The organism is Pseudomonas sp. SIMBA_067 (genome assembly GCF_046534675.1).
Taxonomy (GTDB): Bacteria; Pseudomonadota; Gammaproteobacteria; order Pseudomonadales; family Pseudomonadaceae; genus Aquipseudomonas; species Aquipseudomonas putida.
Window position 1 is genome coordinate 396917 of sequence record NZ_JAWRYH010000003.1, and the last position, 56812, is coordinate 453728.

The 56812-nt window shown below is 63.4% G+C and carries 52 protein-coding genes and 1 pseudogene (2 of these 53 cut by a window edge); 26 read left to right on the forward strand and 27 right to left on the reverse strand.

Translation table 11 applies throughout. From position 1 onward, the window contains the following. Window positions 1-325 carry the 3' portion of a HopJ type III effector protein gene (locus tag SB765_RS10285; protein ID WP_016497941.1) on the forward strand. 17 nt of this gene lie to the left of the window's left edge, so the window shows 325 of its 342 coding nt (coding positions 18-342); its start codon lies beyond the left edge, outside the window; it ends in the stop codon at window positions 323-325. Window positions 326-369: 44 nt separating this feature from the next. Here SB765_RS10285 and SB765_RS10290 read toward each other — a convergent pair whose 3' ends face one another. The 4 genes from SB765_RS10290 to SB765_RS10305 all read right to left on the reverse strand — a co-directional run bounded on the left by SB765_RS10290 (window position 370) and on the right by SB765_RS10305 (window position 3696). Next, window positions 370-1272 (reverse strand): alpha/beta fold hydrolase, encoded by a 903-nt coding sequence (locus tag SB765_RS10290; protein ID WP_410931272.1) that lies wholly within the window; start codon window positions 1270-1272, stop codon window positions 370-372. A gap of 166 nt (window positions 1273-1438) precedes the next feature. Continuing rightward, window positions 1439-2650, reverse strand: coding sequence for an enoyl-ACP reductase FabV (gene fabV / locus SB765_RS10295; RefSeq protein ID WP_016497939.1), 1212 nt, complete (start codon window positions 2648-2650; stop codon window positions 1439-1441). 249 nt (window positions 2651-2899) lie between these two features. Beyond that, a complete protein-coding gene (locus SB765_RS10300; protein ID WP_016497938.1) occupies window positions 2900-3433 on the reverse strand; it encodes a cytochrome b/b6 domain-containing protein in 534 nt (177 codons plus the stop codon). Beyond that, window positions 3430-3696, reverse strand: coding sequence for a PepSY domain-containing protein (locus tag SB765_RS10305; RefSeq protein WP_410931273.1), 267 nt, complete (start codon window positions 3694-3696; stop codon window positions 3430-3432). The genes SB765_RS10300 and SB765_RS10305 overlap by 4 nt, the downstream gene beginning before the upstream one ends. Before the next feature lie 174 nt (window positions 3697-3870). Here SB765_RS10305 and SB765_RS10310 point away from each other — a divergent pair, with 174 nt between their 5' ends. After that, window positions 3871-5049: an acetyl-CoA C-acetyltransferase gene (locus SB765_RS10310; RefSeq protein ID WP_410931274.1), complete on the forward strand. Its 1179-nt coding sequence runs from the start codon at window positions 3871-3873 to the stop codon at window positions 5047-5049. 61 nt (window positions 5050-5110) lie between these two features. Here SB765_RS10310 and SB765_RS10315 read toward each other — a convergent pair whose 3' ends face one another. After that, complete coding sequence (locus tag SB765_RS10315; protein ID WP_341796774.1) at window positions 5111-5911, reverse strand: 5-methyltetrahydropteroyltriglutamate--homocysteine methyltransferase; 801 nt, start codon at window positions 5909-5911, stop codon at window positions 5111-5113. A gap of 208 nt (window positions 5912-6119) precedes the next feature. On the opposite strand from SB765_RS10315, the gene SB765_RS10320 reads away from it, so the two are divergent. Beyond that, the gene (locus SB765_RS10320) at window positions 6120-7607 is read left to right on the forward strand and encodes a methylenetetrahydrofolate reductase C-terminal domain-containing protein (protein WP_410931275.1); all 1488 of its coding nucleotides are present in this window, start codon (window positions 6120-6122) and stop codon (window positions 7605-7607) included. Here SB765_RS10320 and yjiA read toward each other — a convergent pair. The 3 genes from yjiA to SB765_RS10335 form a co-directional block, all read right to left on the reverse strand. Next, window positions 7567-8544 carry a GTPase gene (yjiA, locus tag SB765_RS10325; RefSeq protein ID WP_410910876.1) on the reverse strand — a complete coding sequence of 326 codons (978 nt, stop codon included), beginning with the start codon at window positions 8542-8544 and terminating at the stop codon, window positions 7567-7569. The genes SB765_RS10320 and yjiA overlap by 41 nt on opposite strands. 145 nt (window positions 8545-8689) lie before the next feature. Further along, on the reverse strand, window positions 8690-8887 hold the full coding sequence (locus SB765_RS10330) for a YbdD/YjiX family protein (RefSeq protein ID WP_003251633.1): 198 nt from the start codon (window positions 8885-8887) through the stop codon (window positions 8690-8692). A gap of 17 nt (window positions 8888-8904) precedes the next feature. Further along, window positions 8905-10971: a carbon starvation CstA family protein gene (locus SB765_RS10335; protein WP_410910875.1), complete on the reverse strand. Its 2067-nt coding sequence runs from the start codon at window positions 10969-10971 to the stop codon at window positions 8905-8907. A 177-nt stretch (window positions 10972-11148) separates the two neighbouring features. Here SB765_RS10335 and SB765_RS10340 point away from each other — a divergent pair, with 177 nt between their 5' ends. Both SB765_RS10340 and SB765_RS10345 read left to right on the forward strand, forming a co-directional pair. Then, the gene (locus SB765_RS10340; protein WP_341796777.1) at window positions 11149-11514 is read left to right on the forward strand and encodes a PilZ domain-containing protein; all 366 of its coding nucleotides are present in this window, start codon (window positions 11149-11151) and stop codon (window positions 11512-11514) included. Between the two features lie 263 nt (window positions 11515-11777). Next, window positions 11778-13295, forward strand: a complete 1518-nt coding sequence (locus tag SB765_RS10345; protein ID WP_016497930.1) for a nucleobase:cation symporter-2 family protein — start codon at window positions 11778-11780, stop codon at window positions 13293-13295. A gap of 233 nt (window positions 13296-13528) precedes the next feature. On the opposite strand, the gene radA is transcribed toward SB765_RS10345, so the two are convergent. Beyond that, entirely contained in the window at window positions 13529-14899 is a 1371-nt protein-coding gene (gene radA, locus SB765_RS10350; protein ID WP_016497929.1) for a DNA repair protein RadA, read from the reverse strand. 177 nt (window positions 14900-15076) lie between these two features. On the opposite strand from radA, the gene mscL reads away from it, so the two are divergent. Further along, a complete protein-coding gene (gene mscL / locus SB765_RS10355) occupies window positions 15077-15496 on the forward strand; it encodes a large-conductance mechanosensitive channel protein MscL (protein ID WP_043197833.1) in 420 nt (139 codons plus the stop codon). Between the two features lie 34 nt (window positions 15497-15530). Here the strand turns inward: mscL and SB765_RS10360 are convergent, their stop codons facing one another. After that, window positions 15531-16307: a ferredoxin--NADP reductase gene (locus SB765_RS10360; RefSeq protein ID WP_341796779.1), complete on the reverse strand. Its 777-nt coding sequence runs from the start codon at window positions 16305-16307 to the stop codon at window positions 15531-15533. Between the two features lie 211 nt (window positions 16308-16518). On the opposite strand from SB765_RS10360, the gene SB765_RS10365 reads away from it, so the two are divergent. Continuing rightward, window positions 16519-17226 carry an autoinducer binding domain-containing protein gene (locus SB765_RS10365; RefSeq protein WP_410910874.1) on the forward strand — a complete coding sequence of 236 codons (708 nt, stop codon included), beginning with the start codon at window positions 16519-16521 and terminating at the stop codon, window positions 17224-17226. Between the two features lie 95 nt (window positions 17227-17321). Next, complete coding sequence (locus tag SB765_RS10370; RefSeq protein WP_410931276.1) at window positions 17322-18446, forward strand: methyltransferase; 1125 nt, start codon at window positions 17322-17324, stop codon at window positions 18444-18446. Window positions 18447-18534: 88 nt separating this feature from the next. On the opposite strand, the gene SB765_RS10375 is transcribed toward SB765_RS10370, so the two are convergent. From SB765_RS10375 to SB765_RS10385, 3 genes are read right to left on the reverse strand one after another with little or no spacing between them, the layout of a single operon-like run. After that, window positions 18535-18690: a DUF2474 domain-containing protein gene (locus SB765_RS10375; protein ID WP_016489104.1), complete on the reverse strand. Its 156-nt coding sequence runs from the start codon at window positions 18688-18690 to the stop codon at window positions 18535-18537. 9 nt (window positions 18691-18699) lie between these two features. Then, complete coding sequence (cydB, locus tag SB765_RS10380; protein ID WP_132842577.1) at window positions 18700-19707, reverse strand: cytochrome d ubiquinol oxidase subunit II; 1008 nt, start codon at window positions 19705-19707, stop codon at window positions 18700-18702. A 3-nt stretch (window positions 19708-19710) separates the two neighbouring features. Then, window positions 19711-21147 carry a cytochrome ubiquinol oxidase subunit I gene (locus SB765_RS10385; RefSeq protein WP_049275004.1) on the reverse strand — a complete coding sequence of 479 codons (1437 nt, stop codon included), beginning with the start codon at window positions 21145-21147 and terminating at the stop codon, window positions 19711-19713. Window positions 21148-21492: 345 nt separating this feature from the next. Between SB765_RS10385 and SB765_RS10390 the strand changes: the two genes are divergently transcribed. The 5 genes from SB765_RS10390 to SB765_RS10410 all read left to right on the forward strand — a co-directional run bounded on the left by SB765_RS10390 (window position 21493) and on the right by SB765_RS10410 (window position 26814). After that, window positions 21493-22713, forward strand: a complete 1221-nt coding sequence (locus SB765_RS10390) for an MFS transporter (protein WP_410910873.1) — start codon at window positions 21493-21495, stop codon at window positions 22711-22713. 222 nt (window positions 22714-22935) lie between these two features. Then, a complete protein-coding gene (locus tag SB765_RS10395; protein WP_016497921.1) occupies window positions 22936-24231 on the forward strand; it encodes an NCS2 family permease in 1296 nt (431 codons plus the stop codon). Then, entirely contained in the window at window positions 24228-25313 is a 1086-nt protein-coding gene (gene trmA, locus SB765_RS10400; protein ID WP_341796783.1) for a tRNA (uridine(54)-C5)-methyltransferase TrmA, read from the forward strand. The genes SB765_RS10395 and trmA overlap by 4 nt, the downstream gene beginning before the upstream one ends. A 57-nt stretch (window positions 25314-25370) precedes the next feature. After that, complete coding sequence (locus SB765_RS10405) at window positions 25371-26276, forward strand: LysR family transcriptional regulator (protein ID WP_410931277.1); 906 nt, start codon at window positions 25371-25373, stop codon at window positions 26274-26276. Between the two features lie 103 nt (window positions 26277-26379). Continuing rightward, entirely contained in the window at window positions 26380-26814 is a 435-nt protein-coding gene (locus tag SB765_RS10410; protein ID WP_410910871.1) for a cupin domain-containing protein, read from the forward strand. Window positions 26815-26849: 35 nt separating this feature from the next. Here the strand turns inward: SB765_RS10410 and pcaG are convergent, their stop codons facing one another. Both pcaG and pcaH read right to left on the reverse strand, forming a co-directional pair. After that, on the reverse strand, window positions 26850-27455 hold the full coding sequence (pcaG, locus tag SB765_RS10415) for a protocatechuate 3,4-dioxygenase subunit alpha (protein ID WP_003251601.1): 606 nt from the start codon (window positions 27453-27455) through the stop codon (window positions 26850-26852). A 10-nt stretch (window positions 27456-27465) separates the two neighbouring features. Continuing rightward, window positions 27466-28185, reverse strand: a complete 720-nt coding sequence (gene pcaH, locus SB765_RS10420; protein ID WP_016489110.1) for a protocatechuate 3,4-dioxygenase subunit beta — start codon at window positions 28183-28185, stop codon at window positions 27466-27468. A 200-nt stretch (window positions 28186-28385) separates the two neighbouring features. Here pcaH and SB765_RS10425 point away from each other — a divergent pair, with 200 nt between their 5' ends. The 3 genes and pseudogenes from SB765_RS10425 (at window position 28386) to SB765_RS10435 (ending at window position 31486) form a co-directional block, all read left to right on the forward strand. Beyond that, window positions 28386-29279, forward strand: coding sequence for a neutral zinc metallopeptidase (locus tag SB765_RS10425; RefSeq protein ID WP_410931278.1), 894 nt, complete (start codon window positions 28386-28388; stop codon window positions 29277-29279). Window positions 29280-29701: 422 nt separating this feature from the next. Beyond that, window positions 29702-30631: pseudogene (locus SB765_RS10430) on the forward strand (methyl-accepting chemotaxis protein); the annotation flags it as partial. Further along, window positions 30623-31486, forward strand: coding sequence for a methyl-accepting chemotaxis protein (locus SB765_RS10435; protein WP_410931291.1), 864 nt, complete (start codon window positions 30623-30625; stop codon window positions 31484-31486). The pseudogene SB765_RS10430 and the gene SB765_RS10435, both read left to right, overlap by 9 nt. Before the next feature lie 132 nt (window positions 31487-31618). On the opposite strand, the gene ggt is transcribed toward SB765_RS10435, so the two are convergent. The 3 genes from ggt to SB765_RS10450 form a co-directional block, all read right to left on the reverse strand. Then, window positions 31619-33286 carry a gamma-glutamyltransferase gene (gene ggt / locus SB765_RS10440; protein ID WP_016489113.1) on the reverse strand — a complete coding sequence of 556 codons (1668 nt, stop codon included), beginning with the start codon at window positions 33284-33286 and terminating at the stop codon, window positions 31619-31621. A 117-nt stretch (window positions 33287-33403) separates the two neighbouring features. After that, window positions 33404-34300 carry a LysR family transcriptional regulator gene (locus SB765_RS10445; RefSeq protein WP_410931279.1) on the reverse strand — a complete coding sequence of 299 codons (897 nt, stop codon included), beginning with the start codon at window positions 34298-34300 and terminating at the stop codon, window positions 33404-33406. 30 nt (window positions 34301-34330) lie between these two features. Beyond that, on the reverse strand, window positions 34331-34921 hold the full coding sequence (locus SB765_RS10450; protein ID WP_049274996.1) for an NAD(P)H-dependent oxidoreductase: 591 nt from the start codon (window positions 34919-34921) through the stop codon (window positions 34331-34333). Window positions 34922-35084: 163 nt separating this feature from the next. On the opposite strand from SB765_RS10450, the gene SB765_RS10455 reads away from it, so the two are divergent. Continuing rightward, window positions 35085-35399, forward strand: coding sequence for a putative quinol monooxygenase (locus tag SB765_RS10455; RefSeq protein WP_341796788.1), 315 nt, complete (start codon window positions 35085-35087; stop codon window positions 35397-35399). Here the strand turns inward: SB765_RS10455 and SB765_RS10460 are convergent. Further along, window positions 35389-36153, reverse strand: coding sequence for a sulfite exporter TauE/SafE family protein (locus tag SB765_RS10460; RefSeq protein WP_410931280.1), 765 nt, complete (start codon window positions 36151-36153; stop codon window positions 35389-35391). The genes SB765_RS10455 and SB765_RS10460 overlap by 11 nt on opposite strands. A gap of 77 nt (window positions 36154-36230) precedes the next feature. Between SB765_RS10460 and SB765_RS10465 the strand changes: the two genes are divergently transcribed. The 8 genes from SB765_RS10465 (at window position 36231) to SB765_RS10500 (ending at window position 43499) form a co-directional block, all read left to right on the forward strand. Continuing rightward, window positions 36231-37112, forward strand: coding sequence for a LysR substrate-binding domain-containing protein (locus tag SB765_RS10465; RefSeq protein ID WP_410931281.1), 882 nt, complete (start codon window positions 36231-36233; stop codon window positions 37110-37112). An 83-nt stretch (window positions 37113-37195) separates the two neighbouring features. Next, complete coding sequence (locus SB765_RS10470; RefSeq protein WP_410931282.1) at window positions 37196-37801, forward strand: CDP-alcohol phosphatidyltransferase family protein; 606 nt, start codon at window positions 37196-37198, stop codon at window positions 37799-37801. A 31-nt stretch (window positions 37802-37832) separates the two neighbouring features. Next, window positions 37833-39587, forward strand: coding sequence for a bifunctional alpha/beta hydrolase/class I SAM-dependent methyltransferase (locus SB765_RS10475; RefSeq protein ID WP_410931283.1), 1755 nt, complete (start codon window positions 37833-37835; stop codon window positions 39585-39587). Continuing rightward, the gene (locus tag SB765_RS10480) at window positions 39588-41039 is read left to right on the forward strand and encodes a phosphatase PAP2/dual specificity phosphatase family protein (protein ID WP_410931284.1); all 1452 of its coding nucleotides are present in this window, start codon (window positions 39588-39590) and stop codon (window positions 41037-41039) included. Continuing rightward, complete coding sequence (locus SB765_RS10485; protein WP_410910862.1) at window positions 41036-41467, forward strand: hypothetical protein; 432 nt, start codon at window positions 41036-41038, stop codon at window positions 41465-41467. Before SB765_RS10480 ends, SB765_RS10485 begins: the two co-directional genes overlap by 4 nt. A 10-nt stretch (window positions 41468-41477) precedes the next feature. Beyond that, complete coding sequence (locus SB765_RS10490; RefSeq protein WP_016497906.1) at window positions 41478-42101, forward strand: lysophospholipid acyltransferase family protein; 624 nt, start codon at window positions 41478-41480, stop codon at window positions 42099-42101. 1 nt (window position 42102) lies between these two features. Then, entirely contained in the window at window positions 42103-43035 is a 933-nt protein-coding gene (locus tag SB765_RS10495; RefSeq protein WP_016489124.1) for a phosphatidate cytidylyltransferase, read from the forward strand. Between the two features lie 119 nt (window positions 43036-43154). Then, window positions 43155-43499 carry a cupin domain-containing protein gene (locus tag SB765_RS10500; RefSeq protein ID WP_003258412.1) on the forward strand — a complete coding sequence of 115 codons (345 nt, stop codon included), beginning with the start codon at window positions 43155-43157 and terminating at the stop codon, window positions 43497-43499. A gap of 230 nt (window positions 43500-43729) precedes the next feature. Here SB765_RS10500 and mmsB read toward each other — a convergent pair whose 3' ends face one another. Next, window positions 43730-44617, reverse strand: coding sequence for a 3-hydroxyisobutyrate dehydrogenase (gene mmsB, locus SB765_RS10505; protein WP_341796796.1), 888 nt, complete (start codon window positions 44615-44617; stop codon window positions 43730-43732). Between the two features lie 9 nt (window positions 44618-44626). Beyond that, a complete protein-coding gene (locus SB765_RS10510) occupies window positions 44627-46153 on the reverse strand; it encodes a CoA-acylating methylmalonate-semialdehyde dehydrogenase (protein ID WP_016497902.1) in 1527 nt (508 codons plus the stop codon). A gap of 132 nt (window positions 46154-46285) precedes the next feature. Here SB765_RS10510 and SB765_RS10515 point away from each other — a divergent pair, with 132 nt between their 5' ends. Next, window positions 46286-47236: a LysR family transcriptional regulator gene (locus SB765_RS10515; protein WP_341796797.1), complete on the forward strand. Its 951-nt coding sequence runs from the start codon at window positions 46286-46288 to the stop codon at window positions 47234-47236. A 142-nt stretch (window positions 47237-47378) separates the two neighbouring features. Here SB765_RS10515 and SB765_RS10520 read toward each other — a convergent pair whose 3' ends face one another. From SB765_RS10520 to recC, 6 genes are all read right to left on the reverse strand, one after another. Then, window positions 47379-47870 carry an OmpA family protein gene (locus SB765_RS10520; RefSeq protein WP_410910859.1) on the reverse strand — a complete coding sequence of 164 codons (492 nt, stop codon included), beginning with the start codon at window positions 47868-47870 and terminating at the stop codon, window positions 47379-47381. A 4-nt stretch (window positions 47871-47874) separates the two neighbouring features. Beyond that, complete coding sequence (locus SB765_RS10525) at window positions 47875-49146, reverse strand: diguanylate cyclase domain-containing protein (RefSeq protein ID WP_016497898.1); 1272 nt, start codon at window positions 49144-49146, stop codon at window positions 47875-47877. Next, complete coding sequence (locus SB765_RS10530) at window positions 49143-49709, reverse strand: YfiR family protein (protein WP_410931285.1); 567 nt, start codon at window positions 49707-49709, stop codon at window positions 49143-49145. Before SB765_RS10530 ends, SB765_RS10525 begins: the two co-directional genes overlap by 4 nt. A 198-nt stretch (window positions 49710-49907) precedes the next feature. Further along, window positions 49908-51983, reverse strand: coding sequence for an exodeoxyribonuclease V subunit alpha (gene recD / locus SB765_RS10535; RefSeq protein WP_410910858.1), 2076 nt, complete (start codon window positions 51981-51983; stop codon window positions 49908-49910). Beyond that, window positions 51980-55654 carry an exodeoxyribonuclease V subunit beta gene (gene recB / locus SB765_RS10540; RefSeq protein ID WP_410931286.1) on the reverse strand — a complete coding sequence of 1225 codons (3675 nt, stop codon included), beginning with the start codon at window positions 55652-55654 and terminating at the stop codon, window positions 51980-51982. Before recB ends, recD begins: the two co-directional genes overlap by 4 nt. Beyond that, window positions 55651-56812, reverse strand: partial view of an exodeoxyribonuclease V subunit gamma gene (gene recC, locus SB765_RS10545; RefSeq protein ID WP_410931287.1) — the end only. 2318 nt of this gene lie beyond the right edge of the window; the window shows 1162 of its 3480 coding nt (coding positions 2319-3480); the start codon falls outside the window, past its right edge; the stop codon is at window positions 55651-55653. Before recC ends, recB begins: the two co-directional genes overlap by 4 nt.

The window sequence follows — 56812 nt, forward strand, 5'->3', positions numbered from 1 at the left end:
CCTGCGCGCCAGCTTGGCCAGCGGCCAACATGTATTTGCCGATACCCTGGCGTTCATTGCCGACAACTACAGCTACCAGCCGCAGGCCTTCAACAACGGCGGCGTGGAGAACGCGGCCGGGCAGAACGAAGGTTCGTGCAAGACCTTGGGCCTGGCTTTGCTGGAAGGGCTGAGCGACCAGGAAGCGCTGCTGGCCTTTGGCGAGCACTACCGTGATGTGGTGGCCACGCCTGAGGGCAGCGACCATGGCAATATCCGTGCGCTGATCGAGCATGGTTTGGCCGGTGTGAAATTTGCCGGGCAGCCGCTTTCGCGCAAGGCTTGAGATAGCTGGGGCCGCTTTGCGGCCCCAAAATCCTGAACCCACCCTCAATCCATGAGGGTGCCGGGTACCCCGTGGTCCAGCGCTCCCCGTTGCAACCACTGCAAGGCCACCGGCCACAGGCTCTCGCGAAACCGGTCATGGAAAAACGCGAAATGGCCAATCTCCTCGACCGAGATATCCACAGGCGCGATACGCAGGTGCCGGGCACCCTGTAGATAACTCAGCAACCGCTCGGTCGCCGCCACAGTGCCAAACGGGTCATCGGACAAGCTGATGGCCAGCGTCGCTGCCTGGACGTGTGCAAACGGTACCCTCTCCAGCCGGCGCCCACTTGGCCGGTGCTCATAGCGTGGCGTACGGGTGGTCCAGTCATCCACCACCCCTGCCGGGGTGTCTTCCATCCAGCCCAGACGCTTGCCGGGGAAGTAGCCCAAAGCGCGGGTAAGCAAAGGCATCACCACATGCCATTTGCCGAACAGCCGCCAGCGTTGATCAGCCGCATAATCGCGCCAGTAGGCAAACTGTGCGCCTACCATCACTACCCTGCGTATCTGGCCAGCCGACGGTGCCAGGCCTACTGCACAACCGCCAAAACTGTGCCCCACCACGTCTATTGGCTGACCGGGGAAACGCTCGGCTGCATGCGCCAACATCGCTTCGAAATCCAGACGGCCCCAGTCGCTCCACGATGCCTGGAAGCCGCGCAACGAAACCGGGCGGGATTCGCCGATGCCACGGTAGTCGTAGGTCAGCACATCGCAGCCCTGGGCAAACAGGTAGTCGGCAAAGCGGGAGTAGTAGCGGCAGCGTACCGAAGTGGCCGCGTTGATGATCACCAGCGGGCGCTGGGGGTCAGGCTGGGCGTGACGCCAGCAGAAGCCGCCGAGGCTGTAGCCATCGGCTGTGGCCTGGCGAAAGGGGGTGGCGGGTTGGGTGAGGCTGCTCATGGCGCATTCCCTGTTGTTGTGCGCCAAAACTAGCAAAGATTTTGTAGCCTGTACCGCCCTCTTCGCGGGTAAACCCGCTCCCACAGGTATTATGCCAAGCTCGAAAGCGGTGCATTTCCTGTGGGAGCGGGTTTACCCGCGAATGGGCCAGTACAGGTAAATACTCTTACAGCTCGATGCAGTCGAACTTCACATCGGTGGCCACGTCGTCGTCGTAGTTGACGTCAGCGCGCTCGAAGCCGAACAGGTTGAGGAACTGCTTCTTGTAACCGGCATAGTCGGTCAGGGCGAACAGGTTCTCGGTGGTGACCTGTGGCCACAGGGCCTTGCACTCGTTCTGCACGTCGTCGCGCAGTTCCCAGTCGTCCAGGCGCAGACGGCCCTTCTCGTCGACTTCGGCCGGCGCACCATCGGCGCGATACAGGCGGTCGCGGTACATGCGGTCCAGTTGGTCCTGGGTGCCTTCGTGAACGCCTTTCTCCTGCATGATCTTGAAGACCATCGACAGGTACAGCGGCATTACCGGAATGGCCGAGCTGGCCTGGGTAACCACCGACTTCAGCACGGCCACGTTGGCGCCGCCTTTCACTTCGCCGGCCAGCTTCTGGTCCAGGCGCAGGGCAGTTTCGTCCAGGTCCTGCTTGGCCTGGCCCAGCGCACCGTGCCAGTAGATTGGCCAGGTAATGTCGCTGCCGATGTAGCTGAAGGCCACGGTGCGAGCGCCTTCGGCCAGCACGTTGGCGCCTGCCAGGGCGTCGATCCACAGCTGCCAGTCCTGGCCGCCCATGACGGTCACGGTGTCGGCAATTTCCTGCTCGGTGGCCGGCTCGATGCTGGCCTCGATGATGGTGTCCTTGTTGGTGTCGATGGCGGTCGACTTGTAAGGCTCGCCGATCGGCTTCAGGGCCGAGCGGATGACTTCACCGGTCTGCGGCAGTTTGCGCACAGGCGAGGCCAGCGAGTAGATGACCAGGTCGACCTTGCCACCCATCTCGTTCTTGATCAGCTCGATGACCTTGGCACGGGCCTCGTCGGAGAAGGCGTCACCGTTGATCGACTTGCTGTACAGGCCCTCGGCCTTGGCAAACTTGTCGAAGGCAGCGGAGTTGTACCAGCCAGCAGTGCCGGCCTTGGTTTCGGTGCCTGGTTTTTCGAAGAACACGCCCAGGGTGTCGGCCTTGAAACCGAACGCTGCGGTGATACGCGCTGCCAAGCCGTAGCCACTGGAAGCACCGATGACCAGGACCTTCTTCGGGCCATCCTCGCGCACGCCCAGCTTGCGGGTGGCTTCGATCTGGTCACGGACGTTGAGCTCGCAGCCCTTCGGGTGAGTCGTGGTGCAGATGAAACCGCGAACCTTAGGATGAATGATGGCCAATGTCTGTACCTCGTCAGGTTTATGCCGGGGAAGCGCCGCTTGGGGCGATTCCGATTGATCAGAGGGTGAGACTACCCCCGCAGGTTATCCGACACATATTACGGGGTGATCAAAAGGATGCAAAACCAAGGTTCTCCTGTGCCGGCCTCGTCGCGGGCTCGCCCGCTCCCACAGATGGTTCACAACCTCAAGGCCGGTGCAGTACCTGTGGGAGCGGGCAAGCCCGCGAAGAGGCCAATACAGGTCCCCTCAATCGCGACGTCGGCGACGCCCGGTGATCATCGACAACGGCAGGTTCTCGCGCAGGCGCACACTCTCGTAGATGGCCGCCAGCACATGCACACACACCAACGCCAACACCGCATCGGCCAACCAACTGTGCAGGTCGGTCGGCCAATCTGCGCCCCACAGCGCATCCACCTCCTGGGACGCCCAGCCGGTCAGGACCAGCCCTGCGATACCGGTCAGCATCAAAAGCATCACCAGGGCGCCAATCGGCGAATGCCCCAGGCGATGACAAGGCTCGCCGCGCAGCAGCGCACGGGCATGCCCTGCAAGGCGCGCCGGGGTTGGCCAGAAATCGGCCCAGCGCGCGCTGGGTGGCCCGACAAAGCCCCAGACCACGCGCACCACGACACAGGCCAGTGCGTAGTAACCCAGCCACTGGTGCCAGTCGTCACCTTCTTCGTTGAAAAAATAGTCGGCGAAGAACACACCGGCGATGGAGAGATGGCACAGCCGCAGGAGCGGGTCCCACAGCTGCACCGTGCCGTCGCTGTTCAATCGTGGTACTCGGACTTGACCGCCTTGCCGCTCACCGGGTCATGGTAGATCTCGACCTTGCGGCCATCCTTGTCGAGACCATAGATCTCGTAGCAGTTGCCCTTGGTAACCTTGAACTTGTTGATCTTGTAACCCTGCTCCTTGAGCTGGGCCTGGAACTTTTCCCGGTCTTGCCAGGTGCTTTTGTCTGCGGTGGTGCATTGGGTGGCGGCGAATGCTGTGCTGCTGCCGATCAGTAGCATCAAGGCGATGAGGGTGCGCATGAGTATGAGCTCCATTCAGTTGAGTGAAAACAGCACGGAATTCAGCTTAGTTGGATAGAACGCCGAGCGCCCATTGATTTGTTTTTCACATCAATCCGAAAGAAAAACAAACTTAACAAATGAGCCAAAGCCACCGATGCTTGGGCATTACGCCCATCGCACGGAGAACAACAAATGAACGACGTGGTCATCGTCGCCGCTACCCGCACCGCCATCGGCAGCTTCCAGGGCGCCCTGGCCACGGTACCTGCGGTAGACCTCGGTGCCGCCGTGATCAAGCGCCTGCTGGAGCAGACCGGGCTGGCCCCGGCGCAGGTGGACGAAGTGATCCTCGGCCAGGTGCTCACCGCCGGCGCCGGGCAGAACCCGGCACGCCAAGCCGCGATCAAGGCAGGCTTGCCCTACAGCGTACCGGCGCTGACCCTGAACAAAGTCTGCGGCTCGGGCCTCAAGGCCTTGCACCTGGCCGCCCAGGCCATTCGTTGCGGTGATGCCGAGGTGGTGATTGCCGGTGGCCAGGAGAACATGAGCCTGGCCCCCTATGTGATGCCTTCGGCCCGCACTGGGCAGCGCATGGGCCATGGCCAGCTGATCGACAGCATGATCACCGATGGCCTGTGGGATGCCTTCAACGACTATCACATGGGCATCACCGCCGAGAACCTTGTGGACAAGTACGGCCTCAGCCGTGAGCAGCAGGACGCCTTTGCCGCCGAATCGCAGCGCAAGGCCGTGGCGGCCATCGAGGCCGGCCGCTTCGATGATGAAATCACCCCGATCGTGCTGCCACAGAAAAAGGGTGAGCCCAAAGTGTTCGCCCAGGACGAACAGCCACGCCCGGACACCACCGCTGACTCCCTGGCCAAACTGCGTCCTGCGTTCAAGAAGGATGGCAGCGTTACCGCTGGCAATGCCTCCAGCCTGAATGACGGCGCCGCCGCCGTGCTGCTGATGAGTGCCGCCAAGGCCAAAGCCCTGGGCTTGCCAGTACTGGCGAAGATCGCCGCCTATGCCAGTGCAGGGGTAGACCCGGCAATCATGGGCATCGGCCCGGTTTCAGCGACTCAGCGTTGCCTGGACAAGGCCGGTTGGCAGCTGGCCGAACTGGACCTGATCGAAGCCAACGAAGCCTTTGCCGCACAGGCGCTGGCAGTGGGCAAGGTGCTGGAATGGGATGCTGCGCGGGTCAACGTGAATGGCGGGGCGATTGCCCTGGGCCACCCGATTGGCGCTTCCGGGTGCCGGGTGCTGGTGACCTTGCTGCACGAGATGATCAAGCGGGACGCCAAGAAAGGCCTGGCGACCTTGTGCATCGGGGGTGGGCAAGGGGTGGCGCTGGCGATCGAGCGCTGATCAGCAGGCCCGGCCTATTCGCGGGTTCACCCGCGAACGGGCCGGCACAGGCTGCCGAAAATCAAGCGGCAGCCCGGTTCTCTTCCAGTGCAGCAACCAACACCGCCACTTCCTGGCACTTCTGCACGGCCACTTCCACCGGGCTGCGCGTCAACGAGCAGGATGGTGCCAGCCACAGCCGCTCTCCCAGGCGCTCATGGGCATCGTGCAGCAGGTCCAAGGTCTCTCCCAGATTGCAAGGCGCGGCGTTGACGCCATCGACCAGGCCCAGCGACAGCACTTTGTAGGCCGGCAGGCGATCGAGAATGGTCACGTACTGGTCGGGTGCCTGAACCAGGTCGATGTGCAGGCCATCGACCGGCAGGTTCGCGGCCAGGCCGAGGTTGCCTCCAAGGCCACCAGAGTAAGTGGCAATCAGCTTCTTCAAAGGCGCGCGTTGAAGGATGTTATAGACGCGCTCGAAAGCGTTTTTCCAGTCCTGTGGAAGGTCTTCGGCGAGAATCGGCTCATCGATCTGCACCCACTCGACACCCAGGGTAGCCAGGCGGTTGAGATGCTGGTCATACAGCGGCAGCAGGCGTTCGAGGCGCTCCAGCGTGTCGATGCCGTCGTTGGTTTCGCCCTGCCACAGATAGGTCAATGGGCCGATCACCACTGGCTTGACCGCATGACCCAAGGCCTTGGCTTGCGCCACTTCGTCGAAAAGTTGCGCCCAGCCCAGGTCGAACGGTTGGTCAAACCAGGCAAAGTCGCCCACTGGCAGCAGTTCGATGCCGGCCTCTCTCTGCACCTGCCAGTGGCGGGCACGTAGCTCGCTGTCGTGGTCGATGCGTGGAAAGCCCAGGTTGTGTGCCAGTGCCATGTATTGTCCCTTCAGCCTGCATAAATGAATGAGGGGATTGTCCGGTTGAGACCGGTTTGAGACAAACTCATTAAATTTGAGATGAACCCAAGATTTTTTCATGATCATGATGATGTCTCATTCAGAGCACCGACCTGCGCATCCGGACATGACCCCGCCCGCCTTCTGCCGCACAATGCCACCCTGACCACACCAGGTGCCCGGCCACATGAGCCTGCTGAAAACCGCGCTGCGCGAACAGAACTTCGTCTGCGTCATGGAGTTCGTCCCCAAGCCTTCTGCAGAACGCTTCGCCGCCATGGAAGCGATCATGGCCCGCGCGCACCTGTGCGGCTGGCCAATGACCGTGGCCATCGGCGATCGCGTCGGCAGCCCGCTGGACATGTCGCCGCTGGACGCCCTCGCCTCGTTCAGCAACCCGGTACCTGCCCTGCCGCATTTTTCCGGCAAGGACCGCGAGCGTCACCACCTGCTTGCCCAACTGCAACGCATGGACGCCGCAGGCCTCGACCAGCTGTTGCTGCTGACCGGCGACCGCCTGCCCGGCCACGAGCCTGGCCAGCGCCCGGTGCGCTACCTGGAATCGGTCGCCGCCCTGCTGGTTGCCCGCCAGGCTTGCCCGCACTGGCTGCTGGGCGCTGCACTGAACCCGTTCAAGTACTGTGAGGAAGAAGGCGGCGCCCAGTATTTCAAGGCCGAGAAAAAACTCGCAGCAGGCGCCGACTTCCTCACCCTGCAACTGGGTTTCGATGCCGCCAAGCATCAGGAAGCCATGCACTGGATGCGTCGCCAGCCCACGCCCAAGCCGATGCTGGCCTGCCTGATGAGCCTCACCCACGGGCGCGCGGCAATGCTCGACCACGTGGCCGGGGTCACTGTTACACCGTCCATGCGTGACATGCTCGAAGCGGAGACTGCGCAGTCCAAGGCCTTTGCCCAGGCACGCAGCGTCGACCGCCTGGCGTTGCAGATCATTGGCGTGAAACTGATGGGCTACGCCGGTGTGCACCTGTCGGGGGTTCACGAACTGAAGCAGCTGCTGGCCCTGGAAGCCCGTGTCGAGCACTGGCAAACCCAGATCCACACGCTGGAGCAGTGGGCGCCCGCCTGGCAGGCCAGTTGGCAGATGCCCGGGCTGCCGGCCGTGATATTCCACCCGCCACAAGCGGCCTGGCGCCAGGGCGAGTCGCGGGTCGATGCCTCGTTCAAAGAGAAAGCACGCTATCACCTGATGCACGGCATGCATTCACTGCTGTTCAGCCGCCGCAACAGCCTGAGCAAGGCATTTGGCTGGGCGGTACGCCGACCGCTGTGGGCTACGCACCTTGGCGCACAAGTGCTGCACAAGGTGGAACGTGCGGTGAAACGGCCGCTGGTGGGTTGCGATACCTGCGGCCGCTGCCGCCTGGAAGACACCCTGTACGTCTGCCCGGAAACCTGCCCCAAAGGCCTGGCCAATGGCCCCTGCGGCGGTACCGCGCTGAACCGCTGTGAATTCGGCGACCGCGAGTGCATCCACAGCGTCAAATACCGTACGGCAAAGGCAGTGCGGCAAACGTCGGTGCTGACCGAACGCCTGATCCCGTGCATCGAGGTGGAAACCCGCCACCGCAGCTCATGGCCGCAGTGGTTCCAGGCCGCAACGCCGCGCCGGCTCAGCCCGCAGCCAGCGCCTCGAAGCCAGCCCGAATCGTAGCCTCGGGCAGTTCATCGGCGATGAACACCATTACGCTCTCGCGGGCTTCACCCTCGGCCCATTCTGCATCCCAGTCGAAACCGTAAAGCTTGAGCACGCCCTGAAACACCAGCTTGCGGTCTTCACCGGCAATGTTCAGCACGCCCTTGTAGCGCAGCAGCTGTTTGCCGTGGGTTTCCAGCAACTCATTCATGAAGCCGCTGAGGCGGTCGATGTCCAGCGCGGTTTGCGTGCGCAGCACCATGGTGGAGATACGGTCGGGGGTGGCGGGCTTGAGCACCGGGCGAAGCATCGGTTTCAGGTTCGCGCCCAGGTCGGGGTTGAGGTTGAAACCACGCACATCCAGTAGCTCAGCCAGGTCGATGCGGCCGTGTTCGACAACGCGGATGGCGGCCCGGCCATTGATGCGCGCCAGGCGCTCGCGCAGGGCCTGCACCGCAGCCGGCTCGGCCAGGTCGGTCTTGCTCAGCAGCAGGCGATCGGCAAAGCCGACCTGGGCCTGGGCGATGGTCTGGGTCAGGTGCAGTTCGGCATGAACAGCGTCGACCAAGGTGATGATGCCGTCGAGGATGTAGCGCTCACGCAAGTCCTCGTCGATAAAAAAGGTTTGCGCCACCGGCGCCGGGTCGGCCAGGCCGGTACATTCGATTACCAGCCGGTCAAAGGCAATCTCGCCTGCGTCCAGGCGCTCGAGCAACAGGTACAAGGCGCGGGTGAGGTCACCGTGGATGCTGCAGCACACGCAGCCATTGGCCAGGGTCATCACCTGCACCGGCTCGTCGCCCAGCAGTTGGCTGTCGATGCCGGCCTCGCTGAATTCGTTTTCGATCACGGCAATCTTCAGGCCGTGCTCGGCCTTGAGCATGTGCTTGAGCAAGGTGGTCTTGCCAGCACCGAGGAAGCCTGTAAGTACGGTTACGGGAATGGGCGTCTGCACGCAGAACATCTCCTGTGCGGAAAAAACAGTGGCCCCATCGCCGGCAAGCCAGCTCCCACAGGAGCTGCACAGACCTTGTGGCCTATGCAGTACCTGTGGGAGCTGGCTTGCCGGCGATGAGGCCGGACAGGTCAACGCTTAGGGTTCAACAGCATTTGGGCCCGGACTTGCCACCGTAACGGGCTTCCTGGCGCTCGCGGAAGAACGCCTCGTAGCTCATCACCGGCTTGTCCGGATGCGTCTTCTGCATGTGTTCGACATAGTTGTCGTAGTCGGGCATGCCGACCATCAGGCGGGCTGCCTGCCCCAGGTATTTCCCCAGTCGACCCAAGTCGTTGAACATTATTGCAGTCCTCTCGATTACGCGTCAGGCAAGGCCTGGAACGGGGTTTCCTTGTCGCTGCGCTCCTTGCGGCCCCAGGCGCCGTAGCCGACCTTTATGGCGAAGAACAGGATGCTGAAGACCACCAGCAGGAACAGCATGGTCAGGCCCGCGTTGGTGTAGGCGTTGAAGATCACGTGCTGCATCTGCCCGATGTCCTTGGCCGGGGCCAGTACCTGGCCGGCGTCCAGCGCGGTGCTGTACTTCTTGGCCAAAGCCAGGAAGCCAACGGCCGGGTTCGGGTCGAAGAGCTTGATCAGGCCTGCAGCAGTGGTACAGATCAGCAGCCACACGGCCGGCACCAGGGTGACCCAGATGTAGCGCTGACGCTTCATCTTGATCAGCACCACAGTACCGAGCATCAAGGCGATACCGGCGAGCATCTGGTTGGAGATGCCAAACAGTGGCCACAGGGTGTTGATGCCACCCAGCGGGTCGATCACGCCCTGGTACAGCAGATAGCCCCACATTGCCACGCAGCCAGCGGTGGCGAGCAGGTTGGCCCCCCACGATTCGGTGCGTTTGAGTGCCGGTACGAAGCTGCCCAGCAGGTCTTGCAGCATGAAGCGCCCGGCACGGGTACCGGCGTCCACTGCGGTGAGGATGAACAGTGCCTCGAACAGGATCGCGAAGTGGTACCAGAAAGCCATGGTGTTTTCACCTGGCAACACCTGGTGCAGGATCTGCGCGATACCGACTGCCAGGGTTGGCGCACCGCCGGCACGGGCCAGGATGGTGTGCTCACCAATGTCACGGGCGACGGCTTCAAGCTGCTCAGGGGTAATCAGGAAGCCCCAGCTGCTGACCGTCTGCGCCACCGACGCAACGTCTGCACCCACCACGGCGGCCGGGCTGTTCATGGCGAAGTACACGCCCGGTTCGATCACCGAAGCGGCGACCATGGCCATGATGGCCACGAACGACTCCATCAGCATGCCGCCGTAGCCGATGTAACGGGCGTTGGTTTCGTTGTCCAGCAGCTTGGGCGTGGTGCCCGAAGAGATCAGGGCATGGAAGCCCGACACCGCACCACAGGCGATGGTGATGAACAGGAACGGGAACAGGGTGCCCTTCCACACCGGGCCTGTGCCGTCGGTGAACTGGGTCAGCGCCGGCATTTTCAGCTCGGGCGCAATGATCAGGATACCGATGGCCAGGCCAACGATGGTGCCGATCTTGAGGAAGGTCGACAGGTAGTCACGCGGCGCCAGCACCAGCCACACCGGCAGCACTGCGGCGACGAAGCCGTAGCCCACCAGCATCCAGGTGATCTGCACGCCGGTGAAGGTGAACGCCGGGCCCCAGACCGGATCCGCAGCGATCACGCCGCCCAGCCAGATCGAGGCCAGCAGCAATACCACGCCAACCACCGAGATCTCGCCAATGCGGCCCGGGCGGATGTAGCGCATGTAGATGCCCATGAACATCGCGATCGGGATGGTCGCCATCACCGTGAACATGCCCCACGGGCTCTCGGCCAGGGCCTTGACCACGATCAGCGCCAGCACCGCAAGGATGATGATCATGATCAGGAAGCAGCCGAACAGGGCGATGGTGCCCGGAATGCGGCCCATCTCCTCGCGCACCATGTCGCCCAGCGAACGGCCGTTGCGGCGGGTGGACATGAACAGGACCATGAAGTCCTGCACCGCACCGGCCAGCACCACGCCGGCGATCAGCCACAGCGTGCCGGGCAAGTACCCCATTTGCGCGGCGAGCACCGGGCCGACCAGGGGGCCTGCGCCGGCGATGGCAGCGAAGTGGTGACCGAAGAGGATGTGTTTGTTGGTCGGGACGTAGTCCAGGCCGTCGTTGTTGAGCACCGCCGGGGTAGCGCGGCGCGGGTCCAGTTGCATCACCTTGGTGGCGATGAACAGGCTGTAGTAACGGTAGGCAACCAGGTAGATGGCCACTGCCGCGACCACGATCCACAAGGCGTTGATTGCCTCACCGCGACGCAGGGCGACCACACCCAGCGCGCAGGCCCCTATGACTGCCAGCGCCAGCCACGGAATGTGGCGTAGCAGGCTATTATTGTTGTTCATGGTTAGCTTCCAGCTGGTGGATTGGAAAGACCGCCCACCGAGTCTAGGGCGAGTCAAGGCGCATTGCCACACTTGCTTTGGTCTAGAGCCTCTGCGGCCAGATTGCGGTACCTGATGCACATACCCTTCTAACTATAGTCAGGATGTCACTTTAGGACCTACCCGAGGATCCACGCCATGAGCGATCACGACGAACGCCGCCGTTTCCAGCGTATCCAGTTCGACGCCCCGACCAGGCTGTGCCAGGGCGAACGTTGCTGGGAGGTGAAACTGCTCGACCTGTCCCTCAAGGGCCTGCTGGTCGAAAGGCCTAAACCCTGGGATCCCGACCTGAGCCAGGATTTCGAAGCCTACATCCTGCTCAACGACGAAGTGACCGAGGTGCAGATGCAGGTCGAACTGCGCCACGAAGAACCGGACCGGCTAGGCTTCATCTGCCTGTACATCGACATCGATTCGATGAGCCACTTGCACCGTCTTGTGGAATTGAACGTGGCCGACAGCACCGAAATGATGCGTGAGCTGCGCGAACTCATCGAATAATGAAATCTCTTAGCTAGCTAATAGCCTCCCCCCGATGTGTTTCCTGTCTACCCAGACAGCTTTAAGCCTGGGTAGCAGCACTTTGTACACACCCCTCTAATACAGCATTTGGTGAGTTGGTACGCCTTCTGCATTGGGTTTTCGCACATCCGGCGACCGCCCTTGTGCGCGCTCCGATCAAAATATTGTATACAATTCTTGTGGTAATCATTTGCCGGAACTGTCTACAGTAGCGACACAAAAATAAACAGAGAGCCTGCTCCATGACTACGTCCCCTAGCACGTCTCCCGCCAAGCGCCCCGAGGATGAAAACCTCGGGCTTGGTGCCAACCTGGCTTACGGTTTGCAGCATGTGTTGACCATGTACGGAGGGATCGTCGCGGTACCCCTGATCCTGGGCCAGGCCGCAGGCCTCAACGGCGCCGAAATCGGCATGTTGATTGCTGCCTCGCTGTTTGCCGGTGGCCTGGCCACCCTGCTGCAAACCCTCGGCCTGCCGTTCTTCGGCTGCCAGTTGCCGCTGGTGCAGGGCGTGTCGTTCGCCGGTGTGGCCACCATGGGGGCGATCCTCAGCAGCGAGGGCGGCGGTGGCCTGCCAGGCGTGCTCGGCGCGGTCATGGCAGCATCGCTGATCGGCTTCCTGATCACCCCAGTGTTCTCGCGCATCACCAAGTTCTTCCCACCGCTGGTGACCGGTATCGTCATCACCACCATCGGCCTGACCCTGATGCCGGTGGCTGCACGCTGGGTGATGGGTGGCAACAGCGCCTCGCCGGAATTCGGCAGCGTGGCCAACATCGGCCTGGCGGGGCTGACCTTCGCCATCGTGCTGCTGCTGAGCAAGCTGGGCAGCGCGACCATCTCGCGCCTGTCGATCCTGCTGGCCATGGTGCTCGGTACCCTGATCGCCTGGGCACTGGGCATGACCGATTTCAGCAAAGTCACCGAAGGTGCGATGTTCGCCTTCCCCACGCCGTTCCATTTCGGCATGCCGGAATTTCACATCGCCGCGATCCTGTCGATGTGCATCGTGATCATGGTTACCTTGGTGGAAACCTCGGCCGACATCCTCGCCGTGGGTGAGATCATCGACACCAAGGTCGACTCCAAGCGCCTGGGCAACGGCCTGCGCGCCGACATGGCATCGAGCATCCTGGCGCCGATCTTCGGCTCGTTCACCCAGAGCGCGTTCGCCCAGAACGTTGGCCTGGTGGCCGTGACCGGGGTCAAGAGCCGTTACGTGGTGGCCACGGGCGGTGTGATCCTGGTGGTGCTCGGCCTGCTGCCGGTCATGGGCCGGGTGATTGCTGCAGTACCCACCCCGGTACTGGGCGGTGCGGGCATCGTGCTGTTCGGCACGGTGGCGGCCAGTGGTATCCGCACCCTGTCCAAGGTCAGCTACAAGAACAACGTCAACCTGATCATCGTCGCCGCTTCGCTGGGCTTCGGCATGATCCCGATTGCCGCGCCAACCTTCTACCACCACTTCCCGAACTGGTTCGAGACCATCTTCCACTCGGGCATCAGTTCGGCGGCGATCATGGCCATCCTGCTGAACCTGATCTTCAACCACTTCACCACCGGCAACTCGGAAAACCAGTCCGTGTTCGCCGCAGCGTACGAACGCACCATCCAGTACTCCGACATTTCCGCACTGCGTGATGGCGACTACTTCAAGGATGGCAAGCTGTTCGATGCCGAAGGAAACGAAGTGCCATTGCTGGAACTGGACGAGCATGGCAACCAGACGGTCAGGCGTGCGGCAGTTGCCGAGCATTGACCGCTGACTGAGCGGTGAGAGGGGGGCCGACGCGCATCGTCGGCCCCTTTTTCGTTTGACTGTACTGGCCCTTTCGCGGGCTTGCCCGCTCCTTGTAGGAGCAGCCTTGTGCTGCGAAGAGGCCATTGCTGCCCATACAAATCTGCTGGCCATATCGGCCTCTTCGCAGCACAAGGCTACTCCTACAGGTACCGCGCCATCCTGAGGCGGCGAGTCCCCTGACAGGTCATGAATTACTCGAACAATGCATCCAGGGCCTGTTCCAGGCGGGTGACGGCAATAACCTGCAGCCCCGCCGGCGACTCTTTCGGCGCATTGCCCTTGGGCACGATGGCGCGCTTGAAGCCATGCTTGGCCGCTTCCTTCAACCGCTCCTGGCCACTGGGCACCGGCCGCACCTCGCCCGACAGGCCGATCTCGCCAAACACCAGCAGCCCATGGGCCAGTGGCCGGTTACGCAAGCTGGACATCACCGCCGCCAGCAACGCCAGGTCCGAAGCCGTCTCCAGCACCTTGACCCCGCCCACCACGTTGAGGAACACGTCCTGATCGTGGGTGGGAATACCGCCGTGGCGGTGCAGCACCGCCAGCAACATGGCCAGGCGGTTCTGGTCCAGGCCCAGGGTTACCCGGCGCGGGTTGGCCAAGTGGCTGTCGTCGACCAGTGCCTGTACCTCGACCAGCATTGGCCGGGTGCCCTCCCAAGTCGCCATCACCACACTGCCCGGCACTTCTTCCTGGGTACGGTTAAGGAAAATCGCCGACGGGTTGGACACCTCTTTCAGGCCCCGGTCGGTCATGCCGAACACGCCCAGTTCGTTGACCGCGCCAAAACGGTTTTTCACCGCTCGCAACAGGCGCAGGCGGCCGTCGGACTCACCTTCGAAATACAGCACGGTATCGACCATGTGCTCCAGTACCCGCGGGCCGGCCAGCGAGCCTTCCTTGGTCACGTGGCCGACCAGGAAGATCGCCGTGCCGCTCTGCTTGGCGTAACGCACCAGCAGCGCCGTGCTCTCACGCACCTGGGCCACGCCGCCGGGTGCCGACTGCAACTGCTCGGTGAAGATGGTCTGGATCGAGTCGATCACCATCACCCGCGGTTTCTCGACGCGTGCCGTGGCAATGATGGTTTCGATGCAGGTTTCGGTCATCACCTTGAGCTTGTCCTGGGGCAAGCCCAGGCGCCGCGAGCGCATGGCCACCTGCTGTTGCGACTCCTCACCCGTGACATACAGCGCCGGCATGCCCACGGCGATGTTGCACAAGGTCTGCAGCAGGATGGTCGACTTGCCGATGCCTGGGTCGCCACCAATCAGCACCACCGAGCCATCCACCAGGCCGCCGCCCAACACGCGGTCCAGTTCGGTGCTGCTGGTGGTGAAGCGCGGGATTTCCTCGACGCTGACTTCGGCCAGGGTCTTGATCTGCGCTTGCTGCCCGGTCCAACCGGCGCGGCCAGTACTGGGCGCAGCGGCACCGCCGCTCTCGATCATGGTTTCGACCAAGGTGTTCCAGGCCCCGCATTCGCCGCATTGGCCGGCCCATTTGGGGAAGGTCGCGCCGCACTCGGTGCAGCCATACAAGCGCTTGGCCTTGGCCATGGATGGGGTCTCCTGGAAAAAAACCGCCATGATAGCCGAGCCGGACGTGTCTCGAACGCTTCGGGATGCGACAAAACTATTCGTTCTAAGCGCAGTCAGTAGCCCTGAACACAACGCATGAAGCGTTTTAGTGGCTTACACTGCGTTAACCTTACCTTTTGTTACAAGGAACCAAACATGGGCATGATCAGTGAGTTCAAGGCCTTCGCGGTCAAAGGCAATGTCGTCGACATGGCGGTCGGTATCATCATCGGCGCAGCCTTCGGCAAGATCGTCTCGTCCTTCGTCGGAGACGTGGTCATGCCGCCACTGGGTCTGTTGATCGGCGGGGTGGACTTCAGCGACCTGGCCATTACCCTGAAGGCTGCCGAAGGTGATATTCCGGCAGTGGTGCTGGCCTATGGCAAGTTCATCCAGACCGTGATCGACTTCGTGATCGTTGCCTTTGCCATCTTCATGGGTGTGAAGGCAATCAACAGGCTCAAGCGTGAAGAAGCTGTGGCACCGACTGTGCCGCCAGTGCCTTCGGCTGAAGAAACCCTGTTGACCGAGATTCGCGATCTGCTCAAGACGCAGAACCAGAATCGGCTGCCTTGAGGTTGCTGGGGGCCGCACAGCGGCCCCAAAAGCATTACCAGTAGTTTTCCACAGCCACCTGTCCCGGCCGCTTGCTCAGGCTCAGTTGCAGGTCACGCGCCTTCAGCACCTTGCGCGTCTCGTCGATCATCTCCGGGTTGCCGCACAACATCACCCGCGAATGTTCCGGCGACAGCTCCAGCCCTGCTGCCTTCTCCAGGTCGCCATTCTCGATCAGCGTGGTAATGCGCTCATTCAGTGCCCCCGGGTGCTGCTCACGGGTCACCACCGGAATGAACTGCAACTTGCCGGCGTACTCAGCCAGGTAATCGCGCTGCTCCAGCCCGGCGATTTCATCCACGTAAGCCAGCTCTTTCGCCTCGCGCACCGAATACACCAGCTTGATGCGGTCGAAACGCTCCCAGGCCTCGAAGTCCTGCAGGATCGACATGAATGGCGCAATTCCGGTGCCGGTCGCCAGCAGCCACAGGTCGCGGCCACCTACGAAGCGGTCAAGGGTAAGGAAGCCAAAAGCCTGGCGGTCGATCAGCAAGGTATCACCCGCCCCCAGGCGGCTCAGCTCACTGGTGAACTCGCCGCCTGGCACCACGATAGAGAAGAAGTCGAGGTGCTCGTCATGGGGTGCACTGACCATGGAATAGGCGCGCCACACCACGCTGCCATCGGCTTTGGTCACGCCAAGGCGGGCAAACTGGCCGGACCGGAAGCGGAACCCCGCATCGCGCGTAACCCGCAGGCTGAAGAGGTTCGGCGTGAGCGGCTGAACATCGAGCAGGGTCTGGCGGGTGAACTTTTCGGCGCTAGCGGTCATATCGGGCTCCAGGTTTGACGTGCGCACAGTGTCGCGCAAAGTGGCCCGGATAAAAACCACTGCTTTGTAGGGCCTCATCAGGGGTGATCGTGCCGAAGTTGCAGAAAAACCAGATCGCTATAACAAAATAATCCCAACGCCATGGTAGGTCTTTTCCTACAATGTTCCGGGTACCCAAATGGATTGGATCCGAGACCCCGAGGAGCTTCAGATGCTTCACTGGAATCCCGAACACCTTCATGCGTTCGTCAACGAGCGCAGGCCACGGAAGTTGTTCGACATCGCAGTACATCTGGCACAAGACCTGGGCATGGAATACCTCGGCTTGAATATGCGCATCCAGATCGCCACCCAGACACCCAGGGTGTACCTCTACAGCAACTACCCGGATGAGTGGATCGAGTGCTACCAACGCGATGAGTTCTACAAGCAGGACCCGGCCGCCAACGTCAGCCATAGCTCGACCATGCCGGTGCTGTGGACCGACGAACTGTATCGTGAAGCCCCGCAGTTTCGCGAAGCGGCCTGCCTGCACGGCTTGCGCCATGGCTGGACGCAATCACTGCACGACCTGCAGCACAACGAGAGCCAGATCAGCGTGGCCAGGCCAGCCGAAAAAATCGACATCGTCGAGCTTTACGACAAGGCCGGCAGCGTGCAGTGGCTGTGCCATACCCTGCATGCGGTACTCGGCGAACACCACCTGAATGCACTGTGCCCATCGCAACCGAAAATGAGCGAGCGTGAACTGGAAGTGCTGAAATGGTCGGCCGCCGGCAAGACTGCAGCCGACGTGGCCTGCATCCTCTCACTGTCGCAGAGCACGGTGAACTTCCACATTCGCAGCGTGATCACCAAGACCAACGCCGCCAACAAAGCAGGCGCCATCGCCATCGCCGCCATGCGTGGCTGGATCTGACCTTCAAACCTGCGACCTTGGGCAAAGCCCTGTAGAATTGCCCGGCAAAGCCCGGGGCGAACCGCATCGGGCAGTTTATACCCGAGCCAGACGCCATGCCCCTGTTGACCACCCCCTACGCCGAACTCGACCTGATCCGCCAGCCGGAACAGGCCAACGACCCGTTGCAGGCTTTCGATGCCGCCGACGAGTACCTGCTTGCGCAGTTGCACGAACAGGCACCCGACGCCAACTGCCGGGTGCTGGTGCTCAATGACAGCTTCGGTGCCTTGGCGGCCAGCCTGGCAGGCCGGCTGCAGGTGGTCAGCAGCGGCGATTCGCACCTGGCGCACCTGGCCCTGGAAAAGAACCTGGCGCGCAACGGCTTGCCGTTCGACAGCGTGCCCTTCGTACCGGCCAGCGAACGCTGGCAAGGCCCGTTCGACCGGGTGCTGGTGCGCGTGCCCAAGACCCTGGCCTTGCTTGAAGAACAACTGATCCGCCTGCAGGGCCACCTGGCGCCTGGCGCGCAAGTGATTGCCGGGGCGATGATCAAGCACTTGCCACACGCAGCCGGCGACCTGATGGAAAAGTACATTGGCCCGGTGCAGGCCTCGCTCGCCCGGAAAAAGGCCCGTCTGCTGACCGCAACGCTCGCCGAACGGCCGGTTGCCCGCTCGCCCTACCCGAGCCGCTACCGTCTCGACGCGCCGGCACTGGAGCTGGTCAACCACGCCAACGTGTTTTGCCGTGAAGGCCTGGATATCGGCACCCGGGCATTTCTGCCGCATTTGCCACGCGACCTGGGCAACGCGAGGGTTGCAGACCTGGGCTGCGGCAATGGCGTGCTGGCCGTTGCCAGCGCCCTGACCAACCCGGATGCCCAGTACACGCTGGTCGACGAATCGTACATGGCGGTGCAATCGGCGCAGGAAAACTGGCAAGCCGCGCTGGGCGAGCGCCCGGCGACTTTTGTCGCGGCTGATGGGTTGGCAGGGGTGGAGAAGCAGTCGCTCGATGTGGTGCTGTGCAACCCGCCGTTCCACCAGCAGCAGGTGGTGGGCGATTTCCTTGCCTGGCGCATGTTCCAGCAGGCGCGTGAGGCGCTGGTGGTAGGTGGGGCGTTGTATATCGTGGGTAACCGGCACCTGGGCTATCACAGCAAGCTGGCGCGGTTGTTCCGGGGGGTGGAGCAGGTGGCGGCGACGCCCAAGTTCGTCATCCTGAAAGCCCGCAAGTAAGCCTGTACCGGCCCTATCGCCGGCAAGCCAGCTCCCACAGGTTCAGCGTTGCCCAAGGGCAGTAGCTAACCTGTGGGAGCTGGCTTACTCAATGGGTGGTAAGGCCCGCAGCCCCCATGAAAAGCCGCATCACCCACGCCGCCACCCCCAGGGCTGCAACGCTCATTGCCCAGATCAGCACCAGCCAACCCAGTCGCTGCCACAGCGGTTTCTTCTCTTCCAGGCCATGTTTGCCGGTCATCATGCGGCCCTCCTAGTGATAGCCGTCTTCATGGGTCACCTTGCCGCGGAACACGTAGTAGCTCCAGAAGGTATACATGAGGATGAACGGCAGGATGAACAGTGTGCCCACCAGCATGAAGCCCTGGCTTTGCGGTGGCGCTGCGGCATCCCAGATCGAAATCGACGGCGGGATGATGTTCGGCCACAGGCTGATGCCCAGGCCGCTGTAGCCGAGGAAGATCAGCACCAGGGTGAGCAGGAACGGCGTGTAGTGCGCATGGCGTGCCACCGCCTTGAGCAGCCCGTAGAAGGTCACCAGTACCAGCAGCGGCACCGGCATGAACCAGATCAGGTTAGGCATGCTGAACCAGCGGTCGGCGATCTGTGGATAAGCGATCGGCGTCCACAGGCTGACGATACCGATCACTACCAGCAGTACCAGCGCCAGAGGCCGGGCCAGGTCATGCATCTTTTGTTGCAGCGGCCCTTCGGTCTTCATGATCAGCCAGGTGCACCCCAACAGGGTGTAGGCAACGATCAACCCCACCCCACAGAACAGGCTGAACGGCGTGAGCCAGTCGAGTGTGCCACCGGCAAAATGGCGGTCGACCACCTTGAAGCCTTCGAGGAAGGCGCCCAGGGCCACGCCCTGGAAGAAGGTGGCGACCAGTGAGCCCCCGATGAACGCCTTGTCCCAGATATGACGCTTGTCGGCCGTGGCCTTGAAGCGGAACTCGAAGGCCACGCCACGGAAGATCAAGCCGATCAGCATCAGGATCAGTGGCAGGTACAGGGCTTCGAGCACCACGGCATAGGCCATCGGGAACGCCCCGAACAGCCCGGCGCCGCCCAGGACCAGCCAGGTTTCGTTGCCGTCCCACACCGGGGCGACGGTATTCATCATCACATCACGGTCCTGCTCGCCCTTGACGAACGGGAACAGCATGCCGATGCCCAGGTCGAAACCGTCCATCACCACGTACATCATGACGCCGAAAATGATGATCACGGCCCAAATCAGCGGAAGGTCGATACCCATGGCTCAGTCCTCCTTGCTCAGGCTGGCAGTCTTGGCCTCATGGCCATCATCGGCGGCAGACAATGGCCGCGCCGGCGTGCGTTTCTGGCCAGGGCCGCCCGGTGTGTGCTCGTCGCCTTCGCCGGTCTGCGGCCCTTTGCGCACCAGGCGCATCATGTAGCCAAGGCCGGTGCCGAACAGGGCGAAGTACACCACCACGAAGGCCACCAAGGTGAAACCAAGCTGGGCGTAGCTGTGGTTGGACACACCGTCCGCCGTGCGCATCAGGCCATACACCACCCAGGGCTGGCGGCCGATCTCGGTGGTGAACCAGCCGGCCAGCAACGCAATCAGCCCCGAAGGCCCCATCCATAGCGCCACATACAGGAACGGGCGCGAGGTGTAGAGCGTGCCGCGCTTGCGCAGCCAGAGGCTCCACAGGCCAACGAAGATCATCAGCAAGCCGAGCCCGACCATGATCCGGAACGACCAGAAGACAATGGTCGAGTTAGGCCGGTCCTCAGGCGGAAATTCCTTCATCGCCGGCACCTGCTTGTCCAGGCTGTGGGTCAGGATCAGGCTGCCGAGCGCCGGGATCTCGACCTTGAAGCGCGTGGTCTCGGCCTTCATGTCGGGGATACCGAACAGGATCAGCGGGGTCGGCTCGCCAGGCACATTCTCCCAGTGGCCTTCGATTGCCGCGATTTTCACCGGCTGGTGCTTGAGCGTATTGAGGCCGTGGAAGTCGCCGATCACCGCCTGGATCGGGGCAACGATCAACGCCATCCACATGGCCATCGACAGCATCTTGCGTACCGCCGGGTTGTCACGCCCGCGCAGCAGGTGCCAGGCCGCCGAGGCGCCAACGAAGAACGCCGTGGAAACGAACGCGGCCGTGGCCATGTGCATCAGCCGGTAGGGGAACGATGGGTTGAACACCACCGCAAACCAGTCCACGGGCACCACCCGGCCATCGATGATTTCGTGGCCTTGTGGGGTCTGCATCCAGCTGTTGGAGGCCAGGATCCAGAACGTGGAAACCAGCGTACCGATTGCCACCATCACCGTGGAGAAGAAGTGCAGGCCGCGGCCGACACGGTTCCAGCCGAACAGCATGACACCGAGGAAACCGGCTTCAAGGAAGAAGGCAGTGAGTACTTCGTAGGTGAGCAGCGGGCCGGTGACGGCGCCAGCAAAGTCGGAGAAGCGGCTCCAGTTGGTACCGAACTGGTAGGCCATGACCAGGCCCGAGACCACGCCCATGCCAAAGTTGACGGCAAATATCTTTGACCAGAAGTGATAGAGGTCACGGTAGACCTGCTGGTGGGTCCGCAGCCAGAGGCCTTCGAGGACTGCCAGGTAGCTCGCCAGGCCAATGGTGATGGCCGGGAACAGGATGTGGAACGAAACGGTAAAGGCAAACTGCATTCGGGCGAGCTCTAAGGCCTCTATTCCGAACATGGTGCTTCCTCTTCAGATAATCCGGCGTCCGGGCTTGTGGCCCAAGTCGCCCACTGCCCCCACTTGGTCGAGTACGGCGCGTTGGAATTGTTCTGTTCGATCGCAGGGATTCCGGCCCAGAGGGCCAATTCGTTGAATCTGGAACGATTGACCCAGATCAACGAATGCTAGGAAGCATAGTCCCGAATAGACCGGCGGGCCGTGTGGCTGTTTGCCGCGTGACCGGTTGCCCCACCCTCTTTCATAACGCGTGAAAAAGTGCAGATCCGGGCAAACAGTAACCGCTTGTTACAAACAGGTGATACGCTGCGCCCCCCTCTACTGCGCCGAGGCCCCTGGTTTCCGATGTCCGATTCCGCACCGCAGTTGTTGCGTCACCACCGCCCCTTCCTGGCCTTCTGGCTGGCCCGTGTATTCACCGCCAGTGGCTTCCAGATGCTCACCGTGGCCATTGGCTGGCACCTCTACCAGTTGACCGGCAATGTGCTGGACCTGGGCCTGGTCGGCCTGGTCGAGTTCGCCCCGCGAGTGCTGTTCATGCTGCACACCGGGCATGTGGCCGACCGCTATGACCGGCGCAAGGTCGCCGCCCTGTGCCAGAGCCTGCAGGGGCTGATCGCCCTGGCGCTGGCGGTGGGCAGCGCCACCGACAACGTCACCCGCGAGCTGATCTTCGCCCTCGCCTTCCTGCTGGGCGCCACGCGCTCATTCGAAATGCCGGCGACCCAGGCGCTGTTACCTAACGTGGTGCCGCCCGGGCTGTTCCCGCGAGCGGTGGCGGCTTCGGCGTCGGCTACCCAGTCGGCAACCATCGTGGCGCCGGCGGTGGGCGGCTTCCTGTATGCCTTTGGCAGCCTCTGGGTGTATGGCCCCACCGTGGCCCTGTATGCCATCGCCTGCGTGCTCACCCTGAGCCTGCAGGCGCGCGGCCAGGTGGTGCAGCGCGGGCGTGCCAGCATCGAATCGCTATTGGCCGGCATCCGCTTCATTCGCAGTCGTCCCGACATCCTCGGCGCCATTTCGCTGGACCTGTTCGCCGTACTGCTGGGTGGGGCCACCGCGCTGCTGCCGGTGTTCGCCAAGGACATCCTGCTGACCGGCCCGCTGGGCCTGGGCCTGCTGCGTTCGGCGCCAGCGGTGGGGGCATTGTGCATGTCGCTGTGGCTGGCGCGCTTCCCGTTCGAGCGCAACGTCGGGCGAACCATGTTCACCGCAGTCGGCGTGTTCGGCGTGGCCACTATCGCCTTCGGCCTGTCGACCTCGTTCTGGTTCTCGCTGGCGGTGCTGGTGGTGCTGGGCGCGGCGGACATGATCAGCATGGTCATTCGCAGTTCGTTCGTGCAACTGGAAACCCCGGACGAAATGCGCGGGCGCGTGAGCGCGGTCAACGGCTTGTTCATTGGTGCCTCGAACCAGCTCGGCGAGTTCGAATCGGGGGTGACGGCGCACTGGTTTGGCACAGTGCCGGCGGTGGTGATGGGCGGGGTGGGCACACTGGTGGTGACGGGGCTGTGGATAAAAATGTTCCCGACACTGGCCAAGCGGGACCGGTTGCATAACGGTTGATCAGTTGCCTGTGCCGGCCTCTTCGCGGGACAAGCCCGCTCCCACAGGGCCGGTACCGGCCATGGAAACCCATTCCCCAACGGCCATAGGCCCCTGCCAAGCATGCTGGTATGATGCGCGGCTTTTTTCCTCCCCACACAAAACCACGGCAACCGGTACGGTCTGTGCTTTGCTGATGGGGTCGATACATTCATGGCGCCGGGGGCGCCTTGGGGAGCGGGCATGCTGGAAAGGCTGTTTCAACTAAGAGCACACAACACCAACGTGCGCACCGAGATTCTCGCGGGCGTCACCACCTTCCTGGCCATGGCCTACATCCTGTTCGTCAACCCGAGCATCCTCGGCGAGACCGGCATGGACAAGGGCGCGATCTTCGTCGCCACCTGCCTGGCAGCGGCCATCGGCTCTGCGACCATGGGCCTGATTGCCAACTACCCGATCGCCCTGGCGCCGGGCATGGGCCTGAACGCGTTCTTCACCTACACCGTGGTGCTGCACATGGGCCACACCTGGCAAGTGGCGCTGGGCGCGGTGTTCCTGTCGGCGGTGATGTTCTTCCTGTTGTCGATCTTCCGCATCCGCGAGTGGATCGTGAACAGCATCCCGCTGCCGCTGCGTTCGGCTATTGCCGCCGGCATCGGTCTGTTCCTGGCATTGATCGCCCTGCATAACGCCGGCATCGTCGTTGATAACCCGGCCACCTTGGTGGGCATGGGCGACCTCAAGCAGCCGTCGGTGATTCTCGCCACCCTGGGCTTCTTCCTGATCGTCGGCCTTGAGTCGCTGAAGGTGCGCGGCGCGGTGTTGATCGGCATCCTGGCCGTCACCGTCGCGTCGATCGCGATGGGCGTCACGCCGTTCGGCGGTATCGTGTCGATGCCACCTTCGCTGGCACCTACCTTCCTGCAGCTGGACATCGCCGGTGCCCTCGATGTAGGCCTGATCAGCGTGATCTTCGCGTTCCTGTTCGTCGACCTGTTCGACAACTCCGGCACCCTGATCGCCGTGGCCAAGCGCGCCGGCCTGATGGGCAAGGACGGCCACATGCCGAAGATGGGCCGCGCCCTGATCGCCGACAGCACCGCCGCCATGGCCGGTTCCCTGCTGGGCACCTCGACCACCACCAGCTACATCGAGTCCGCTGCGGGCGTGAGCGCCGGTGGCCGCACCGGCCTGACTGCCATCGTGGTTGCCGTGCTGTTCCTGCTGGCGCTGTTCTTCGCCCCCCTGGCCGGTAGCGTGCCGGCGTTCGCCACCGCGCCGGCGCTGCTGTTCGTCGCCGTGCTGATGGCCTCGGGCCTGGCAGAAATAAACTGGGACGACGTCACCGAAGCCGCACCGGTGGTGGTGACGGCCCTGGCCATGCCGCTGACCTACTCGATCGCCAACGGCATCGCCTTCGGCTTCATTTCCTGGACCGCCGTCAAGCTGATCTCCGGCCGCCACCGCGACCTGAACCCGGCCCTGGTGATCCTTTCCATCCTGTTCGTCATCAAGCTGGGCTGGTTCAACGCATGAGTGCTGCTTTCGACCCCTCCTCCTACGCCACCCAGCTGGACGCCAAAGTGGCCCGGCTGCGCGAGCTGCTGGCGCCATTCGGCGCGCCGGAACCGGCTGTTTTCGACTCGCCGCGCGAGCACTACCGCCTGCGCGCCGAGTTCCGCCTGTGGCGCGAGGATGGCCAGCGCCACTACGCCATGTTTGCCCCGGGCGAGAAGCACAAGGCGATCCTGATCGAGGATTTCCCCATTGCCAGCCAGCGCATCAATGCACTGATGCCGCGCCTGAAGGCGGCATGGCAGGCCAGCGAGGAACTGGGCAACCGCCTGTTCCAGGTAGAGTTCCTCACCACCCTGGCCGGCGATGCGATGATCACGATGTGCTACCACCGCCCGCTGGACGAGGCCTGGGAAGTAGAAGCGCGGCAACTGGCTGAAGCGCTGGGCGTGAGCGTCATCGGCCGCTCCAAGGGCAAGCGCCTGGTGATCGGCCGCGACTACGCGGTGGAAAAACTCGACGTGGCTGGCCGTGTGTTCAGCTATCGCCAGCCGGAAGGCGCGTTCACCCAGCCCAACGGCGCGGTGAACCAGAAGATGCTGAGCTGGGCCTTCGAGGCCATTGGCGAGCGCCAGGACGATTTGCTGGAGCTGTACTGCGGCAACGGCAACTTCACCCTGCCGCTGGCCACCCGCGTGCGCCAGGTGCTGGCGACCGAAATCAGCAAGACCTCGGTCAATGCCGCGCTCAGCAACCTCGACGAGAACGCTGTGGATAACGTCCGCCTGGTACGCTTGTCGGCCGAAGAGCTGACCCAGGCGCTGAATGAGGTGCGGCCGTTCCGTCGCCTGGAAGGCATCGACCTGAAAAGCTATGACTTCGGCACTGTGTTTGTCGACCCGCCGCGCGCGGGGATGGACCCTGACACCTGCGAGCTGACCCGGCGTTTCGAGCGGATCCTGTACATCTCCTGCAACCCCGAGACACTGGCGCAGAACATCGCCCAGCTGCAAGATACCCACCGTATCGAACACTGCGCGCTGTTCGACCAGTTCCCGTATACCCATCACATGGAAAGCGGCGTGTTGCTGGTGCGGCGCTGATCTGCTACCCGGTGGGGCCTGCAAGGCTCCACCGGGCGCTTCAGGGGAGCTGTACCGATGGACCAGTTGAACGCCATGCAGGCCTTTCGCCGGGTCGTCGACCTCGGCAGCTTCAGTGCCGCCGCCAGCCAGGCAGGCCTGTCCCACACCGTGCTGTCACGCCAGGTGAAACAGCTGGAACGCCAGCTGGGCACGCAACTGCTCACCCGCACCACCCGCCGCCTGCACCTGACCGAAGCAGGAACACTCTTCTACCGCCACTGCGTGCAGATCCTCGAACAGATGCAGGCGATGACCCTGGAGCTTTCGGAGCATCAGCAGCAACCCGCGGGTACCCTGCGCCTGGGCGTGGCAACTGCGTTCGGCGAACTTGAACTGGGGCGCTGGCTGCCGGACTTCGTCGAGCGCCACCCACAGCTGCAGGTCGAGCTCAATTGCAGCGATCGCTTCATCGACCTGCTGGAAGAGCAAATCGATGTCTGCCTTCGGATTACCGATCATCTGCCCGACTCCAGCCTGGTAGCCCGCCTGCTGGCCCACAGCGAGGTGCTACTGGTGGCGGCACCTCGCTACCTGGAACGTCACGGCACGCCAACTTCCCTCGACACACTGGTTGACCATCCCCTGCTCGGCTACAGCAATCTGCCTCACCCACAGCGTCTGTATCTGACCAACCCAGAGGGTGAACAGCGCAACATCCTGATGCCCCGGCGCCTCAGCGCCAACTCGCCGATGGCCCTGCGCGCTGCTGCCATTGGCGGGCTGGGCATTGCCAGCTTCGATCGTTTTATCGTGCATGACGCCTTGCTGGACGGGCGCCTGGTGCCGGTACTAAAGGACTGGAACCTGCCACCACGCAACCTGTATGCGGTGTACCCGCAAAGCCGCTACCTGGCACCCAAAGTGCGGGCGTTGCTGGACTATGCCCAAACCTACTACGCGCAGCCGAGATGGCAGGCCTGATCTGTGCAAATCATGAACAAGTCATGCGCACCGAGACCCGTATTTGTGCAGAAAGTGTTTGGTTAGGCTTCGTTGCACTGTCACTCAACGAAGGAACACCACCATGAAGGCATTGCAGGCAATCATTGCGGGCGTGGCGCTCGCCACCCTGGCCGTTGGCATCAACGCAGCAGAAAAAACCGTGTCAGTACCCGATAGCGCAGCATTGAAGTGGCAGGACGTACCCAACACCAACGGCGCAGTCAGCTACGCCAACGTTGAGGGGGACATTTTCGGCAAGGGGCCTTACTCGGCCTATGTGAAATTCAGGAAAGGGACCGACAACGGTCTGCACCAGCACAGCCAGGCACTGCCGACCGTGGTGCTGAAGGGTACTTTCTACGCGGTAATCGATGGCAAACGCACCGAGTTTTCAGCCGGGTCCTACTACAGGCTGCCGGCCGACCTGGTGCATGAAAGCGGATGCACTGCGGCGGCCGATTGCCTGCTGTTCCAGTACCAGGCCGATGCGTTTGACCTGAAGCCTGTGAACGGCTGATAGCCCCGGGGCCGCTGTGCGGCCCCGGGTTTCCATCAGAAGTCGAAGAACACCGTCTCGCCTTCCCCCTGGATACGGATATCAAAGCGATACGCCGTCTTCCCGTCCACTTCGCAACGCTTGGCAATCAAGGTTTCACGCCGCTGTGGCTGCTCGATCAGGTTGAGCACCGGGCACTTGGCGTTGGCCTGGGCTTCGTCATCGAAATACAGGCGCGTGTGCAGGTGGATGTTGATACCACGGGCAAACAGGCTGATGTTGATGTGCGGCGCCATCGGTACGCCAGCCGCGTTGTTCACCACACCCGGCTTGACCGTGTGCAGGGTCCATTCACCGGCATCGAAGGTGGTAGCGGTGCGGCCAAAGCTGTTGAAGGCGTTTTCCAGGTTGTAGGCATCCTGGTACTCGCCATTGGCGTCGGCCTGCCACACTTCCAGGAACGAGTCGCGCACCAGGTGGCCGTTACCGTCATACACCTGGCCGAGCAGCAGGATGTGCTCGCCTGGCGCGTCTGGCTTGGCCAGGCGGTTCCAGATTTCCTGATCGCGGGTCGGGTTGCCGGCCGCTTCCAGGGCCAGGCCGATGTGCACGTAGGGGCCGGCGGTCTGCGAAGGGGTTTCCGGCAGCAGTTCGATTGGCATGGCGGGTTCCTCAGCAGTTTTCGAAGTGGGTCTTGCGCTGGCCGCGCAGCACGATGTCAAAGCGGTAGGCCAGGCAGTCCATCGGGTTGGCGTTGCTCATGTCGAGCTTGGCGATCAACTGCTGTACAGCTTCAGGGTTGGCGATCGACTTGACGATCGGGCACATCGGGATCAGCGGGTCACCCTCGAAATACAGCTGGGTGATCAGCTTGGTGGCAATCGACGGGCCGCTGATGCCGAAGTGGATGTGCGCCGGGCGCCAGTCGTTCGGGCCGTTGCGCCATGGGTACGGGCCCGGCTTGATGGTGCGGAAGCTGTAATAGCCGTCGCTGTCGGTCAGGCAACGGCCGACACCACCAAAGTTCGGATCCAGCGGTGCCAGGTAACGGTCGTTCTTGTGCCGATAGCGGCCACCGGCATTGGCTTGCCACATCTCCACCAGGGTGTTCGGCACAGGCTTGCCGTACTGGTCGACCACGCGGCCGGCAACGATGATGCGCTCGCCGATTGGCAGGCCACCGTTGTTGAAGTTCAGCAGCAGGTCATGGTCGTGGGCGCCGAAGCCCAGGTGGGAGAAGTTCGGACCAGTGGTTTCGCTGATCGACTGTGGAATGCTGACCAGTGCCTGGCGCGGCGAGCGGGCAATGGACGTTTTGTAGTCAGGCGTAAGGGCTTTGGGGTGCCAGTTGCGATCACGGATCACGAAGCGGCTGTTGTCCTGTGCGGGCATGCCGGATTCCTCTCTTGGAATTATGTGAACGCCTGGGCGTGGCAGGCGGACTTACAGTTTCCGGGAGGTCGCGCGCAATTAATATTGAAATCGACCACTCCATACATAACCAAATGGTTATGGATTAACACCTTGGCCTGACAGTTGTGCAGTTCCTGAACTAATCTTTGTCTTCTTGTTTCACGCTCGGGAGAGCACTCATGGAATGGCGAAAAGGCCGACGCAGCGACAACGTGGTGGATGCCCGGGGTGAAGGTGGCGGTGGCGGCGGCATGCGTTTCGGCGGCGGCAAAGGGCTGGGGCTTGGGGCGATTCTGCTGATCGTTGGCATCGGCTGGCTCACCGGACAGGACCCGTTGCAGATTCTTGGCCAGCTCACCGGCCAGATGGAACAGCAGCAACAGCAAACGGCACCCAGTGGCACAGGCGCCAAGGCGCCACCGGCCAACGACCAGCAGGCCGAGTTCGTCGCCTCGGTGCTGGGCGATACCGAGGACACCTGGAAAGCGCTGTTTGCCGAAGCCGGCAAGCAATACCGCGACCCCAAGCTGGTGCTGTTCAGTGGCCAGGTCAATTCGGCCTGTGGCTTTGCTTCGGCGGCGGTGGGGCCGTTCTACTGCCCGGCTGACCAACGGGTGTACCTGGACATGTCGTTCTTCCGCGAAATGGAAACCCGCTTCGCTGCGGCGGGCGACTTCGCCCAGGCCTACGTGATCGCCCACGAAATCGGCCACCACGTACAGACCATGCTGGGTGTTTCGGCCAAGGTCGATGCCGCACGCCGCAACGGCCAGCGCATGGAGGGCGACAACGGCCTGTTGGTGCGCCAGGAACTTCAGGCCGACTGCCTCGCCGGCGTGTGGGCTTACCAGGCGCAAAAGCGCCTGAACTGGCTGGAACCGGGTGACGTCGAGGAAGCGCTGAACGCCGCCAACGCCATTGGCGATGACCGCCTGCAACAGCAAGGCCGTGGGCGCGTGGTGCCGGACTCGTTCACCCATGGCACTTCGGCGCAGCGGGTACGCTGGTTCAAGGCCGGGTTTGCCCAAGGTGAGGTGAACAGCTGCGATACCTTCAGCGCGCGCAGCCTCTAACATCTGCCGCATGCAGGTGCGGTCCTTGTAGGAGCAGCCTTGTGCTGCGAAGAGGCCATTGCAGCCGAAGACAATCTTTAGCCTTACCGGCCTCTTCGCAGCACAAGGCTGCTCCTACAAGGTGAGGCGGCAGCCTGAGTGATGGTGCAAGACCGTCTTTTGCTGAAAAAGCGTTTCAGCTTCCCTGATCATTGCCGATAACCCCTGCACGAATCAGCGGGCAGCCAGAACAACAACGCCTTGCGATCGAAGATCAAGAGAGCGAAAACTACTTCTGGAGAGCGTGCATGAACAGCTGGTTCGCTAACATCAGCGTCAACCTCAAACTTGGCCTGGGCTTCGGCCTGGTGCTGATCCTCACCGGCCTGCTGGCTCTGACCGGCTGGACCAGCCTGGGCAGCCTGATCGACCGTAGCAACTGGATGGGTGACATCGGCCAGCTCAACAAAGACCTGACCGACCTGCGCATCGCGCGCCTGCAGTACATGATCGCCAACGGCGACGATGCTGCCGCCGCCAACACCCAGACCAAGCTGGATGCCTTCAGCAAGCAGCAGGCCTACCTGGCCAGCACCTTCACAAGCCCGGACAACGTCAAGCTGCTGAATGAGCTGGGCGCAACCATCAGCGCCTACAAGGTGTCGCTGAACAAGATGCGCCAAGGCTACGACGCTACCCGCGCTGCGCGCGTTGCCATGGACGGCTCGGCCACCCGCGCCGACCAGGCCATGGACGCCCTCAGCCAGGAAGTCATGGCGCGCCCAGAGGCCGACAGCGTGCGCCTGGCCCAGTACCAGCTGATCAGCAAGGCCCGCCAGCAACTGCTGCAGGTGCGCATCGACGTGCGCGGCTACATTGCCGACAACAGTGCTGCCAACGAGCAGGCCGCCCTGCGCCAGCTGGATGCAGCACTAGCCGATATCGACAACCTCAAGCGCCAGCTGCCCGCCGAAGACGCCCGCCTGCAACAGTTCGAACGCTCGGTACTGGCCTACCGTGATGCCGTGCGCCAGTTCCGCGACGCGGTCGCCAACATCACCACCTCACGCGCCGAAATGACCGTGCAGGGCGCCGATATCGTCAAGCGCAGCGATGCGCTGTACCAGATCCAGCTGGAACGCCGCGACATCGAAAGCACCCAGGCCCGCACCCTGCAGGCCATCGCTACCCTGCTGGCACTGCTGGTCGGCGTACTGGCAGCGGTACTGATCACCCGCCAGATCACCGGCCCACTGCGTGAAACCCTGGCAGCGGTAGAAAAGATCGCCAGCGGCGACCTCACCCAGCATGCGCGCATCACCCGCCGCGACGAACTGGGCGTGCTGCAGCAAGGTATCGCGCGCATGGGCACCACGCTGCGCGAGCTGATCAGCGGCATCCGCGATGGCGTCACCCAGATTGCCAGCGCCGCCGAAGAGCTGTCGGCAGTGACCGAACAGACCAGTGCCGGCGCCAACAGCCAGAAGGTCGAGACCGACCAGGTGGCCACCGCCATGCACGAAATGGCCGCCACCGTTCAGGAAGTGGCGCGCAATGCCGAGCAGGCCTCGCATGCCGCCACCGGTGCCGACGACGAAGCCCGCGCCGGCGACCGCGTAGTAGGCGAGGCGATTGGCCAGATCGAGCGCCTGGCCGAGGACATGCACCGCTCCACCGAAGCCATGAACCTGCTGCAGCAGGAAAGCCAGAAGATCGGTAGCGTGATGGACGTGATCAAGTCGGTGGCCGAACAGACCAACCTGCTGGCGCTCAATGCGGCGATCGAGGCGGCGCGTGCCGGCGAGGCCGGTCGTGGTTTTGTCGTGGTCGCCGACGAAGTGCGCGGCCTGGCCCAGCGCACGCAAAAGTCCACCGAAGAAATCGAAGCGCTGATTGCCAGCCTGCAGGATGGTACCCAGCAAGTGGCGAACGCCATGCAGGGCAGCCGTACCTTGACCGACAGCAGCGTCGAACTGGCACGTAAGGCCGGCGCCTCGCTGGAGAACATCACCAGCACGGTGTCGAGCATCCAGTCGATGAACCAGCAGATTGCTGCGGCGGCGGAGCAACAGAGTGCAGTGGCGGAAGAGATCAGCCGCAGCATCCTGAATGTGCGTGATGTGTCCGAGCAGACGGCGGCGGCCAGTGACGAGACGGCGTCGGCCAGCGTTGAGCTGGCGCGGTTGGGTGGGCAGTTGCAGACACTGGTCAGCCAGTTCCGCGTCTGACCTGGGTAACCCGGGGCCGCTTTGCGGCCCTTTCGCGGCACAAGGCCGCTCCTACAGGAGATCGCGTTCCCCTGTAGGAGCGGCCTTGTGCCGCGAAAGGAGGGCAAAGCCCTCCCAGCAATCTGGCAGGCATTACTTGACGATCATCCCCACCCCACGCCCCCGCGGATCGGAAGCAGTCTCAAGCTTCGCCCCGTCCACCCGGATCGCCTGGATATCGCCCATCTCCCAGCCTTGGTCCTCAAGCACGTAGCCCATCTTCTTCAGCTCATCCGCCACCGGCCCGGTCAGGGGTGCATAGCTGTCAAAGTAGATAGTGTCCTTGGGCAGCAACTGATGGTGCACGCGCTGTGCCGCCACCGCCTTGTCCAGCGGCATACCGTAGTCGTACAGGTTGTTCATCACCTGGAAGATCGAGGTGAAGATCCGCGAACCGCCCGGGGTACCGATGACCAGCTCGACCTTGCCATCACGGGTCATCAGGCTGGGGCTCATCGAGGACAGCATGCGCTTGCCCGGCTCGATTGCGTTGGCATCGCCACCGACTACGCCAAAGGCATTGGCAGCGCCGGGCTTGGCGCTGAAGTCGTCCATCTCGTCGTTGAGCAGGAAGCCTGCGCCCTTCACCACCACGCCACTGCCGTAATCGAGGTTGAGGGTGTAGGTGTTACTGACCGCGTTGCCCTGCTTGTCGACGATCGAGAAATGCGTGGTCTGATGCGGCTCCAGGCCCGGCTTGACCTTGTCGGTGTCGGAAATGGCTTTCGGGTTGACCTGCGCGGCGCGCTTGGCCAAGTAGTCCTTGGCCACCAGTTGGTCCACCGGCACCTTGGTAAAGGCCGGGTCGCCCAGGTAGTCGGCACGGTCGGCAAATACGCGCTTCTCGATTTCAGCCAGCAGGTGGATGTACTGCGCCGAGTTGTGCGCCACCCCCTTGAAGTCCGCCGCGCGGTCTTCCTTGATGCCCAGCAACTGGGCCAGGGCGACGCCGCCAGAGCTTGGCGGTGGTGCGGTGTAGACCACGTTACCACGCCAGCTCACCGCCATCGGCTCACGCCATACGGCTTTGTAATCCTTCAAGTCATCCTTGGTGATCAGGCCCTTGTCAGCCTGCATCTGCGCCACCAGCAGGTCGGCAGTCTTGCCCTGGTAGAACTCGCTCACGCCCTTGTCGGCGATGCGTTCCAGGGTCTGGGCCATTTCTGGCTGCTTGAACAGCTCGCCGACCTTCATGTTGCCGAAGTAGTCATTGAAGTTGGTCGCAGTCTTGAACATGCCCTGGGCATCGTTGCGGTACTGGTACTGCTTTTCCGCCACTTTGAAGCCGTTTTTCGCATAGCCGATGGCCGGGGTCAGCAGCTCGCTCCACGGCAGCTTGCCGAACTTCTGGTGCGCCTCCCACAGGCCCATCACCGTGCCAGGCACACCCGCGGCGCGTACCCCGACCAGGCTGAGGTTTTCGATGACCTCGCCCTTGTCGTCCAGGTACATGTTGCGTGTAGCGGCCTTCGGCGCGACCTCGCGGTAGTCCAGGAAGTAGGGCTTGCCGTCGACGAACAGGGTCATGAACCCACCACCGCCGATGTTACCGGCCTCCGGGTAGGTCACAGCCAGGGTGAAGGCGGTTGCCACGGCGGCGTCCACCGCGTTGCCGCCCTTTTTCAGAATATCGGCGGCTACCTGTGCACCATATTGATCGGGCGCAGCCACTGCGCCGCCCTCCAGCGTGGCGGCATAAACCGAGGAACAGCTCAGGATCGCGGCTGCGAGAGCCAGGTACTGGAACGGGACGATACGCATGACACTTCCTTGGTGTTGTTTTTGTTGAGCAGTCAGTAAGGCCGAAGCGTTTCGACTGTGCAATCAACCATAGGAAATTTCGCCGCCTGTGGACAGGATCTGTCGCGTTCAGGCAACTCAGCAGGCGTACATCGCCAGCTTGCGCTGGATGAAATCGAGGAAGCACTGGATACGCAGCGCCAGCTGGGTATTGCGGTAGTACACCGCGTGGATCGGCTGGCGGTAGCCATTGTTGGCCGCGGCCAGGACCACTTGCAGGCGTCCGGCGCGGATGTCCTCATGGGTCATGAAGTGCGACAGGCTGACAATGCCCTCGCCGGCCAGTGCCAGCTGGCGCAGGGTCTCGCCACTGGAGGCGATCAGTGCCGGCCGGATGCTGAAGCGGTCACCCTGGGCGTGGCGCAGCGGCCAATGGTTGAGCGATTCGGGCTGGCTGAAGCCGAGCAGGCAGTGGTTGGCCAGGTCCTCGACCCGCTGCGGCGTGCCGTGCTGCGCCAGGTAGGCCGGGCTGGCCAGTACCTGCACCGGGCTGCAACCCAGGTTGCGCGCGTGCAGGCTGGAATCGGCCAGTTCGCCGATGCGGATCGCCACATCGGTGCTTTGCTCCAGCAGGTCGATGATCAGGTCATCGGTGTTCAGTTCCAGCTCGATGCCCGGGTACTCGCGACGGAATTCACCGATCCACGGCAGGATGGCATGCAGCATGAACGGCGCAGCGGCGTTGATGCGAAGGCGCCCGGTGGGCGTCTGGTGGTTCATCGACAGGCGCTCTTCCATCTCGTCCATCTGCTCCAGGATCAGCCGTGAGCGCTCAAGGAAGTAGCGGCCCTCTTCGGTGAGGTCCATGCGCCGGGTGGTACGGTTGACCAGGGTGGTACCCAGCTTGCCCTCCAGGCGCGACAAGGTGCGGCTGACGGCGGACGGGGTCTGGCCTATCTGCTCGGCAGCGGCAGAAATCGAGCCGCAGTCGATGACGGCGACGAATACCTGGAGTTCTTCGGATCGGGTTTTCACATTCGCGCCTGTGATGGGTACCTGCCTGGATTAGATCGCCTTGCCGAACACCTTGTCCAGATGTGCCTCATAAGCCGCCAATGCCGCGGGCACATCCGGGCGCTTCATCACATCTACCGCCAGGTAAGTCGGCAGGCCGGTCATGCCAAGGAACTGGTTGGCCTTGTGGAACGGGAAGTACACGGCATCCACACCCTTGCCTTCGAAGAAATCACTCGGGTCATCGAACGCCTGCTGCGGCGCATTCCAGGTCAGCGACAGCATGTACTGCTTGCCGTGCAACAGGCCACCGCTGCCGTACTTCTGCGAATGATCCGAACGGGTACGGCCATCGTTGGCATAAAGGCTGCCATGGCCAGCGGTAAAGACTTCGTCGATGTACTTTTTCACGGTCCAGGGTGCGCCCATCCACCAGCCCGGCATCTGGTAGACGATCACATCGGCCCAGAGAAACTTCTCTACCTCGGCCTGCACGTCGTAGCCGCCGTCGATAAAGGTTTGCTGCACATCGAAGCCGGCGCGGTCCAGGTGAGCGATGGCTGCTTCGTGCAAGGTCGCGTTGAGGCGGCCCTCGGAGTGAGCGAACTGTTTACCACCATTGAGCAGAAGGATCTTTTTCATGCGGGCCTCCCGGGCCGAGTCAAAATTTGATGCCGGCAGGTTAGATGCTCGCGGGAGCGGGATACAGGGGTGACTGGGCAAAATACAATTGACCGGAAGTCACGAATGAGCGAAGTATTATTGCCGTAGAATCGACTCACCACCCATCACCGAGTAGCGCCCCATGAGTGAGCAGTTCGCCTTTATCCTCAAAGCCAAGACCCGCCCGGAAATGGCTGATGCGTTCGAAACCCTGTTCCGCCCCTTCGTCGAGCCCAGCCGCCAGGAGCCGGGCTGCATCGAGTACCACATGCTGCGCGACCAGCAGGACCCGAGCCTGTTCGTGTTCTTTGAAGTGTGGGCCGACCAGGCCGCGCTGGATGTGCACTCGGCCTTGCCGCACATGACCGCGTTCTTCGAAAAGCGCATGGACTACCTGGAGCGCGATTTCGATATCCAGCGGGTCGACATGCTCAGCGCATCAAGCGCTAGCCGTTGATCAGCAAGTGGCCGCCCAGGGCGGCCAGGCCGATGAAGAAGCAACGTTTGAACAGCAGCGCGCTGATGCGCTGACGCAACCACTGCCCGGCCAGCATGCCGAGCAAGGCGGGCGCCAACATCAGCAGCGAAGCCCCCAACGCCTGGCCACCAAGGGCATCCTGCCCGGCCAGGCCAACGGCCAGCGCCAAGGTCGACACCGTGAACGACAGGCCCAGGGCCTGGATCATCTGTTCACGGCTCAGGCCCAGGCTTTGCAGGTAGGGCACCGCAGGTATCACGAAAACCCCGGTTGCCGCCGTTACCACCCCCGTCAACAGCCCACAGACCGGCCCCAGCCAACGCTCGTGCGCCGGCGCCAGGTGTAAGCCCGGGCCGACCAGCCCGTACAACGCATACACCAGCAAAGCCGCACCCAGCGCGTGGATGGCCCATGGGCCACTGTCGATCCCCAGCCAGGCACTGCCCAGCAAGGTGCCAATGAAGATCAGCGCCAGCATCGGCCCCAGCCGCACCAGCAACGCCCGCAGGTGCCCGCCGCTGGCCAGTTGCCAAAGGTTGGTGAGGGTCGACGGCACGATCAGCAGCGCAGCTGCCTGCGCCGGCGGCATAGCCAGCCCCAGCAGGCCCATGGCGATGGTCGGCAGGCCCAGGCCGATCACCCCCTTGACCGCGCCGGCCAGCAGGAAGGTAAGCACTACCAGCAGCGAAAGGGCTGGGCCAATGTCCTGGTAGAAAGCTAGCAAAGTAGTCATGGGCTGATGATGGCGGTTTCCGGCCAGCGGGAAAATCTGCCATATACTCAGCCAGACTCTTGTAAAGACAGAGCCACATGCATTTCGACCTGATCGACCTCAAGCTGTTCCAGCACACCCTGGAGTGCGGCAACATCACTGCCGGCGCCAGCCGCAGCCACCTGTCGCTGCCGGCAGCCAGCGCACGCATCCGCGCGATGGAGGCATCGCTGGGTATCCCGTTGCTGCAGCGCAACCGCCGTGGCGTGCAGCCGACACCGGCGGGTCAGGCACTGCTGCAGCATGCACGCCTGATAGCGCAGCAGGTCGAGCGCCTGCAGTTTGATCTGGGCCAGTACGCACAAGGGCAGCAAGGCCAGGTACGCCTGCTGTGCAACACAGCAGCACTCACGGAGTACCTGCCAGAACTGCTGGCCAGCTACCTGGCTGCACATCCCGGGGTCAGCGTAGATGTGCAGGAGCTGCCGAGCCTGCGCATCGTGCAGGCGATTACCCAGGGCATGGCGGACCTTGGCATCGTTTCGACCGCAGCGCCCAACGAACACCTGCAAACCCGGCCGTTTCGCGACGACCCGCTGGTACTGGTGACGCCCTTGGGCCACCCGCTGGCCGGTGCGGTCGCGCCCAGTTTCATCGACAGCCTGGTGCATGGCCATGTCGGGCTGGGTGCTACTAGCGCGTTGGCGTTGTACCTGGAAGAACAGGCCCTGCGTGAGGGGCGCCGTACGCAAGTGCGGGTACGGGCCGAGGGTTTCGATGGGGTGATCCGCATGGTTGCAGGCGGGGCCGGGGTCGGGGTGGTACCGCTGGCAGCCGTGAAGCGCTGGCAAGGCGTGCTGCCGTTGCACTGGGTGGCGCTGGAGGAGGCGTGGGCCAACCGCAAGTTGCTGGTGTGCGCGCGGGACTTTGCGGCGTTGCCGGGCTATGCCGCAGCATTGGTGACCACCCTCACCCGTTGAAGCGTCAGTTCCTGCACAGTGGGTGCATTTTTTCGGCCGGTCGCACACAATCCCCTCATCGCACTACGAAAAAGGATTTTCCAGTGGCATCGATCTACCAGCTCAAACCGCGCTTCCAGGCCCTGCTGCGCCCAGCAGTCCAGCGCCTTTACGACCGCGGTGTCACCGCCAACCAGGTTACCGTCGCCGCCGCCGTGGTGTCGGTCCTGCTGGGCCTGCTGCTGGCCGCCCTGCCCCACGTCACCTGGCTGTTCATCCTGATACCGGTGTGGATGCTGTTGCGCATGGCACTGAACGCCGTCGAGGGCATGTTGGCCAGGGAGTTCGGCCAGCAATCTACCCTCGGCGCCTACCTCAACGAACTCTGCGACGTGATCGCCGACGCCGCCCTGTACCTGCCCTTCGCCCTGCTGGCCGGGGTTTCTCCGGTGCTGGTGGTGCTGGTGGTGCTGTGTGCCACCTTCAGCGAATACGCCGGCGTCATGGGCCCGCTGGCTGGCGCCTCGCGCCGTTACGACGGCCCCATGGGCAAAAGCGACCGGGCCTTTGCCTTCGGCGTGCTGGGCACAGGGGTCACCTTTGGCCTGCTGAACGGCAGCTGGATCAATGGCCTGCTGCTGGTCATCCTCGCGCTCTCGCTCTATACCCTCTACAACCGGGTTCGCCAGGGGCTGGCCGAAACCCGCTGAGCCCAAAGCCGCCGCAAAAAGGACGTTGATAATGCGCCAAGCGCAAGCGCTGCACTTCTCCACCCATGACGGTGTCGAGTTGCACTACCGTCATTGGCCTGCCACCCGCAACGAGCACCAGCCACGCCGGGCCGTGGTGATGTTCCACCGCGGCCATGAACACGGCGGGCGCATGGCCCACCTGGCCGATGAACTGGACATGCCGGGCTATGACTTCTTCGCCTGGGATGCCCGCGGCCATGGCCAGTCGCCAGGCGCACGCGGCGACAGCCCGGGGTTCGCCACCAGCGTGCGCGACGTGCAAACCTTCATCGAACATATCCAGGCCCATCACGGCATCGCCGAGCACGACATGGTGGTGCTGGCGCAAAGCGTCGGCGCGGTGCTGATTGCCACCTGGGCCCACGACTACGCGCCCAAGGTACGCTGCCTGGTGCTGGCCTCGCCCGCGTTCAAGGTCAAGCTGTACGTGCCATTCGCCCGCCCTGGCCTGAAGCTGCTCAAGGCCTTGCGCGGCAACTTCTTCGTCAACAGCTACGTCAAGCCACGCCTGCTCACTCACGACCCCGAGCGGGTGATGTCGTACGTGGCCGACCCGCTGATCAGCCGGCCGATTTCGGTGACCATGCTGCTGGGCCTGTACGAAGCCGCTGACCGGGTAGTGGCGGATGCCCAGGCCATTCAGGTACCCACCCAGTTGCTGGTATCCGGGGCCGACTTCGTGGTCGAGCGCCAGCCGCAGGAGCGCTTTTTCGAACGGCTGGGCAGCACGCGCAAGGAAATGCACATTTTGCCGGGCTTCTTCCACGACACCCTCGGTGAGCGTGACCGGGCCCACGCCCTGAAGCGCATCGAGCGGTTCGTGGAGCACTGCTTCACCAGCCCCGCCGCGCGGCCGTCACTGCTCGATGCCGACAAGACGGGCGCCAGTTGCGCCGAAGCCGAAAGCCTGGCCGCACCGTTGCCGCGCCACTCGCCGCGTGACCTTTACTGGCGCGCCACCCGCGCCGGGCTTAGCCTGGGCAAGGGGTTGTCTGCGGGGGTGAAACTGGGCTTCGACACCGGCTTCGATTCGGGCAGCACGCTCGACTACGTGTACCGCAACCAACCGACCGGCAAGGGCAAGCTGGGCCGCCTGGTCGACCAGAACTACCTCGACGCCATCGGCTGGCGTGGCATTCGCCAGCGCAAGCTGCACGTCGAGGAACTGCTGCGCTTGGCCATCGCCCGGCTGCGCGAACAACAGCGGCCCGTGCACATTGTCGATATCGCCGCCGGCCATGGCCGCTACATCCTCGAAGCACTGCAAGACCTTGAGCAGTTGCCGGACTCGATCCTGCTGCGCGACTACAGCGAGCTTAACGTGCAGCAAGGCAGCGCGCTGATCACCGAGAAGGGCCTGGCCGACATCGCCCGCTTCGTCCAGGGCGATGCCTTCGACCGCCAGAGCCTGGCAACGCTGGAGCAGCCGCCGACCCTTGCGGTGGTCTCGGGGCTCTACGAACTGTTCCCCAGCAACCAGCTGGTGGGCAACTCGCTGGCCGGCCTGGCCGATGCCGTGGAAGATGGCGGTTATCTGGTCTACACCGGCCAGCCGTGGCACCCGCAACTGGAGATGATCGCCCGCGCCCTTACCAGCCACCGGGGTGGCGAGGCCTGGGTGATGCGACGCCGCAGCCAGGCCGAAATGGACCAGTTGGTAGAGGCGGCCGGTTTCCGCAAGCTGGCCCAGCGCATCGATGAATGGGGGATTTTCAGCGTCAGCCTGGCACAGCGGGTGCGCTGAATGAACCCATCACGCGAGCCTGGGCTGATCCGCCGGGGCGTGTTCTGGCTTCTGCTGCTGGGGCCGTTGTTTTTCCTCAGCTATGGGCTGGCGAACAACCATACCGCCGGGCGTAGTGATGTCGGCAGCCTGGTGTTCGGCTGGGAGCGCAGCATGCCGCTGTGGCCCTGGACGATCATCCCATACTGGTCGATCGACTTGCTCTACGGGCTGTCCTTTCTGCTGCCGCGCACACGCCAGGAAATGGACCGGCACGCGCTGGCACTGCTCAGCGCACAGGTGATCAGTGTCACCTGCTTCCTGCTGTGGCCGCTGCGGTTCACCTTCGAACGGCCAGAGCTGGGTGGGCTGTTCGGCTGGCTGTTCGATGTACTGATGGGCTTCGACAAACCGTTCAACCAGGCGCCATCGCTGCACATTGCGCTGCTGGTGATCATCTGGACGATGTTTGCCCGGCATGTGCAGCGCCAGCCCTGGCGATGGCTGATGCATGGCTGGATGGCGTTGATCGGGGTGTCGGTACTGACCACCTGGCAGCATCATTTCATCGATGTACCCACGGGTGCATTGGCGGGGTTTGCCTGCGTCTGGCTGTGGCCGCATCAGGGGCGACTGCCCTGGCAACAGGCGCGCCTAGCACAGGATGCCAAGCGCTGGCGGGTGGCGTTTTATTATGCCGTCGGCGCTGTTTTGTGCGCTGTGCCTGCCATTGTGTCGGGCGGCGCCTGGTTGTGGTTGGCCTGGCCGGCCGTGTCGCTGGCACTGGTTGCGCTGAACTATGGTGGGTTGGGTGCAGGCGGGTTTCAGAAAGGCGCCGATGGGCGCTTGTCGAATGCGGCCAGCTGGCTGCTGGCACCGTATTTGGTCGGAGCGTGGGTCAATTCGCGGCTATGGACCCGGCACCACCCACAAGCCGATGAAGTGTGCGATGGCGTGTATCTGGGGAGGATCCCTGGGCGCAGCACGCAGTTCGCTGCGCTTGTCGATTTGTGCGCCGAGCTGCCGTGCGCTGTCAGCCGCCCTGCTGCGGACATTTGTGGGAGCGGCCTTGTGTCGCGAAAGGGCTGCGCAACAGCCCCGGCAATGTCTGCCGCGAAGCTGAAAAACCGGGGCCGCTTCGCGCCCCTTTCGCGGCACAAGGCCGCTCCTACAACGGCCGCGCCAGCCTTTGAGTATCAGTGTTTCCCTACCCTGGATCTGATAGCGCCGGACGTTGTCCTGCTACAGCAGGCCGCCGAGGCCATCGAACGCCTGCACGCCCAAGGCCCTGTACTGGTCTGCTGTGCTCTGGGCTATTCGCGCAGCGCCAGCGCCGTGGCCGCCTGGCTGCTGCTCTCCGGCCGCTGCAGCAACGCCCAGCAGGCCGAAGCACTGATCCGCAAAGCCCGCCCCGGCATCGTTCTGCACCCGGCACACCGCCTGGCCTTGCAACAGCTTGGAGCACAGCCATGAACATGCGTGTGGTGGCCAGCCTGCTGGGTCGCGGCAAACAGCTGGAACGCTTGTCCGACGGCCTCACCCTGCTGGCCCTGGCCTACGGCCTTGCACCTTTGTTGGGTGCCCCACTTCAACCGCTGGCCAGCCTGCTGTGCGGCGTGCTGCTGGTGCTTGGCGTGGTGCACAAGTACTGGGCCATCCGCGTGGCCATAGATGCCGAACTGTTCACCCACCTCGCCAGCAGCAACCACCTGGCAGCGGACACCCAGGCCCTGGACCGCGCCCTGTTCGAGCTGAAACTGAAACCGCAGGCCACGGACGCCCGCGCCTGGCCTGACCGCAGCCAGGCCGCACTGAACCTGTTGCGCCGCCAGGCACTGTGCCTGGGCCTGCAGTTGTCGCTGGCCTTGGCTACCCTGCTGACACTGCCTTTGAAGGGATGACCACCGATCCATGCTCGCCAACCTGACTGCCTACCTCATCACCTCCGCCGCCCGTCTGATCACGGGTGCCCGCGCCCTGTGGCTGGGTTGCACGCCGCTGCCAGTGCAGCGCCTGTACTTCGCCAACCACAGCAGCCACGGTGACTTCGTGCTGCTGTGGGCTTCACTGCCGCAGCCCTTGCGCAAACGCACCCGCCCGGTGGCCGGCGCGGATTACTGGGCCAAGCCGGGCATCCGCGATTTTCTCATTCGCAAGGTGTTCAACGGCGTATTGATCGACCGCCAACGCAGCGAAGGCCAGGGCAGCCCGCTACAGCCGATCCTTGAAGCCGTGGCTCAAGGCGACTCGCTGATCTTCTTCCCGGAAGGCACGCGTAACCTGGGCGACGAGCCACTGATGCCGTTCAGAAGCGGGTTGTACCACCTGGCCGCGGCCAACCCCGACGTCGAGCTGGTACCGGTATGGATCGCCAATCTCAACCGGGTGATGCCCAAAGGCCGCGCCCTGCCCCTGCCGTTGCTGTGCACACTGAGCTTTGGCGAACCGCTGCACCTGCACGCTGACGAAAGCAAGCAGGCCTTTCTCGAGCGGGCCAGCCAGGCCCTGCTGACCCTGGCCCCGAAGGATGCCTGACATGGACGACAACACCCTTTCCCTGTTCGCCGGCATCGGCGCCCTGCTGCTGCTCGCCAGCGTGACCGGCCGCCTGCTGAAGTGGCGCGCCGGCCCGGCGCCACACGCGGTGATCGACAACCTCAACGCCCGCATCAACGCCTGGTGGGTGATGGTGCTGGTGATCGGCATCGCCTTCCTGTTCGGGAAATACGGCGTGATCGTGCTGTTCTATGGCGTGTCGTTCTACGCACTGCGCGAATTCATGACCCTCACCCCGACCCGGCGCAGCGACTACCCGGCGCTGGTGGCAGCGTTTTATGTGGCACTGCCGGTGCAGTACGTGCTGATCGCCATGGACTGGTACGGCCTGTTCAGCATCTTCATCCCGGTGTACCTGTTCCTGCTGCTGCCGATTTTGGCCAGCTTCGGCGGCGATACCACGCGTTTTCTCGAACGTGCGTCAAAGGTGCAGTGGGGGCTGATGATCGCGGTGTACTGCGTATCGTCGGTGCCCGCCTTGATGACCCTGGACATCCCCGGCTACGAGGGGCGGAACCTGCTGCTGATCGCCTGGCTGATCCTGGTGGTGCAGATCAGCGACGTGCTGCAATACGTGTGCGGCAAGCTGTTTGGCAAGCACAAGGTGGCCCCCAACCTGTCACCGTCCAAGACCGTAGAAGGGTTGGCCGGCGGCGTGGCACTGGCCACCCTGATCGGCGCCCTGTTGTGCTGGATCACCCCGTTCACCTTCTGGCAGGCCGCGCTGATGGCGTTGGCGGTCAACGCCATGGGCTTCTTCGGCGGGCTGGTGATGTCGGCGATCAAGCGCGACCGCGGGGTGAAGGACTGGGGCCACATGATCGAAGGCCACGGCGGCATGCTCGATCGCATGGACTCGGTGTGCTTTGCCGCGCCGGTGTTCTTCCACTTTGTGCGGTACTGGTGGGCGTAGCCAATATCAAACGTCTGGCATAGCGCGAGCAGACAGCTGGACGTCGAGCCCAGGCAACTGCGGCTCGGCCGATGGCCCTATGGTGACCAGTCATTCAGCCAGTCACCAGGAGTTGTCCCATGTCCGATTTCATCACCGTCCTGCGCGAAACCTGCCCGACGCCGGTCGTGGACGCCACCAAGTGGAAGCGCATCGGCGGCGATCCGCACACCGTCAACCTCAATGCCTACCTGTCGGCCGACGGCAGCAAGATCATGGGCACCTGGATCTGCACCCCGGGCAAGTTCGAGGTCAACTACGAGAAGTGGGAGTTCTGCCACTTCCTCGATGGCTACTGCATCATCACCCCGGAAGGTGAAGAGCCGAAGCACCTGAAGGCCGGCGATGTGTTCGTGATCGAACCAGGTATGAAAGGCACCTGGGAAGTGGTCGAGACCGTGCGCAAGTATTTCGTCTTCGCCTGATCCCTGAAGCTACACATAGCCCTGTGTAGGAGCAGCCTTGTGCTGCGAAGAGGCCAGTTCAGACACAGCAGTTGTGTTGTCTTGGCTGGCCTCTTCGCAGCACAAGGCTGCTCCTGCAAATCTCTAGCCTGAAGTACGGGCAAAAAAAATCGCGGGGCAGGTGCCCTTCCCTCTGGTGCGCAGTTACAGAGGGAAGGCCGCCTGGCCCGCGATGAAGCCCACCTCTTGCGTCAATCTTTCTTGCGATAACCCTCGACGATGGCCGAGAAGTCCTTGCCTCCCTCGCCACGCAGGCTCATGGCCTGATACAGCTGCTGGGCCACGGCGCCGAGGATCACCGGTTGGTGAGCCTGGCGTGCCGCTTCAGTGGCCAGCCCCAAATCCTTGAGCATCAGGTCGGCGCCAAAGCCGCCGGTATAGCCACGCGATGCCGGTGCCGTTTCGATAATGCCCGGCCACGGGTTGTAGGTGTCCGAACTCCAGCAACGCCCGGTCGAGCTGTTGATAATGCCGGCCAGCACCTTGGTGTCGATGCCCAGCGCGTTGCCCAGGGCCATGGCCTCGGACACGCCGATCATCGAAATACCCAGCAGCAGGTTGTTGCAGATCTTGGCGATCTGCCCGGTACCGACTTCACCGCAATGCACGATGTTGCGGCCCATCTGCTCCAGTACCGGCTTGAGCGTGGCGAACAGCTCGGCGCTGGCACCGACCATGAAGGTCAGGGTGCCCGCCGCCGCGCCGCCAGTGCCACCGGACACCGGCGCGTCGCCCAGGTCCACGCCTTTGGCCGCTGCCGCCTTGGACACATCACGGGCGGTCTGCGGGTCGATGGTGCTGCAGTCCACGGTAGGCGTACCGGCACGAATACCGGCCAGCACGCCATCTTCGTTCAGGTACACGCTGCGCACATGGGCCGCAGCTGGCAGCATTGTGATCACCAGGTCGCTGTTGGCCGCCGCGTCCTTGGGCGACGGGCTGATCTGCCCACCCAGTTCTGCCAGCTCGGCCAGCACGGCCTTGTTGAGGTCGAACAGGTTCAGTTGGTGCCCGGCCTTGATCAGGTTGCGGGCCATGGGCGCGCCCATGTTGCCGAGGCCGATGAATGCGATACGCATGACTTCTCCTTAGCGCAGGCTGATGGTGGTGTTCACACCGTCATTGATGCTGTCGTCATCAAACCAGCGGGCGGTGACGGTTTTGGTCTGAGTGTAGAACTGCACCACTTGCTTGCCGTACGGGCCGAGGTCGCCGAGCTTGGAGCCACGGGAGCCGGTGAAGCTGAAGAACGGTACCGGTACCGGGATCGGGATGTTGATGCCGACCTGGCCGATATCGATTTCGCTCTGGAACTTGCGCGCTGCCGCGCCGCTCTGGGTGAACAGGCCGGTGCCGTTACCGAACGGGTTGGCGTTGACCAGCGCAATGGCCTCGTCGAGGGTATCGACCTCCAGGGTGACCAGCACCGGGCCGAAGATTTCCTGGGTATACACCTGCATGTCGGTCTTCACGCCCGAGAACAGGGTTGGGCCAACGAAGTTGCCTTGCTCGTAGCCCGGCACCGTGACCTCGCGGCCGTCGAGTTCCAGCTTGGCGCCTTCCTTGATGCCGCTTTCGATCAGGCCCAGCACACGCTCCTTGGCGCGTTTGGAAACCACCGGGCCAACGTCGGTGCCCGGTTCGCAGCCGGCATTGACCTTGAGCTTGCTCGCCGCGTCCTTGATGTCGGGCAGCCACTCACGGGCCTTGCCCACCAGCACCGCCACCGAGGTGGCCATGCAGCGCTGGCCCGCCGCGCCGAAGGCGGCACCGACCAGGGCGTTGACGGTTTGCGTGCGGTTGGCATCGGGCAGCACTACCGCGTGGTTCTTGGCGCCCATCATCGACTGCACGCGCTTGCCGTGCTGGCTGCCGAGGTTGTACACATGGGTGCCGACTTCGGTAGAACCGACGAAGGAAATTGCCTTGATGTCCTGATGCGTGCAGATGGCATCCACCACTTGCTTGCCACCGTGCACCACGTTGAGCACGCCTGCCGGTACGCCGGCTTCCAGCGCCAGCTCGACCAGCAGCATGGTCGACAGCGGATCCTGCTCGGAAGGTTTGAGCACGAAAGTGTTGCCGCAGACGATGGCCATGGGGAACATCCACAGCGGGATCATGGCCGGGAAGTTGAACGGAGTGATACCGGCGCATACGCCGATTGGCTGGCGCAGGGTGTAGGTATCGACACCGCCGGCGACGTTCTCGGCGAACTCGCCCATCTGCAGGGTACCAATGGACGCGGCGTGTTCGACCACCTCCAGGCCGCGGAAGATATCGCCTTCAGCATCGGCCAGGGTTTTGCCCTGCTCGGCGCTGAGCACCTGGGCAATGCGTTTGGTGTGTTCGCGGATCAGCGCCTGCAGCTTGAGCATGATGCGCATGCGCGCGCCAATCGGGGTGTTGCGCCAGGTCTGGAAAGCGCTGTGGGCAGCAGCCACGGCAGCGTCGACTTCCTCGACGGTGGCGAACGGCACGCGCGCCAGCACTTCTTGGGTGGCCGGGTTGACGATGTCGCGCCACTCGGTAGTTTTCGATTCGACCCACTGGCCGTTGATCAGCAGCTTCACCTGCTCGACCTTGGTGCTGTTAGGGGACTGCGGTGCGTTCATCTGCGTTCTCCTTGGAATTATTGTCGGGACGAGATCGCCAGCGCCAAGCAAACGCGAGGTGGCGTCCTGAGGCTTGTTTCGAGTATAGATGTGCAAACATCCAACAAGAACGCACAAAAAAACCGGATCATCATGCAAAAAGACCTCACATCCCTGAGCGCGCTCAACTGGGACGACCTGAAGTTTTTCCTTGAAGTGGCCCGCACCCGCAAGGCCAGCAGCGCCGCCAAACGCCTGAGCGTGGACTACACCACGGTGTCGCGGCGCATCAGCTCGCTGGAGGGGGCGCTGGGCACGTTGCTGTTCGAAAAGTCGCGGACCAACGGCTTTGTCCTCACCGCCGAGGGCCAGCGCTTGCTCGGTTATGCCGAGTCGATCGAAAGCACGCTGCACATGGCGTGCGAGCAGGTGTCCGGGTCGGGCGTGGCGTTGTCGGGGCATGTACGCATGGGCTGCACCGAGGGCTTCGGCAGCTTTTTCATCACCCCACAGCTAAGCCACTTCGTTGATGCCTACCCGGCGATTTCTGTGGATATCCTGCCACTGCCGCACTTCATCAGCCTGTCCAAGCGCGAGGCGGACATCGTCATTGCCCTGGAGCGGCCGGAGCATGGGCCTTATGTGTGCTGCAAGCTGTGCGATTACCGTTTGCGGCTGTATGCGACCCAGGCTTACCTGGACAGCCATGCGCCGATCCGCCAGGTGGCGGACTTGGCCAAACACCCGTTCATCAGTTACGTGGATGACCTGGCGTTCAGTTCGGAGCTTTTGTACCTGGCCAACCTGATTCCCGGTGCCAGCGCGCACTTGCGCAGTACCAGTGTGATTGCGCAGTACACCGCCGCGTTGCAGGGGCGTGGGCTGGCGATACTGCCGTGCTTCCTTGCGGCGCAAGACCCGCGGCTGGTGACGGTGCTGCCCGAGGAGATCGAGGTGACGCGGCAGTTCTGGATGTACTGCCGGGAGGACTTGCGCAAGTTGAAACGCATTACCTTGCTGTGGGATTACATCCGTGGGGTGACCGAGGCGAATGCACCGTTGTTGATGGGGGAAACCCGCGACATGCGCTTTGCTCAGGAGTGATGGTGCTGCGTAGCTCCTTTGCAGGATCAGCCTTGTGCTGCGGAGGGGCCAGTCATGGCAATACAACTGCTGTGCCTGGTCTGGCCTCTTCGCAGCACAAGGCTGATCCTACAGAGAAATGTGATAGCTCAGCGGACAGCGGTCAGTAGGACGCCACCACTATCGACACCCGACGGTTCTCGGTGCGCCCCGCACTGGTGCGGTTGTCCGCCACCGGTTGTGTGCTGCCCAGGCCGCGGCTTTGGATGTTCTGCGCCTGCATGCCAACCCCGACCAGCGCCCTGGTCACGCTCTGCGCACGGCGCTCGGACAACTGCTGGTTGTACGCCGCTTTGCCCGACGAATCGGCATGGCCGTCCACCCGCACGCCCTGGATGCCAACGCCAAGCAGCGCCTTGCCAATGCGCTCGACAATTGCCTGGCTCTGGCCGTTGAGGCCATCCAGATCGCTACCGAACAGCACTTTGCCGGACAAATCGTAGGCCCAGCCTTCATCGGTGGGGGTAAAGCCTTCACGCTTGAGCACGGCGATCTGTTCGGGGGTCAGGCCTTTTTGGGGGGGGCTCTGGCAACCGGTCAGCGCCAGCACGGCGAGCAACAACGCCCAAAGGGGGAAACGCAAAGCGTGTATCACGGGTTCAACTCCTGTTTTTGATTTCATTGGCGGACCGTTCCGTCTGCGCCACTTGCCAATGGCCACGGCGTTTGCGCTTGGCCTGGTACATCGCCGCATCGGCGGCATTGAGAAGACTGGCGGGGTCAGCGCCGTCATCCGGGTAATAGGCAATACCGACACTCAGTGAGGTGGCGATACTGCGGCCACTGTCCAGCTGCACGGGCAGCTTCATGCTGGCAACAATCTTCTCGGCAATGAGCTCGGCGTCCTCGCGCGACTGCAAAGGTGTGAGCAGTACCGCGAACTCATCACCGCCCAGGCGTGCCACCAGGTCGTGCTCACGCAGTTGGGCACGCACGCGGTCGGCCACGCTGATCAGTACTTCGTCACCCACGGCATGGCCGAGGGTGTCGTTGATCTGCTTGAAGTGGTCGCTGTCGAGGAACAGCAGCGCCAGGTGGTCTTGCTGCCGCGCAGCGTTTCGCACGCTGCGGTTCAGGCGCCCTTCGAAGAAGGCGCGGTTGGGCAGGCCGGTCAGGCTGTCGTGGCTGGCCTGGTGGGCCAGGGTCTGGTTTTCGTTCTGCAGGTGGCTGTGCCATACCTCCAGTTCGTCGAGCAGGGCATTGAAGTCGTTGCCCAGTTCGTTGAGTTCGGCAATCGGTGCTTCCGGCACGCGCCGGTCGAAACTGCGCTCGCGGCGGGCGGCGTGGGCGACGCTGGCCAGGCCACGCAGCGGGCGGACGATATCGCTGAGCAGTCGCCGCGACAGGTATTGCGCCGCCAAGGCACTGAGTATTGTGCAGAACAGGATGCCGGCCAAGCCGCTCAGCAGGAACAGCAACAGGCTACGGCCCTGGCCGACCAGTTCGATGTGCCCGACCTGCTGTTGCTGGTGCAGGATCGGCAGGTTCACCGGCTCATCCAGCAACGCGGTGGCAACCTGCACTTCAAGCTTGGCGAGCATGCCAGTATCGGCGCGTTGCCAGTGCGCCAGCAGCTCGCCTTCGTCGTTGAAGACCTTGGCCTCGGCCACCTCCTCGCGACTGGCGATCAGCGCCAGCGATTCATTGGCCGCAGCACTGTCATCGAATACCACCGCCGCTTCCACGGTGTAGTTGATCGACCGGGCGATCAGGTGCAGGTTGTGATTGGCGTAGACGCGCAGGGCGAGCACGCCCAGCAGCGTGAGTGAAATACCGGCCAGGCCCACGGCGAGCAAGGCAACGCTGAGGTGGCCACGGCCCAGCACCGAGCGCAGGGTCGGGCGCACGCCCTGCTTGCGGGTCGGCTTCATGGCTGCACCGCCCGGCGCCGCGACAACTGCAGCACACTGGGGTGGATGCGTACGCCGGAACGCGCCACCGAGTCGAGGTTGACGTCAAAGGCCACCTGCTGGTCGCTGACCCGCAGGCAGAACAGGCTGCCAACCGTACACGGGTCGTTCGCTTCGCTGATGCTCAATACCGGGTGGCCGCTGACGCGCTCGAACAGTCGGTCACGCTGGCCCTGGTCGAGTTTGCCGATGTAGATGGCATCGCAGGCTTGGGCGACCTGAGTGTCTTCTGCCAGCAGGCGCAGCACCTGCAGCGGGCGGCCGGACTCCTGCACATGGCCTTTGATCAGGTCATCGGCGTATTCGGTCGGGCCGACCAGGCACAAGCGCAAGGGTGAAGGTTCGACAGGCCAGCGGGCGTAACTGAAGATGCCGAGTACCACTTGGGTGACGGCCTTGGCGCGTTGCTGCACCTGGGCGGCGGTTGTGGCGGTTTCTGCCTGGGCGGGGCCTGCAGAAAGGAACAGGACGGCCAGCAATAGCGAAAGCGCACAGCTTGTCACTCGCCTTGCGGCCACATTCATGTGGGAAATCTCTTAAAGTCCTTACCACTATCGGCGCAAAGATAGCACATGGCCGCATCGTTGTAGGAATGAGCTGCTTCATGTATCGGGGTTGATGGCCCAATCGCCGGCAAGCCAGCTCCCACAGGTGCAGCACAGCTTTCAAAGGCTGTGGAATCCCTGTGGGGGCTGACTTGCCGGCGATTGGGCCTCGCGGTCTTACACCTGTTCCAGCATCAACCCGGAAATACGCCGCACCTTGCGCGCCACCGCTTCTTCGAAAATGCCCTGGCGTGGCTCGACCAGGCTGAAGCAGTGCTTGGCCCGGGTGATGCCGGTGTATACCAGCTCCTTGGTCAGCACCGGGTTGAGCGCATCTGGCAGCACCAGGGCCGTGTGGCTGAACTCCGAGCCCTGGGACTTGTGCACGGTCATGGCAAAAACCGTTTCCACTTCATTGAGCCGGCTGGGCAAGACGAAACGCACACCACCACTGCCGTCGTTCCGCGGGAAGGCCACCCGCAGCAGCGGCTCACCGCGCTCGTCCGGCAGGCGCAAGGCAATGCCGATATCACCGTTCATCAGGCCCAGGCCGTAGTCGTTGCGGGTCACCAGCACCGGGCGCCCTTCGTACCAGGGCTGCTGGCTGTCGATCAGGCCGGCATTGTGAAGCACCCGGGCCACCCGTTCGTTGAGGCCTTCGACACCCCAGGCACCCCGGCGCACCGCGCATAGCAACTGGAAGTCTTCAAAGCTGTGCAGCACCTTGCCCGCCCATTGTTCCCACGCGGGGTCATCAAAGGCGGTTTCCAGTGCAGGCCGGTAGCGGCCAAGGGTGCGCAGGTAGCTGCGATAGCCCTGCGGGCCTTCGGCACCGCGGTTCAGGCCGTCGAGTAGCAGGCGGTCGAAAGCACGGTCCTGCTCGTGCTTGAGGGCAAGGCTGTGCACGTCGGCCGGCGGCTTGGCCAGCAGGTTGCGCGCCGCGTGGGAATCCTGGCGATTGACCAGCCGCGCCAGCTGGCCAATGCCGCTGCCTTCGCCGAAGCGCCGCGAGAAGCGCAGCATCACCAATTGCTGGGCCAGCGGATTGCGCTGCTCATCACCGGCCTTGAGGCCGCTGGCGGCCAGCGACTCGCCACTGATCTGCTCCAGCCACGCTGCGGTCGCTGGCGAGTAATAACCCTCTTCGGCATCCCGGCACAGGTCGCCCAGTACCGCACCGGCCTCGACCGAGGCCAACTGGTCCTTGTCGCCCAGCAGCACCAGACGCGCCCGGGGTGGCAAGGCGTCGAGCAGGTTGGCCATCATTTCCAGGTCGATCATCGATGCTTCGTCGACCACCAGCACGTCCAGCGGCAGCGGGTTGCCGGCGTGATGGCGGAAGTGCCGGGAACCGGGGCGGCTGCCGAGCAGGCGGTGCACGGTGCTGACGTCAGTGGGGATTTGCCCGCGTACTTCGGCACTGACTTGCAGGCGCTCGACTTGCTGGCCAATGGATTCGGTCAGGCGCGCAGCGGCCTTGCCCGTCGGCGCGGCCAGACGGATGCGCAGCGGCCTGCCCTGCTCCACTGCCGGCCCTTGCAGCAAGGCCAGCAGGCGCACCACGGTGGTGGTTTTACCCGTGCCGGGGCCACCCGTGATGATGCTGAAACCGGCACGGGTGGCCAGCGCACAGGCGAGCTTCTGCCAGTCCACCTGGCCATCTGGTGCACCGCCCTCGAACAGCTGTGCCAGGCGATCTGACAGGTCGGGCAGCGGTGCTTCGGCCTGGGTCAGGCGCTGACGCAAGGTATGGTCGATACGCCGCTCGTAGCTCCAGTAACGGCGCAGGTACAAGCGCTCACCGCTGAGTACCAGTGGCCGGGCTTGTTGGCCCGGGGTATCGCCAGCGGCCACCAGCGAGCTGGCGGCGATGCGCTGGCGCCAGGCATTCAGATCGAGGTTGGCCAGCAACTGCGACGGCAGCAGCAAGGGCCCGATCAGGGCATCGCCTTCAGGCGGCAGCGACAGGGCGAAGTCGGGCTCGGCCAGGGTTTGCTGCAGGTCGAGGCAGACATGGCCGTGGCCCAGTTGGTGGCTGGCCAATGCTGCCGCCAGCAACAGCAAGGGATCACTGCCGGGGGCGCGCTCTTCGAGGAACGACACGAACGCACGGTCCAGGGCCCGCAGCCAGCCCCGCTCTACCCAGCGGTCGAGCAGTTGCAGCAGGTCACCGCTGTCATGCTGCGGCGCCAGCGCCAGCAAGTGCTCGGCGTGCAACGGGGTGGGCAACAGGTCAACCAGGTTTCGGCTCATATCTCGGCTCCGGCAAACAGGTCCTGCTGTGCCGGTGGGTGCTCGCCACGGAACAGCGCATCAAGGCTTTCGATCAGCTCGCGCGGTGGCTTGGTGTGGTACACGCCGTGGCCGCTGCTGCTCGCGCCGCGCAGGAAGATGAACAGGGCGCCGCCGACATGGCGGTCGTAATCGTAGTCCGGCAGGCGAGCGCGCAACTGGCGGTGCAGGGCCAGCAGGTACAGCACGTACTGCAGGTCGTAGCGGTGCTCGATAATGGCCTTTTCCATGGCCATGGCGTCGTAGGCCTGGATGTCCGGGCCCAGCGAGTTGGACTTGTAGTCGGTGACGTAGTACCGCCCGTCCAGCTCGAACGCCAGGTCGATGAAACCTTTGAACATGCCGTTGAGCACGGTCGGCTGCGCCGCCGGGCGTGCCAGGCCCGGATGGATGTGGCGTGCCACCAGGCGGTCGAGTTGTTCGGCGTCGACCTGGTGGCTCGCGAACCAGAACTCCATTTCGATCTGGTAATGACACAACTGCCCCAGCGTCACGCCCTGGTCGCTGCCCGGCAACGGCAGCGCCTCGCCCAGCAAGCGTCGCATCCACTGGCTGAGGGTGGGGATCCAGCCGGTCCAGTCGCGACGGTTACAGCGCTGGCCAACGGTGCGCTCGATCAGCTGCGGGTCACTGCTGACCTGGCTGAAGCCCTCGCGCCCCGCCCATTCCAGCAAGCCATGCAGGAAGGTGCCGGGGTTCGGCCCCCGCGGGAAGCGGTGAATGTCGCCACTGTCGGCCGGCACATCGCGCAGTACCTGGGCATCGACCACTTCGTCATCCAGCAGTTGCTGGGCCTGCGAACTGTCGGCAACCAGCGCCTGATCGCCGATACGCAGGGCGCTGTACGAAGCGATCCACCAATGCTCGGCCGCTGCGCGGCGCGGCTTGCGTGCGGGCAGCAGCTCACGGTCGGCATGGGGCATGCGATATACCTGCTCATCTGCCGGCGGCAGGCCAGGGCAAGCGATGTGCGGGCATGTCGCCGCCAGCGCCTGCAACCACTGGGTAAGCTGCTGCGAGCCTGCCAGGGCAAGGCCACCACCCAACAGATAGCCAAGTGCCGAGCGGTGCAGTTGTGAACTCTTTTGATTGCCGCGCTTCAAGTCGGCAACACCCAGCCAGCAAGCATGCTGGGCACGGGTCAGGGCCACGTAGAGCAGACGCAGGTCTTCGGCCAGGCGCTCGTCGTCGGCCCGCTCGATCTGCGCCTGGTCCGGGGTCAGGGTGAGGTGGGCGTCGCCGTGGCTGTCATGCCAGGCCAACGGCAGGCGGCTGCCGTCCACCGGTTTGCTGGTGCAGATGAACGGCAGGTAAACCAGGGGATACTCCAGGCCCTTGGACTTGTGGATGGTCACCACCTTGACCAACTGTTCGTCGCTCTCCAGGCGCAGGATCTGCTCTTCACCGGCCTGCCCGGAACTGGCCAGGTGCTCGGCCAGGTGGCGGATCAGCGCCTGTTCACCGTCCAGCTCACCCGCCGCCTGCTGCAGCAGTTCGGCCAGGTGCAGCAGGTTGGTCAGCACACGTTCGCCGTCACTGCGACGGATCAGCGTGCGCGGCAGTTGGAAGTCGTGCAGCAGGTGCCGCAGCATGGGCAGCACACCTTGGCGTTGCCAGGTATCGCGATAATGGCGAAAACGCATGACCCAACCTTCCCAGACCCGTTCGTCCTGGTTCAGCCGGTCCAGCGCGGCCAGCGACAGGCCCAGTGTCAGGCTGGCCAGTGCGGCCTTGAGCAGGCGCTCCGAGTCTGGCTCGGCGCAGGCCTTGAGCCAGGCCAGCAGGTCGTGGGCTTCCTGGGCGGAAAACACCGAGTCCTTGTCGGACAGGTACACACTGCGCACATCGCGTGCGGCCAGCTCGGCGCGGACCATCTGCGCTTCATGGCCGTCACGCACCAGGATGGCGATGTCCGAGGGCAGGCACGGGCGCAGTTCGCCTTCGCCATTCTGGAAGCCCGCTGTGCCCTGCTGACCGCCATTGAGCAAGGCGACGATATGGCTGGCGCAGCTGGCCGCCAGCTGCTGGCGGTAGACACTGCTGGAGACTGGCTCTTCGCTTGCCAGCTGCCAGCATTGCAGGGCTGCGCTGGCTTCCCCGTCAATCAGCAGCTGTTCGCCACGGCCCTTGGCGCGGACTTCGATGAACGGCAGCGGGTTGTCATCGGGCTCGCGGAACAGGAATGCCCCGCGCCCCGCATCACGCGCCTCGGCCTGCAGGAATACCTGATTGACCGCCGCGACCATGGCCTTGCTGGAGCGGTAGTTGGTATCCAGGCTATGCAACCGGCCGCTGGTGGCGCGCCGTGCAGCGAGGTAGGTGTAGATGTCGGCACCGCGGAAGGCGTAGATCGCCTGCTTGGGGTCACCGATCATGAACAGGCCGGTTTCTGCGCGGTTTTCGCTGATCTGGTAGATACGCTCGAAAATGCCGTACTGCACCGGGTCGGTGTCCTGGAATTCGTCGATCAGTGCTACCGGGAACTGCTCGCGGATCAGCCCGGCCAGGCGTTCACCGGCCTCGCTGGCCAAGGCGTGCTGCAGGCGCACGAGCATGTCGTCGAAGCCCATTTCCGCACGCCGGCGCTTCTCGATTTCGAACCGCGCCGATACCCAGTTGGCGGCATGCTCGAGCAAGGGCGCCTCTGGGCTGTCCAGGGCCTGCAATTGTTGCTGCAGTGTCTGCATCGCGTTGAGGGCCGGGTGCTCGGGTGGCTCGCCCTTCCAGGCTTCGGCCATGCCGTCTGGCGTCAGGCGGGTGAAACCGGTACCCAGGTCGAGCTCAACGAGTTGTTCGTCGCCGGCCCAGGCACAGAGCTTGTCGAACCAGGGCTCGAAGTAACGGGCCTGCATCTTGCGGCCATCGACCTGCTTGGCGGCCAGCGCATCGCGGCAGATTTGCCGCAGTTCGTCGGCCCACTGCGCCCACGGCGCCTTGAGCCGGGCCAACTGTTCGCCACGTTGCTGCAGCGATGCCTGGATCAGGGCTGCGGGCTCTGGCCCGTCCTGATGGGCGCGCACGCGGCCGAACAGTGGGCGAATGCGCGGCAGCAAGGCATCGGGGCTGCCCCAGTTGCCACGCACCCAGACCAGTGCGTCACCTTGCATGCCATAGCAGAAGCGCCGCCAGTAATCACGCATGACCTGGCCGAGCAGTTCACTGTGGTCGGTTTCCAGGGTCTGGGTGAACAAGCTGCCGCTGTCGAAGGCATGCTCGCGCAGCATGCGCTGGCACCAGCCGTGAATGGTCGATACCGCAGCCTCGTCCATCCACTGCACGGCGATTTCCAGGCGGCCTGCACAACGCGGCCAGGCCTCTTGCGGATAATCGTCACGCAGCTGATGCAGCAGCGGGTCTGCGCGTTCCAGTTCGCCACGGAAGAACCGTGCAGCCTCTGCCAGACGGGCGCGGATACGTTCGCGCAGTTCCTTGGTGGCTGCGTCGGTGAAGGTCACCACGAGGATCTGCGGTGGCAGCAGCTCGCGACCAAAACCCTGCTCACCTCCGTGGCCGAGGATCAGGCGCAGGTACAGCGCCGAGATAGTAAAGGTCTTGCCCGTACCGGCGCTGGCCTCAATCAGCTGGCTGCCGTGCAGGGGGAAACTCAGTGCCAGAGGACGGTCCTGGGTCATGCGCCTTTCTCCGGGTTGCCCAGGGTCTGCCAAGGGGCGGTGAACAATGGGCGGTACAAGGTTTCGCACCAGCCTTCAAAGGTTTCGTCAGCGGTGAGTGCGGCGAAGTCGCGGTACTGTCGGGCCAGGGCGATGCTTTCATTGCGCTCACCGAAACTGGTGCGCTCGTCGCCCTCATAGGCACGGGCAGCTGCGGCCAGGGCTTTGTCGGCATCGTCCTGGGCCAGCCAGGCGAACGCGGTCTTGGCTGCAACCGGCAGCGGCGCGTTCATCGCCGCCTGGCGGGCCACCAACAGGTCGCCAAGCAGTTGGGCGGCCTGGTCTTGCGGCAGCGGTGCGAGCAACAAAGTCAGGTCACTGGCCACCAAGGCACTGTTGTAGTGGTAGCCCGCCGCGCAGGCCGCCAGGTGCGTAACCCAGGGCGCAATCAGGCGGTGCCACTTGAGGTTGTTGCGCCCGGCGCTGATGGTGTTAGGCACGGTGGTGATGCTCAGCAGGCTCTGGTCATCCGCCTGGAACACACGGCCCAGCCAGCCTTCGAGCCGATGTTGGCCGTGCTCGAAATGCACCGGCAACGCGCCCTCGACCAACTGGGGCCAGCGTTGCAACAACTGGCGGTGGCGTTGCAGCAAATCTGGTAGAGGTTCGATCAACTCGCTTTGCAGCAACTCGCCAAAGCCGGCCAGCGGCAGCAAGCCACAGGCCTGCAGACGTCGGGCCTGTGCCTTCAAGGCTTGCTCCGCATTGTCCGGCTCGGACAGCGCCGCACCCAGCAGGCTTTCGCTGGCGCCGTAGCGTTGCAGGGTATCGAGAACGAACGGTTCTTCATCTGGGGTTGGCGCTTCCAGCGCTTCGAAATACACCTTCAGCCGCTGACTGAAGAAATGCCGCACCGGGTGGCGCAGAAAGTCATTCAGTTGGGTGAGGCTCAAGGCTTCATCGTCCTGGTAAGGCGGCAGGTCGGAGTCGCTCTGCTCATCCTCCTCACTCTGCCGGTGCAGCACCTGCCATTCGTGGGCAAAGCTGAACAGCGGGCTGCCCTTCTCGAAGTAACGCGAGCTGAACGGTTGCAGCGGGTGCTCCTGGGTCAGGGCGTGTAAAAACTGCTCGCCCGGTTGTGCGGGCTGCCCTTGCTCTGCGCCGGCCAGATGCCAGCCG

Excerpts from the sequence above, each read along its gene's own strand:
- trmA (WP_341796783.1), top strand. The coding sequence starts at position 24,228 with ATGAGTGCTGCTTTCGACCCCTCCTCCTACGCCACCCAGCTGGACGCC.
- pcaH (WP_016489110.1), bottom strand. The coding sequence starts at position 28,185 with ATGCCCGCACAGGACAACAGCCGCTTCGTGATCCGTGATCGCAACTGG.
- SB765_RS10315 (WP_341796774.1), bottom strand. The coding sequence starts at position 5,911 with ATGGCACTGGCACACAACCTGGGCTTTCCACGCATCGACCACGACAGC.
- SB765_RS10525 (WP_016497898.1), bottom strand. The coding sequence starts at position 49,146 with ATGAAGCCGACCCGCAAGCAGGGCGTGCGCCCGACCCTGCGCTCGGTG.
- SB765_RS10330 (WP_003251633.1), bottom strand. The coding sequence starts at position 8,887 with ATGTTCAACGACTTGGGTCGACTGGGGAAATACCTGGGGCAGGCAGCC.
- SB765_RS10320 (WP_410931275.1), top strand. The coding sequence starts at position 6,120 with ATGAGCCTGCTGAAAACCGCGCTGCGCGAACAGAACTTCGTCTGCGTC.
- SB765_RS10310 (WP_410931274.1), top strand. The coding sequence starts at position 3,871 with ATGAACGACGTGGTCATCGTCGCCGCTACCCGCACCGCCATCGGCAGC.
- SB765_RS10290 (WP_410931272.1), bottom strand. The coding sequence starts at position 1,272 with ATGAGCAGCCTCACCCAACCCGCCACCCCCTTTCGCCAGGCCACAGCC.
- SB765_RS10370 (WP_410931276.1), top strand. The coding sequence starts at position 17,322 with ATGCCCCTGTTGACCACCCCCTACGCCGAACTCGACCTGATCCGCCAG.
- SB765_RS10495 (WP_016489124.1), top strand. The coding sequence starts at position 42,103 with ATGGACGACAACACCCTTTCCCTGTTCGCCGGCATCGGCGCCCTGCTG.
- SB765_RS10360 (WP_341796779.1), bottom strand. The coding sequence starts at position 16,307 with ATGACCGCTAGCGCCGAAAAGTTCACCCGCCAGACCCTGCTCGATGTT.
- SB765_RS10455 (WP_341796788.1), top strand. The coding sequence starts at position 35,085 with ATGAGTGAGCAGTTCGCCTTTATCCTCAAAGCCAAGACCCGCCCGGAA.
- recB (WP_410931286.1), bottom strand. The coding sequence starts at position 55,654 with ATGACCCAGGACCGTCCTCTGGCACTGAGTTTCCCCCTGCACGGCAGC.
- SB765_RS10475 (WP_410931283.1), top strand. The coding sequence starts at position 37,833 with ATGCGCCAAGCGCAAGCGCTGCACTTCTCCACCCATGACGGTGTCGAG.
- SB765_RS10450 (WP_049274996.1), bottom strand. The coding sequence starts at position 34,921 with ATGAAAAAGATCCTTCTGCTCAATGGTGGTAAACAGTTCGCTCACTCC.
- SB765_RS10405 (WP_410931277.1), top strand. The coding sequence starts at position 25,371 with ATGGACCAGTTGAACGCCATGCAGGCCTTTCGCCGGGTCGTCGACCTC.
- SB765_RS10385 (WP_049275004.1), bottom strand. The coding sequence starts at position 21,147 with ATGTTCGGAATAGAGGCCTTAGAGCTCGCCCGAATGCAGTTTGCCTTT.
- SB765_RS10375 (WP_016489104.1), bottom strand. The coding sequence starts at position 18,690 with ATGATGACCGGCAAACATGGCCTGGAAGAGAAGAAACCGCTGTGGCAG.
- SB765_RS10515 (WP_341796797.1), top strand. The coding sequence starts at position 46,286 with ATGCAAAAAGACCTCACATCCCTGAGCGCGCTCAACTGGGACGACCTG.
- SB765_RS10335 (WP_410910875.1), bottom strand. The coding sequence starts at position 10,971 with ATGAACAACAATAATAGCCTGCTACGCCACATTCCGTGGCTGGCGCTG.
- SB765_RS10435 (WP_410931291.1), top strand. The coding sequence starts at position 30,623 with ATGGGCACCACGCTGCGCGAGCTGATCAGCGGCATCCGCGATGGCGTC.
- SB765_RS10345 (WP_016497930.1), top strand. The coding sequence starts at position 11,778 with ATGACTACGTCCCCTAGCACGTCTCCCGCCAAGCGCCCCGAGGATGAA.
- radA (WP_016497929.1), bottom strand. The coding sequence starts at position 14,899 with ATGGCCAAGGCCAAGCGCTTGTATGGCTGCACCGAGTGCGGCGCGACC.
- pcaG (WP_003251601.1), bottom strand. The coding sequence starts at position 27,455 with ATGCCAATCGAACTGCTGCCGGAAACCCCTTCGCAGACCGCCGGCCCC.
- SB765_RS10510 (WP_016497902.1), bottom strand. The coding sequence starts at position 46,153 with ATGAACGCACCGCAGTCCCCTAACAGCACCAAGGTCGAGCAGGTGAAG.
- SB765_RS10490 (WP_016497906.1), top strand. The coding sequence starts at position 41,478 with ATGCTCGCCAACCTGACTGCCTACCTCATCACCTCCGCCGCCCGTCTG.
- SB765_RS10410 (WP_410910871.1), top strand. The coding sequence starts at position 26,380 with ATGAAGGCATTGCAGGCAATCATTGCGGGCGTGGCGCTCGCCACCCTG.
- ggt (WP_016489113.1), bottom strand. The coding sequence starts at position 33,286 with ATGCGTATCGTCCCGTTCCAGTACCTGGCTCTCGCAGCCGCGATCCTG.
- recD (WP_410910858.1), bottom strand. The coding sequence starts at position 51,983 with ATGAGCCGAAACCTGGTTGACCTGTTGCCCACCCCGTTGCACGCCGAG.
- SB765_RS10425 (WP_410931278.1), top strand. The coding sequence starts at position 28,386 with ATGGAATGGCGAAAAGGCCGACGCAGCGACAACGTGGTGGATGCCCGG.
- SB765_RS10340 (WP_341796777.1), top strand. The coding sequence starts at position 11,149 with ATGAGCGATCACGACGAACGCCGCCGTTTCCAGCGTATCCAGTTCGAC.
- SB765_RS10390 (WP_410910873.1), top strand. The coding sequence starts at position 21,493 with ATGTCCGATTCCGCACCGCAGTTGTTGCGTCACCACCGCCCCTTCCTG.
- mmsB (WP_341796796.1), bottom strand. The coding sequence starts at position 44,617 with ATGCGTATCGCATTCATCGGCCTCGGCAACATGGGCGCGCCCATGGCC.
- SB765_RS10365 (WP_410910874.1), top strand. The coding sequence starts at position 16,519 with ATGCTTCACTGGAATCCCGAACACCTTCATGCGTTCGTCAACGAGCGC.
- SB765_RS10480 (WP_410931284.1), top strand. The coding sequence starts at position 39,588 with ATGAACCCATCACGCGAGCCTGGGCTGATCCGCCGGGGCGTGTTCTGG.
- SB765_RS10395 (WP_016497921.1), top strand. The coding sequence starts at position 22,936 with ATGCTGGAAAGGCTGTTTCAACTAAGAGCACACAACACCAACGTGCGC.
- SB765_RS10305 (WP_410931273.1), bottom strand. The coding sequence starts at position 3,696 with ATGCGCACCCTCATCGCCTTGATGCTACTGATCGGCAGCAGCACAGCA.
- SB765_RS10530 (WP_410931285.1), bottom strand. The coding sequence starts at position 49,709 with ATGAATGTGGCCGCAAGGCGAGTGACAAGCTGTGCGCTTTCGCTATTG.
- SB765_RS10485 (WP_410910862.1), top strand. The coding sequence starts at position 41,036 with ATGAACATGCGTGTGGTGGCCAGCCTGCTGGGTCGCGGCAAACAGCTG.
- SB765_RS10500 (WP_003258412.1), top strand. The coding sequence starts at position 43,155 with ATGTCCGATTTCATCACCGTCCTGCGCGAAACCTGCCCGACGCCGGTC.
- SB765_RS10465 (WP_410931281.1), top strand. The coding sequence starts at position 36,231 with ATGCATTTCGACCTGATCGACCTCAAGCTGTTCCAGCACACCCTGGAG.
- mscL (WP_043197833.1), top strand. The coding sequence starts at position 15,077 with ATGGGCATGATCAGTGAGTTCAAGGCCTTCGCGGTCAAAGGCAATGTC.
- cydB (WP_132842577.1), bottom strand. The coding sequence starts at position 19,707 with ATGGGTATCGACCTTCCGCTGATTTGGGCCGTGATCATCATTTTCGGC.
- SB765_RS10460 (WP_410931280.1), bottom strand. The coding sequence starts at position 36,153 with ATGACTACTTTGCTAGCTTTCTACCAGGACATTGGCCCAGCCCTTTCG.